Source organism: Corynebacterium sp. LK26, from assembly GCF_014335085.1.
Classification (GTDB): domain Bacteria; phylum Actinomycetota; class Actinomycetes; order Mycobacteriales; family Mycobacteriaceae; genus Corynebacterium; species Corynebacterium jeikeium_D.
This window is the reverse complement of the sequence record NZ_PDHB01000001.1, coordinates 691480-748664: the sequence shown is the minus strand read 5'-3', so window position 1 is coordinate 748664 and position 57185 is coordinate 691480. Positions and strand designations below refer to the sequence as shown.

Genomic DNA, 57185 nt, shown 5'->3' with positions numbered 1-57185 from the left:
GACGCTGGCGGCCGGCGGGTGTTCGTGCAATCGGGTTTCCGGCTGATTTGCCCTCCGGGGCAGTTCCTGGACGTGTCGGCAACACAGCGTATCCGCGTGCCGGGTATCGGTGACTGCGACATCGTTGGTGACCGCGCCGACTGGTGGCACCGAACCCACGGGCACACGTCCCTACAGCTGGAGGTGGTCAATGGGTAGCCCGGAGATTGATATTGATTTCGATGAGATGTTCCGCGATGTCATGCAGCAGCCTGGTGTGAAGGGCGCGGTGCAGGGCAGGGCGGCGAAAATCGCTGCGGTTGCCCGCCGTGAGTTCGCGAAGGCGAAGGTTGACGCGAACGTGTCCATCAGCCAGGTGTATATCCCGTCTGGGCGTTTCGGTGTCAACGTCACAGCCCATGTGGCGGACGATGACCGGGTGAAGGCCATTGGGATTATGCGCCGGGCGGGAAGGAGCGTGCGCCGATGAACGACGCCGATATTCTCATGCAGGTTATCGAGTCTGTGCAGCAGGTTCTCGGTGACGATGTGTGGGTAGCCGACCGACTGCCGCCTGACCGTGAGTTAGCGAAGAACCTGCCGTGTGTGGTGATTGACTTGCTGCCCGGCGGGGAGGTCATGCCGTGGCAGGGCGAATTCGCTATCCAGCAGATGATTGCTCTCGACGTGGACGTGTTTGGCAGGTCGCGCCTGGAGGCGACACCGATTGGTGACACGGTTCGCGCCGCACTGCACCAACTGCCGTTCCAGGTCGAAAACAGTATCACCTCGGTGGATTGCCCGCGTATGGCGACACGTGAGGACATGAACCCTCATTTGAAGCGTATTGGTGTGGTCGCTGACCTCACTGTGACCGGGTAACGGTCGCACACTGACAAAGACTAGAAGACGTTTTCCAGCCACCCCCTCGGGGTGGCTTTTTTCATGCAGTTTTTAAGGAGAAACAGCAATGGCTGAACAGTCCACCCTTGAGGGCTTTAATGCCCGCCATGCCCGTGTCGGTATGACCGGCGCTGTCCGCGCCGCCGCACTGGGCACCAAGAAAGTCCCGCTGGGCGAGAAGTACGACTCCGAGATTCACAAGAACCTGGGCTACCTGTCCCCGGACGGCCTGGAAATTTCCTTCGATGAGGACAAGCAGGAGTACATCCCGTGGCAGGAGGTCAACCCGATTCGCGTTGACGTCACCAAGGCCGTTAAGGGCATCAAGATGACTCTGTGGGAGTCCTCGGTTGAGAACCTCGCGAAGTTCCTGGGCGTCACCGAAGATGAACTCATCAACGAGGGCGGCGTCACCGAGTTCTACGAGGGCAACCTGCCGGACTTCCCGCACGAGTTCCTGTCCCTCGACGTCATCGACAAGGGCAAGGCCATGCGCCTGACCCTGTTCGACGCGCAGATCACCGAGCGCGGTTCCCTGGTGTTTAAGAAGGACGACATGGTCGGCCTGGAAATCACCTACAACACCTACCCGGCTTCTGAGGCTGACTACGGTTCTACTGAGCCGGAGGCGGTTGGTAAGACCGCGAACTGGCAGTTCAATTCCGAGTGGGCTTCTGGTGGCCGTGCTGCTACCGGTGAGTCCACCGACGGCGTGAACACCCTGAAGGTGTCGTCCGGTGCTACTTTGCCGGAGCTGACTAAGGGCGAGGCGTACACCGCTACCGTTACCGCTTCTGGTGGCACGGAGCCGTATGAGTTCTCGGCTACTGGTCTGCCGTCTGGCCTGTCGATTGATAAGGCCTCCGGCAAGATTTCCGGCACTGTTGCGACCGTTTCCGGTTCCAGCATTTCGGCGAAGGTGACCGTGACGGACTCGAAGAACCTGTCTGCGTCGCAGCAGGTGACTATCCCGGTCGCGGGCTAACCGCAGGCGCTGGGTGCGTAAGCGGGGTGGGGTGCGGGTTGTTTTGCGGCAGACCCGGCCCGCGCCCCTTTCTTCTTTTTTCCCGCGTAAATGGGTCTGCCGCCACAAGCTTCTTTTTCTTTTACTTTTTGGAGGTCTGCCATGACTAACATCAACCTGGACGAACTGCTGAAGCAGCGCGAGGAAGCCACTGGAGCCGAAAAGGGCATGGTCCCATTCGACTACCAGGGCAAGACGTTCACGTTCCGCGACCCAATCCTGCTGGACGATGACGCCCTCGATGAGCTCTCTGACCTGGAGGACGGCCCGGATATTGCCGAGTTCTACATGGGTGCCGAGCAGTACGACGCTTTCCTTGAGGTTGGTGGCACATCAAACTTGTTCTTCATGGTGTTCACCCAGTACATGAACGAGTCCCGCGATGAGGTTGGGGGAAACCCTACTCGTGGCAATCGCTCCTCGCGTCGGGCAGCGCGTCGCCGGAAGCGCTAGAAGCCGCGTTCGAGCGGTTCTACGGGTGGGACCCGATAGCGGCGTATTTCCGGCGCGAGATAACGCTGCGGAAACTCCGGGTCCTACTCGAAGGGTTGCCGGACGCTGGCCCGCATACCCGCCACCTCACTGACGGTAGGGAGTGGGGCGCGACACTCGACATGCTGTGGGCAATCATGTGGGAGAACATGCGCGGCTCTGTGATTGCGGCACGCGCGGCGGGGGATAAGAAGGCTGAGCTGCCTTCGGAGAATAGGCCACGTTTCCCGTGGTCGGAGACAGATAACAAATCGAAGTTCGGTGATTTCGGGGACGCTACTCCTGAGCAGGTGGCGGATTACCTGGATTCGCTATAGGCACTGGAGGTCAAGATCATGGCTGGTGGCGTTTGGGTTCCCGTTAATGCGCAGATGAAGGGCTTTGTCGCCACTGTCATGAAGGAGGCCTCCGGCGCTGCGAAGAAGTCCGGTAAGGCTTTTGAGGATGAGTTTGCTAAGAGTGGGCAGAAGGCAGGCGCGTCGCTTGCGAAGAAGGTAGAAGCCGCGACTAACACCCTGTCTCGTGCCCGCTCTCAGGAGGCTCAGGCCGCGAAGGAGCTAGCGGTTGCTGAGAAAGAGCTTGAGAACCTGCGGTCGAGGGGTAATGCGTCCGCGTCGCAGATGATTGCCGCTGAGAATAAGGTGGCGACTGCGAAGGCGAAGAATGAAGACGCTTCTATGCGTGTTGCCCGCTCGGAAAAGGACTTGGAGGCTGCTCGTAGCGGGCAGTCGACGACCTCTAATGCGGTGAAGCGTGCTGAGGATAATCTTTCGCAGGCGCGTATTGCGTCTACTGATGCTGCTGGTAAGGTGCGTGCGGCTGAGGCTGCTGTTGGTGAGGCGCGTGATAAGGCGAAGGCTGGTGCTGCTGGTGTGGCGCAGGCTGAGCAGAAGGTGATTGATACTCGTGACCGTTATGGTGCTGGGACGAAGGAGACGGCGCGGGCTGAGCGTGAGCTGGAGAAGGCGAAAAAGGACGCTGATAAGGCGAATCTTGCGGTGACGAAGGCTGAGGGTGACCTCGGTAAGGCCAGGGTGAACCTTGAGAATGCAACGGATCAGCTGGCCGCGAAGGAACTGCGGCATAAGCAGTCGTTGAAGGACGTTGACGAGGCTCAGAAGAACGCCGGGAAGTCGGCCAAGGGACTTGGCGATGGTATGGGCATTCTTGATGGGAAGCTGGGGGCGGTGGCGAAGTCCGTCGGTGCTGCTATCGCCGGTTTCGCTGGCTTCTCGGCTATCAAGAATATGGCGTTTGACTTGGGGCAGCAGTTCTCTGAGATGGATCGCACTATCCGCGCTGGCACGGGCGCGTCGGGTGCCGCGTTTGATGAATTGGCGGAGTCGGCGCGTCGGGTGGCGACTGAGCTTCCGGCGGCTGATGGTGACATTAAGGCGATTGGGTCTACGCTCGCGGACCTTAATACTCGGCTCGGCGTGTCTGGCCCTGAGCTAGAGACGCTGACGAAGCAGTTCACGGCGCTGGATACGTTGGGGTTTGAGGCCGATATTAACGCTGCGTCGCAGGCGCTGAATGGCTTCGGTATCGAGGCGAAGGACATGCCTGCTGCGATGGACGACCTTTTCCGGGTGTCGCAGGCGACGGGCGTGTCGATGGATGACCTGGTGAACTCTGTCACCAAGGGCGGGCCACAGTTGCGTGAGTTCGGGTTTAGTTTGCAGGACGCAGCGGCGTTGACTGGTCTGCTGGATAAGGCTGGCCTGGATGCGAATAAGACTATCGCGGGTATGGGCAGGTCGATGGTGGAGTTCGCTAAGCAGGGCAAGGACGCGCCGGAAGCCTTGAAGGAGACGACTAAGGCGGTTGGCGACCTGCTGGCTAAGGGCGATGAGGCCGCGGCGATTGATATGGCCGCGAAGCTTTTCGGCACTAGGGGCGCTGGCCAGTTTGTGGATGCGGTGAAGACCGGCGCTTTCAGCGTCGATGACCTGAACTCTGCTATCGGTGCGACGGGTGACACGATCCTGGGTGTGGAGGAGCAGACTCGCACTTTCAAAGATCAGTGGAATCTTTTTAAGCAGCAGGCGGGTGTTGCGCTGGAGCCTTTGGGTAAGGCTTTGATGAGTGTTTTGGTTCCTGCTGTTGAGGCTGCGGCTGGTAAGGCTAAGGTTTTTTCGGAAAAGATGCAGGGTATGGGTCAGTGGGTTAAGGATAATTCCGCGTGGCTTGGCCCGTTGGTTGCTGGGTTGGGGGCGTTGGCGGGGCAGTTTGTTGTTCTTGGTGGGGCGATGAAGTTCATCACTGCCGCTAAGGCAGCTGGTGGAATCATGGCTATGGCCAAAGCAACGAAGCTGTGGACAGGCGTTCAGACCGCGTTTAACCTGGTCATGGCCGCTAACCCGATTGTCCTTATCGGTGCCGCGATTGCGGCGGCCGGTGTCGCCCTGTGGGCATTCTTCACCAAGACCGAAAAGGGCCGTGAAATCTGGGGCAAGTTCACCGATTTCATGAAAACAGCGTGGGGCGCAACCACCCGGTTCTTCAAGGACGCCTACAGCGCCTACATCGAGCCGGTTTTCGACTGGATTGGCGAAAAGTGGGAGGGGCTAAAGTCCATGTTCTCCGCCGGTTTCGGCGAGAACTCCAACCTCGGCGGCATGTTCACCACCTTGAAGGACGCTGTCGGCGTGGCGGTGGATTGGATTGGGCAGAAGTGGGCTGAACTCGGCCCCGCCATGAGCCAGATTTACGACACGTGGATTCGCCCAGTCATTGACTTCTTCAAGGCCGGTATCGACATGCTGGCTACCGCTGTCTCGTGGTGGGTGAACAACATCACGAAGCCTGCGCTTGACCTTCTGGGGCAGGCGTTCCAGATTGTGTGGAGCACGTTCATCAAGCCGGTTATCGATGGCTTTAAAACTGGTATTGACCTGCTCGGGCAGGTACTCCAAATCATCGTCAACGGCGTGATTGTCCCCGCCTGGGAGTTTATGGGCGACGTGTTCCGGTCGGTGTGGGACAACATCGTCAATCCGGTGTGGGAGCTGATGAAGAACCTGGTCGGAGTGTTGGCGGACGTGCTGACCGGCAACTTCGACAACATCAAGAACCGGTTCTCTGACATGGGGCAGAACATCCACGACATTGTCATGGGTGTGATTAAGTCCGCGATGGACTTTTTCCGTGGCCTGGTGGAGATGGTCGGCAATGCGTGGCAGGCGTTTAAGGACATCGTCCAAACGGTTGTTGATGTGGTCAAGCAGAAGATTCAGGAGATGGTTGACCGCCTATCTCAGTTCCCAGGGCAGGTTCAGTCCCTGTTTTCACAGGCGGGGCAGTGGCTTGTCTCCGCTGGCCGGAACATCATTAACGGCCTGTGGAACGGCATGAAGTCCGCCTGGTCGAGTGTAAAGAACTGGCTTTCTAGCAACCTGTCGTTTAGCGCTATCGGCTCGCTGGTAGGTTTGCGCTCCGGCGGTATCGTCGTCAACGCTGGGGGCGGAATTATGCGCGCCTATATCGACGGCGGCATTGACCAGCTGGAGCAGTATGCTAACGGTGGCCGTCGCGGTGAGCGTCATGTGGCGCAGATTGCCCCGGCTGGTTCGTGGCGTGTGTGGGCTGAGCCGGAGACCGGCGGTGAGGCTTATATTCCGCTGGCTCGGTCGAAGCGTGGTCGTTCCACGGCGATTCTTGATGAAGTCGCTGGCCGTTTCGGGTATCAGCTGGTTAATGAGCGCACTGGCAGGCCGTATGACGGCAACTACTCTGGGAATTTGGGGCCGCAGCACGTAACTCAGTTCGCTGAGGGTGGCGTGGTCACCGGCGACGATTTACGGAGGTTCGCAGAGGGCGAGGGAGCGTCCCAGCCGCTGGAGGGCGCGCCGTATGTGTGGGGCGGCTCTAACTGGGGTGACTGCTCCGGCACAGCCAGCGCGTTTGCCGCTAAGGCTGTCGGTATTGACCCGTTCCCCCGTAAGTTCGCTACTGCGTCGGAGGCGTCGTGGCTTTCGTCGCACGGCTTCCAGCGTGGGCATGGTGGCCCCGGCGACCTGCGTATCGGGTTCCGTAATGGTGGCCCCGCTGGTGGCCACACCTCCGGTACGTTGCCGGACGGCACCAACTTCGAAATGGGTGGCGCGCGAGGCAACGGCCAATTGGGCGGTGGCGCCGCTGGTGCAGATGACTCGTACTACAACGAGTTCTTCTATATCAGTGTTGCCCCGGCATTTGAGGACGTTGAGCTGGATGATTTGGGTGACCTGTCGCCGGATGAGCAGATGGCGGCGTATGCGCAGAACCCAGACGCGGTGAACTCCTACTACGCGGAGCAGGCGGAGCCGTATGTGGCTGACTCGATGAGCACGGTTCCGGATACTATGCCGGATACCACTACTGCTAGTGAGCCGCAGGCGTTCGGCGGTGAAACCACTATCTCTGGTGCCGCCGGTTCGGTGGTGCAGGAGTTGGTGACCGGCCAGGTCGGTGACGCGCTGGCGGTATTCGGCGTGCCGGACACTATTCCGTCGTGGCTGATTGGGGCGCAGAAACTCGCATCGAAGTTCTGGAACGGCCCCGATAAGAAGTACGGGCAGGGCGATAATCCGGGTACGTCGACGGCGGAGCAGCACGCTATCGAAAACCACGACGCGGCTGTGACGTCGATGACCCCGACGGAGCTTGCGGCCGACCCGCAGTTGTCTCAGATCCCTGAGAGCGAGCGGGACGTTATCGTGCAGCCGGAGGTCCCGGAGTGGGGGCCAGGGTTCTTCGCGTACGAGATTTCCCGTGCGGCGATTGACTCCGGCTTTAATCCCTCGGGTGACGCTGCGGACGCGGCCCAGATTGGTCTGATGACGGCGCTGGTTGAGTCTGGTGACCCGATGCAGATGTACGCCAACAACAGCGTGCCGGAGTCGCTGAACTACCGGCACGACGCGGTTGGCAGTGATTACGATTCGGTTGGTTTGTTCCAACAGCGCGATAACGGCGCATGGGGCACCGTGGCGCAGCGCATGGATCCGTACGAGTCGGCAAAAATGTTCTACCGCGAACTCTCGAAGTTCGATTGGCAGAGCATGGAGCCGGGCGACGCGGCGCAGAAGGTTCAGCGCTCGGCGTTCCCTGACCGGTATGCGGCGAAGATGGACAGGGCGGGGCAGCTGTACGGCGACACTGGGCTGTTCACCTACAACCAGGAGACCGGGCGGAATGATGTGAAGGGCACGGTTACGCGCCCAGAGCAGATTGAAGCCGGTGTCTACGACAACGGCGGTGTCCTCAAGCACGGCGCTGCAGCGTTTAACTTCTCGAAGAAGCCGGAAGCGATTCTGACTAACGAGCAGTGGGAACAGCTGCAGGGCATGGCCGATAGCGCCATGAACAGCGACCTTGCGAAGGAACTCACCACCGCCATCAATGGTGGTACCGGCGAGGATGGGCAGAAGCATGGCGGCATCCTGAAGGACATTCAGGGTGTGACGATGGGCAACATCCGCCAGCAGCTGCCGAACCTGGCGCGCCAGATAGTGTCCGGAACCGTGCGTACCGGCGGCACGCTGGCGCTGACCGGCGCGAAGGCCGGTGTCGGCCTGGCCGGCGCTGGGCTGGATGCCGGGATTGGTGCTGCGACGGGCGCCGCGTCGAGTATGGCCGCTGGTGTAGGCGGTTCGCTTGGCGCGCTGACCGGGTTCAGCTCTGCCGGTGACGCGCTATCCACTGTTGGTACTGCGGCGATTGACATGGTTGGCCAGCCCGTCGTGGACATGGCGGCGTGGTACACCGGCGAGGTCGCAGCCGGGTGGACGGACGCGTTCCTGCAGTACGGCGAGCAGCTGTTCGGCAGTGTTGAGGCTCCGTTCCAGGACATCCTCGGCCCCGTGTCGAGCGCTGTAAATCAGGTGTCCTCGAAGGTGAATGAAATGCCGATTGGTGGTGGCACCGTTGGCGCGTCGGAGTCGCAGGGCGAGCGGCAGTCCGGTTCGCTGCGTGGCCCCACGACGGTTATCAATGTGCATTCGGTGGCTGAGGCGTTGGAGATGCAGCGTCATGCGGAGCGCCGTGAGTTGGCCGGTTTCGGCCTAGGTAGGTAGGAGGATAATTCTTGTCTGTTTATGGTCGGCATAAAATCACGGTCAACGTCATTGGCGTCAACGGCATGAAGTTCTGTATCTCCGGCGACAAAGCCGGGGACATGGGCATCTGGCTGATGGATGAGCACGTTGGCCTGTTGGATACGCCGGTGGAGACGATTTGGTCTTCGTCGGCGGCGCAGGTTGGTGCGACGTTCAACGCGCTGCGGTTTCAGGCGCGTGAGGTCACGCTGCCGGTGGTTATCCTCGACTCGCCAACGCGGCCGTGGCAGCGGGCGGACTCGCTGTGGCGTAAAGCGTGGTCGTACACGGAGGACGCGCAGATTGAGATCATTTCCTCATCTGGTAGGCGTGTGCTGTCGTGTCGTTTGTCTGCCACCCCGGAGGTGGAGCTGGGTAAGGGCGGCCAGTTTAAGGGTTCGGCGCGGATGTTGATGCATCTGAAGGCCGGTGACCCGATGTGGTACGACGAGGACGTTACCGATGTGTGGCGTTTCGACGGTATCCGCTGGAATGGAAATGTCACTGTGACGAATCCAACCGACCAGCCGATGTGGCTTCGGTGGACGCTCACCGGGCCCGCTTCGATGATTCTGCCGGACTTTTCGTGGGAGACCCGCGAGGGGTATCCGGGTTTCGAGCACCAGCGCCGCCTTATCACCCTGCCGTTCCAGCCGTACGGTGTCGACGTGGCGGTGGATACCGACCCGGAGGTGGAGCAGATTGTGTCGCTGCAGCTCCCGGCGTGGGGCGCGAAGATGAACGGCCAGTTTTTCTGCTACCCGGTGCCGCCGTGGACACCGCCGACGGAGTTGCCGGTGTTTGTGAACCCGCTGCCGTGGACTAACGACGTGTGGCGGGCTCTGCAGATTCCGTTTGCTATCCCGACTGAGGCGTTGGCGAAAACGGCAGAAATCCTCACCCGGATTATGACTCCGCTGGATATTGGTGAGCCGGGCATGCTCGGTATCGACCAGTTGGCGGAGTTCGTGGACCAGGCTTTGCAGGAAATGTTCCAGTTTTTCCGCGACAAGGACAGGGACGGTGACGGGCGCACCGACGCGTACGCGTGGGTTCAGGAAGCGTCGAAGGCGCTGACGAAGAACACTATCGGCCAGCTGTTCGAGAAGTCTGTGGGTTACACGGCGGGGCAGGTGTTTACGTTGCCGGGCGCTGCGGTGCAGGTTCGGCAGGTGCGCCGCTGGTCGCGCCCGTACGGTTTGGAGTGATGCAGTGTGGCTATTGCGTTGAGTGACCCTATCGAGAAATTGGATAAGCACCTCGATGAGGTATGGGAGCGGCTGCGGCATGAGCGTCTTGCTCGTGTTGCCCGCAGGTCGGTGCGTCCGCTGATTCGCCTGTGGGACGGTGACTGGAATTTCCGGGGCGTGGTCGCCGGCGAGATTGATTTCTCGTTTGAGTGGCGGATGAATGATGTTGGCGGCGGGTTCGTGAAACTCCCGCACGATCACTATCTGGCGCTGTGGGCTATGGGTGTGTACAAGCGCCCGACCCGAAATATTCACATCACGGTGGATAAGGACGGTGCCCGCTGGGGTGGACGCATGCAGTCGGCCACGCTGGTGAAAAACGAGGACGGCACCCGGCATGTGGAACTCAAGTTCCTGGACGATGTGAAGGAGCTTGACCATATTCACGTGTGGCCGAACCCGTTCCTCCCGGCGGGGGTGCAATTCCCGAAGGCGTTCATTCTCGCAGGCCCATCACGCTACACCCTGAAACTCGCCCTGTTCATTAATCTGATGCGCTTGTCCGGGAACTTCTGGCACCTGCCGGATAACCCCCTGGACCCGCGCACATGGGTAGAAGGCATCGTCCCGCACCTGTGGCCTATCCTGGTGCAGCCCGACTCGCTGACGCTGGATGATTCGCAGTGGTGCATTATTTCGTCACGGTTTGATTCGTGGATGGAGATGGCGCGGCCGATTCTGCAGGACGCGGGGTTGATGATTGTCACCCGGCGGTGGATTGAGGGTGACCCGAAGCCGAAGGGTTACCTGTTTCCGCTGCGGACAGGTCAGCTGGTCGTGGACATCGTGAACAAGTCCGGTGTGTATGAGCAGACGGCGACCGGCGGCACGATCTTCGGTGGTATGTGGCGCACGGTTACCCGGCTGGGCGACAACCTGGTTGATGAGGTCATCACGGACGTTGTGAACCCGGTGGAGCCCGCAGAGTACTCACTGTCACAGTTCTTGGGGACGAAACCGGCGCAGCCGTGGGTGGTGTTCCGAGACGGAGACGTGTCCCCGGTGAAATCCGGTTCGTGGACATGGGAACCGGCGACGGTGGTGCAGATTAACGCCGGCGGTAGGTCAGCGCCCGGGGTGAATACGTTCATCTCGGCGAACATTCAGCTGGTCGGAAATCTGATTGGCGCGGTGTTCCTGATGAATGGGATTGGCGCGATTGCGGACACGGCGCTGAAACCTCTGTACGAGGATATTTTCCTGGCGTTCGGGTCTATCAAGTCGCCGTTCCGGTCGGCTAAGGCCGGTTGGTCGCACTACCACGAGGGCTGGGCTGACGGCGCAGAAACAAGTTATTCACTGTCCGGTCTGGTGGCGTTCCGACAAGCGTTCTGGGAGACCCGGTCACGCTCCAAAGTCACCGTTGACCTCGAGGGCGGGCCGTGGACTATCGGCACGGAGGGCCAGGGGCACTGCTGGCTCGGTGACCGTGTCGGCGTCACGCTGGAGGGCATGCCGCGCGGCCAGTACGAGGTGCATCAAATCAGCGGCCTGGTGCTGGCTGGTTCTCGTGGCGAGCCGGTGAAGTGGTCGATGACCGTAGGCGACCCCCGAACCGACCAAGCGCCGATTGAGCGGCTGCTGAACCAGTCCCGCTTCTTCTTTGAGGCGATTAAGAAACTAGGAGTGTGGTCATAGTGGCGATTGACCAGCGTAAGGCTGATATGGCCGACCCGGAGCAGCATTTCGCGTGGGCGTTGGCGTCGTTTCCGGTGATGGCTGATGGCACGCCGATGGTTCTGCCGGTGATGTGTTTGCCGGTGGTGTCTCGGTTCCTGTGGGACTGCGGGTTTCGGCATCATCCGGAGTTGCAGCAGGTGAAGCAGGTTCTGGACCCGAGGGCGGCGTTGCAGTCGGCGGGTGTGCGTTGGGTGCCGGTGGAGGATGAGGAGAAGGTTCCTGCCCCGTCGGTGGATTTATCGAATTTGTCGGATGCGGAGGCGGCTGCGGTTCAGGCGGCTCTTGATCGGAGGAATCAGTCATGACGGCTCCTGGTGAGGGTGTGCCTGAGGGCGGCTACTCGGTGTCGAGTTTGGCGGAGTTGCAGGCGTTGGATGAGGCTGCGGTTTTGCGGAAGCTTCGTCAGCCGATTGACCGGGCGTGGGGTGATGTCAACAAGAATCTGTTCCAGCGGATTGATGAGTGGGGGCAAGAGAAGATTGTTAAGCCCCTGCAGCAGATTTTTGCGGGTCGGAAACCAGCGGGCTGGGAGCACGTGGCGGATGAGTTTCAGGACGGCCAGTTGGCGTTGAAGAACACGATTGAGCTGCTGTCTCCGCTGCTTGATTATGGTTCCGCGTATATGGACGCCCAGGGCGGGTTTCTGCAGTTCGGCTCCAATCATGGCGTGATGCCGTTTACGCGATCGATTGGGGAGATGAAGGGCTGCGAGCTGCACGATAACGGCATCAGGTTTTTGTCTGCTGGCTTGTGGGATATCCGCTGCCAGATGGCGTATGGGAATAATGCGCTTGGTGTTGGTAATGGCACGGTCGAGTGGTTTGTGAGGGTTTACCGACCGGACGGCACGTTGTATTCGGAGCAGGTTGGTCTGGAAGCGAACGTGTGGAGTAAGACCAGCTATATCGCGTCGTCGGTGGTTGTGCCGGAGCAGGGTTACACGGTGAAGATTGAAGTTTCGTGGATTCACGGGTCTAGGCGACTACTTGGTGGGCCGCGTAATAACCGCCTGGTGGTGCAGCATATTTCTAACAAGGTCGGTGTCGGTGGCACTGGCGCTGAGGATTCGTACATTGAGGACATTGTCCCGGACGGGGAGGTTGAGCCATGACCGTTTTAATCGGTGACATCAAGGACATTGGCTGGAAGCCGACGGATGGAACTATCACTATTTTTTCGACGGCGACGCGGCGGGCGAATGCGACGACGGGGATTGTGACGCGGGAGCGTCGTGAGGTTCCGTTGGTGGCTGGGCGTTTTCGGACGGGTGCTCTTGACCCGGGTAGGACGACGGTGGAGCTTGTGGCTCCGGGTGTTTTTGAGTCGTGGACTTTTGATTTGCCGACGGATGGCACTGTCAGTCTTGCTGACATGATTGAGAACTCGGAGGAGTATCGCCCGTCTAATGCTGTGGTGAATGCGGCGCAGGCGGCTGCTGCTCAGGCTGAGTTGGCGGCTCAGCGTGCGTCGGGGTTTGAGTCTGGTGCGGAGCGTGCCAGGGATGAGGCCGTGGCTGCGCAGGCCTCGGTGCAGCGCGTGCTGGATGGTTCTCTGGCGCTGGTGCGCGGCGAGTTCACGGACTTGACGGAGCGTGCGGAGTCTGCTGCTGTGCGTGCTGAGCAGGCGCGTGACGCGGCAGCTTCGTCGGCTGACGGTGCTTCCGGTTCTGCCACCTCCGCGAAGGAGGACGCTGACCGTGCGGAAGCAGCGGCGGGTAAGGCCGCGACTACGGCGGCTGACCAGACGCGGGCGGAGTTGGCGGGGTTTGCTCAGGCTGCGGCGCAGTCGGAGCAGAACGCGGCTGGTAGCGCGTCGGCGGCGCAGGGGTTCGCTGAGCGCGCGGGTGTGGCTCAGTCTGAGGTGGCTACGGTTGCTGGCAGGGTTGAGGCTGATCGTGTGCGTGCGGAGTCGGCGGCGCAGGGTGCGGAAGCATCGGAGTCGGCTGCTGCTTCGTCGGCGGAGTCGGCGCGGGCTTCGGCTGATGCTGCTGGTGGTGCGCGTGCTGGCGCTGAGCAGGCGCGTGATGAGGCGTTGCAGGCTGCGGAGTCGGCGCAGGTTGGTGCCCCGGAGGGTGGGTGGCCGCGTGAAGCACTGTCGCAGGGTGTGCGTGAGTCTTTGACGCGGGCGGATTCCGCGCTCACGACTGTTCCGCGTGCCACATCGCAGGTCGCTGGTGGTGTGCAGCTTGCGGGTGACCTTGGCGGTACGTGGGACGCGCCAACCGTGCCAGGGCTGGCCGACAAGCTGGACAAACAGCCGGTATCGGAGTCTGTGACTGCTGGTTCGCTGGTGCAGCGCACCGAGGGCGGGCAGGTGAAGGCTGCGACTCCACAGGCTGACGATGACGCGACCACAAAGGCGTATGTTGACGGGATTCTCCCGAAATATGAGTATGACTACAATCCGACTCCGTTGACGATGGCGCTGCGTACTGGAACGGGCTCGATGCGTGTTGGTGACGCGGTGGGGCCGAAGGACGCGGTGACGAAGTCGCAGCTGGACGCGGTGATTCAGCGTGTGGCGGCGTTGGAGAACAACGCGGTCACATCCACCACCTACCGGGCTATCGCCAGGGGCACCGGGTCGCGTTCGGACACCATCTACATTCAGGAGTAGCCCATGCCAGTACTAAACCGTGTGAAAGGCATCTACCGTGGCAGCGCACTAGTCGCTTTTGTGCGCGTTGCCAGTCGCGTCATCTGGCAAGCCAAGAAAATCGTGGGCTGGAACAAAATCGCCGGACCATTCACCGCAGATAGTGTGAGTAATTCTAAGTCAAAAATTGAATTTGACGCGCTGTCTAAAGACGAGTTCGAACCAATCTCCAAGATGAGTGATATTTGGCTGCGGATTAACGGCCGGTACTACGAAGTGGAATCGATGGACGCCAGGAGCTCCGGGAATGAAATCCGTCTCAAGGGGGAAACAAAAAATGTAATCAGTAGGGGAGATAGTTTCGAGATTTTCCAAGCCAAATACGGCTAGCCCCCCCCCACAGGGGGCTTTTTTCATACCCAAACAAGGGAGGAAACACAGTATGGCACGCTACCACCCACTAGCCGAAGGGACAGGCACCCTCAGCTCCGGCTACGGCCCACGCTGGGGCACCCACCACAACGGCCAAGACTACGCAGCGCCCTTAGGCACACCTATCTACGCAGTCGCAGACGGCACCATCATCGAAGGCCGCGACCGGGCACCCGGCAGTGTCACCGGATTCGGAAACTGGGTCTGGCAAGACTCGCAAGCCACCTGCGGAAAGGACTTCATCTACGGGCACATGCGCCACGCAGACATCCTCGTCCGCAAAGGCGACCGAGTCAAAGCCGGGCAGCTCATCGCCCGCGTCGGCAACGAAGGCCAATCCACCGGCCCACACCTTCATTTTGAGGTTTGGGGAGCGCCGGGGCGCGTCGGCGGCAGGCACGAAAACCCCACCAACTGGCTGGCAACCGCTGAATGGCTGAAACCAACAAGCACACCACAACCCGAAAGGAGCAGCATGAACGCAATCAAAGCCGACATCGACCTACTCACCAACAACGACGACGGACGCGCAACCAAGAAACGCAACCTACTCTGCATCCACACCTTCGAGGATGACGGAAACTGGACAGCAGACAAGATGGCCCGCTACCAGCAGCAGCCCAGCGCTGGCGGCTCGTATCACATGGTGATTGATAAGACCGGGCGTATTGCTCGTGAAAACGATGACGCTTTCATTCCCTGGTCGGCGATGTATACCGGCAACCGTGTCGCCTACCACTTCTCACTATCCGGCAAAGCAGCCTGGACACGCCAGCAGTGGCTCGCCCGCACCGCACAGTTGGACGCGCTGGCGCGCATTCTGGCCGCGTACTCGAAGAAGTACGGCATCCCGCTGGTCCGCCGCAACCCGCAGGAAGTCCGAGCCGGAAAATGGGGTGTGTGTGGCCACGACGATATTTCCAAGGCGTTTAAGGAATCCACTCACTGGGATCCAGGCACTGGGTTCCCGTTTGATGTGGTGATTGATAAGGCCGTGAAGATTCTGTCTGGCCCGGCTAAACCCGTTGAGCCTGCTAAGCCTGTTGACCCTGCCCCGAAACCAATTCCTCCGAAGGAGACGCTTATGCCTACCACTCTTGATTCTGTGTTGCCGTCGTTGGTGGCCGGTTCAACGTTCAAGGCTCCGTTGTCGACGTTTATTCGGACGGCGGATAAGCAGGCGTATGAGGCGAATCAGCGTATCGCCCGGCTTGAGGCGAAGGTCGACCGGCTTCTGGAAGCGTCTGGTGTGAAGCCGGAGTCTCAGCCGGGCGAATAGTCCAAGAAAGCATCTATCTAAGCACTGCTTTATGTTGTGTGACCTGCTATAATGGACAAAGTAAGCGGGGCTAGAAACTGCGCGAACAGTCCCTAGCCCCTTGCCACTACGACACGTTAGGAGCGTGTGTAATGACCACGGATAAGTGTACTGATGGTGAGGTTTTCCGGCCAATCCCGGGCTGGGAAGGCCACTACGAAGTATCGAACAAAGGCCGCGTGAAGTCCCTTCGCAGAACCGTACCTCATGGCAGGAGCGGGACAATCACAAAGGCGGAACGTATCATGCGACCGGCTAGCCATAAGGCAAGCGGCCATGAGTACGTCAACCTTAAGTTCGATGGGCATAAGGAACGGCGTTATGTCCATGAGCTGGTATTGACGACGTTCGTGGGGGCAAGACCGAAGGGCTATGAGTGTCGTCATTTAAATGACGACCCGCATAACAACACGTTGGAGAATCTGGCGTGGGGGACTCGCGCTGAAAACGGTCTTGATCGAACGAGCAACGGACGCAATCACCAGCGGAACAAAACGCACTGTATTCGTGGTCATGCTTTTGATGAGTTGAACACGCTGTATACCAAGGAGGGCTACCGGAAGTGTCGAACGTGTGCGAAGATTCGCCAGCGCGAGTTCAAGGAACGTCGGCATAGGAAGGTAGCCTAGAAAGTTTTTGCAGCACCCCACTGGGGTGCTTTTTTGATGGAGGGATTTATGACCACGGTTTTTGTTGACCTTGTGAATCTGGACGGCAGCCGTCCTGAGGGTTCACTGCGGTTTAGTCTTGAGCGTCTGGTGTTGGGTGACCCGGATGTGGTGCCTTCTGCGGTGGAGGTGAAGATTCGTGACGGTAAGGCTCGGGTTGATGGCCTGTTGCCGGGGGCGATGCGTGTGCGTGTGAACGCGGGGTGTTGGTCGAAAGACTGGCAGGTCACTATCCCGGAGTCTGGTGAGCATGACCTGTTTGCTCTGTTGGGTGAGCAGGCGAAAGAGTTTGAGCACGCTTTATGGTCGACCCTGTTGGGGCGCGTCGAGAAGCTAGAGCAGGTTCCGCCTGTTGATCTTGCCCCAGTGGAGCAGCGCCTAGACGCGCTAGAGGGAGCACCGAAGGTTGACCTCGCCCCGCTGGAAAAGCGGGTGACCGCACTGGAAGCCAAACCCTCGCCGGAGCCGTTCGACCCCACAGAACTCAAAACCCAGCTCGCAGAGCTACGGGCACACTTCACACCAGTAGCACTGACCTGGCTCGAAGGGCCAGGAGACGACTTTTCCCCTGTATTCGACACCGGCACGGCGGTATCGACGGTGCAGCACGCGGGGCGCGTAAATATCGACCTCTCCACTACTGTCAGCGCGGAAGCGCTAATCCGTGCTCTGGACGGGCTGCAGCTCCCGCATTTCCCGGCGGTGTCAATGTTCCCCGACGACGGTAGGGCGCTGTGCTCTGTGGAGTTGTTTCAAGGCGCGAAGTTCCTCACGAAGCTAGAGCTGAACCAAATTCGTTTGCAGGACAGGGGTGGGACTCTGACATTCGTCGTCGCACTTGATGATGTCCTGGCTGTGGTGCAGGAAACCGGCGCTAACCGCATGAGCCTGTCCACGTTCTACTACACGAACGAGCTGCCACCAGAAACCGACTAAGGCACCCCACCCGGGGTGCTTTTCTTTTGCCCGCGTGACCGTCACGTGGGCATTTTTACATTCTCAGATAAGGAGAAAACACATCATGGAAACCATTAAAAACCTCATTCCGGCTTCGTCTCGCGGTACTTTCTATTCCTGTGTCGCGGCTATCGCCCCCGCACTTATCGCGTGGGGTGTCCTCGATGAGGTGAAGGCCGCGGCTGTTGTCGGTGTGCTCACTGCGGTGGTGACGCTTGTTTTCGCCGTGCTGCACTCCACCAGCAACCCGCGTACTGCCGTGTACCTGCTACTCGCAGCACTCACCACCGCCATGACCGCCTGGGGCTACGGCACCGACCTCCAATGGGAATCCCTGCTCGCCATCGTCGCCCCAGCCCTCGGCGCAGGCTACGCAGCCGCCAACACCCCAACCACAGGCGAGTACGTAGGTGAACACCGCGCCAATGAAAATCATCACTAACCCCCGCGTCCTCTCCGCATTCTGGGCGGCCTGGGCATGGCTCGCAGCAGCAGCCTACTGGGGCACAACCCCATCACAGCTTGACCCAGTAGCACGCCTAGTCCCGGGGCAGCATATTTTCCTCGTCTGGGTTGCGACCGCCACCGTGCTGACGCTCGGAGCCGTATGCAGGCACCGGACGATAGGCCGTTGGGCGCGCATCACCGGGCTTATCATCACAACCTGGCTCCTACTCGCCTGGGCAACCGCCTACATCTACGAAGGCGTACACGAAGGCAGCAGAATGTGGGTGTCCGGGAAAAACTACATGTTCCTTGCCCTCGCAGCGATGGCAACCAGCCCCGTCATGGGACGCAACACCCGGAGCCGACATGAAAAGGAGTAGCCCCACATGGATCCAGCAATCATCGTTGGGCTACTCGCCCTGGCCGGTACAGCCGTCACCGCCTACGGAGCATGGGCTGGTAAAAAAGGCGACCGGCAAGGAGCATTCACAGACGATTTGCTGCAGCGCGTCACCGACCTAGAAAAAAGCATGCGAGATTTGCGAACAGAGTTCGACGCCGAACGCGGGCTTCGTATCCGTTGGGAAAACCACGCCTGGGATTTGAACCGGGCGTTGAAACGCAGCCTAGACGCACTACACGAAATCGCTATCTGGATAGGCGCGGGAGCAAAACCCCCACCGCCTGATGTGCAGCAGACGATAGAGGAAATTGAGGAAGCGATTAAAAGCATTGACTAGAGGTTTGCCCCTGCTGGCTTGAGCTGTTCGGAAATCCCGAACAGTTGGCCGGTGGGGGCACCTTTTTCATGACCAAAAACAGGAAGCTACAGAATCTGAAAATCAAGATCGGCAGCAGTCAGGGCGATACAGCAGTGCCCGAGCAGCGCTTCATGCTCTGATAGCGACAGGCCTGTGGTCGCCATGCACTCCGCCTCATCCGTATGGTGGGTGAGGGTAGCAACTCCCAGCTGCTCGGCTATGCCGAGTACATCTGCCACCCGGTCGGCGTACAGCCCAATGCGGTCTGTAACCCATTCGGCGACATCATCGGGCGGGGTGTGCGTGGACTCCCAGCGCTGGGCAGTTCGGTGGTTCACCTGGAACAGCTGCGCGATGTCGGCTGTCGTGAGTCCTAGCGCTTTGCGTTGGATGCGTAGCTCGGTTGGGGTCATGATTCTCCTTGGATATGGGTGTGCCCCGCGCTGTGGCGGGGCGGGGTGTTTTAGTCCTCTTCGTCTTCTGCGAGTAGGTCGCGGGATTCCTGCTCGTGGTCGCGGAGGAAGGCCTGCCACTGGTCGCGGCCAAACTCCCGGTCGAGGGCTGGCCAGTCCTGCGTGTCGGCGCTGCTGTACCACTTGCGGGTGGCGTAGCTGCCGATTACCAGGTTGGAGCTGTGAGCGTTGGTGATGTAGTCGATGATGGCGATGCGGTCATCGTCGAGGTCTGCGACCTGGCCGTTGAAGTCAGTGCCGAAGGTGCGGGTCGGTTCGTTCCAGTCGAGGGTGTAGATGTTGGTGGTCATTTTCGGACTTCCTTTCCGAGTTTCGCGGCCTGTTGGGAATCTTCTTTGCTCCCTTGCCGTCTAACCTCATTATGCCGTAATTTGCGGCATTTGTAAACTCGTAGAAACAGTTGCCCGAAAACAGGGGTGAGGCTGCCGAAGGCACAAAAACCGCACGACATTTCCACGACATACGGCACTGTTTGGGGCTGTATCCGGCTGTATTAGCGGGGGTAGTTAGATAGGATAAACCCCCGCCTGAACTCGAAAAACACCAGTTCAAGACGGGGGTAGGAAAAGCGCCCCCAGAAGGATTCGAACCCTCGACCAATCGGGTAGAAGCCGACTGCTCTGTCCACTGAGCTATGGAGGCTAGCTAAGAAAAGCATTGTAGCGTCTCTAATGTAGCCAATCACAACCGGTTCTGTTCTAGGGACTTTGGTCGCTAAGCTTAGGGCTATGACTGCCACGACCAAGGCCGAGACCTCTCCGCCTGTTAGCAAGGATAAGAAAGTCCGTAAATCTGCTGGTTGGTACGTTGTTTTTGTACTTATCGGCGGCGTTCTAGCTGGTTTGCTCTCGATGGCGTTCAACATGGATTCGCGCGCCACGTTGGGTATTCCCGATCCCGGCACAATCACCACCTTCGGGTTCCCGTTCGCGAAGGCGGCCGGTGAGCTGCTCGCCTGCCTCGGTGTCGGTTCGTTTATGCTCGCCGCTTTCGGTACGAAGCAGCGTGCCGACGGCACTTTGGGCCTCGACGGCTACACGGCATCCCGCACGGGTATGTGGGCCATGCTCGGCTGGGGCCTCATGGCGCTGATGGAGATTCCGCTGGTGCTCTCCGATGTGTCGGGCCAGCCGCTGTCGACGACGATTCAGCTGAGTAACTGGGCTGTGTCGTTGGAGCAGACCAAGGAGGGCTTGGCGTGGCTGTGGGTAGCTATTTTTGCGGGCATTGTGGCGCTTGGTTCATCGCTGACTCGTAAGTGGATTTGGCAGCCGGTGTTCTTCGCCATCAGCTTGGTGTCGATGATGCCGCTGGCGGTTGTAAGCCACAATGCCTCCGGTGGTGCCCATGACTACGGCACTAACTCCTACATCTGGCACTTGACCTTCACTGTGTTTTGGGTCGGCGGTTTGATGGCGCTGGTTGGCCACGCGCGTCGTCGCGGTGAATGGATGCCAGAGGTAGTGAAGCGCTATTCTTTCGTGGCGTTGGTGGCTTTCATCGCCATGTCTGCCTCCGGCTTCATTAACGCAGCCATCAACATTGACTGGTCTGACCTGGTCAGCAACAACTACGGCATCATGGTGCTGGTCAAGGCCGTTCTCACTATCTTGCTGGGCCTATGCGGCTATGTGCACCGCAAGATCACCATTCCGGAGATTGAGCGCGCTCAGTCGAATCGTCCATTCTGGCGTCTGGCCATTGTCGAGGTCATCATCATGGCGCTGACAATCGGCGTTGCCGTAGCTCTGGGCCGTACTCCGCCGCCACCGAATTTCTCTGAGCAGGCCGGCGGTGAGGGCCTGCCGTCGATTACGCAGATGCAGGTCAAGCTAGGTTACAACCTGGAGATCCCATTCGGTTGGGAGGCCATGTTCACGCAGTGGCGCTTTGACATCTTCTTCGGCTCTGCCGCCATCATTGCCGCGTGGATTTACTTGTACTGGCTCTACTTGCTGAAGAAGCGCGGCGGTACCTGGCCGCTGTCCAACACCCTGTGGTGGCTCGCCGGCTGCGCCACGCTGCTGTTTACTTCGTGCAGCGCGCTGGGCGTGTACATGCCGGCTCTGTTCTCGGTTCACATGATCGCCCACATGCTTTACTCCATGGGCATTCCGGTCATGCTGGTCCTGGGCGGCCCAGTTACGCTCGCGCTGCGTGCGCTGAAGCCGGCCGGCCGCGATGGTCTGCCTGGTATTCGTGAGTGGCTGGTGGTCTTCATCAACAACCCGGTGTCGCGTTTCCTCACGCACCCGGTTGTGGCAACGGTGCAGTTCGTCGCGGGCTTTTACCTGCTCTACATGACACCGATTTACGACTTCCTGGCTGATGAGCACGCGGGCCACGTGTTCATGAACATCCACTTCTTGATCTCCGGTTACATCTTCTACTGGGTCATTATCGGTGTCGATGCTGCACCACAGCAGATTGAGCCGTCGGTCAAGCTGGTCACGCTGATGGGGTCGTTGCCGTTCCACGCTTGGTTCGGTATTTCGCTGATGCAGTCGCAGCAGGTGCTTGCCGAGACCTACTACGCCAGCCTGGATCTCCCTTGGGCAGTGAATCTCCTGGAAGATCAGAACGTTGGTGGTGCCGTCGCGTGGGCTGCCGGTGAGGTTCCGCTCTACATCGTCACCGTTGCGCTGTTTGTACAGTGGCGGCGTTCCGATGAAAAGGATGCAGCCCGCTACGACCGCGTCGCGGACCGCAACAATGATGAGGAGTTGGCCGCTTACAACGAAATGCTCGCTCGCATGAGCCAGCAGGTCGGTGTTGGCGGCGAGGATGAGCGCGATTACTACACCTCGGAGGTTGACGCGCAGCATCCGGTGCACATGGATAATCCAATTGATGCCTCGAAGAGGCGCGGAAGGTAGCGTCGTTAAGCTGATTTTGCATGCTTGACGACGAGGATTGCCGCGACTTCGCCCCTCAACTTCATACGTAGCCTGTGGATAGTTGTCTTTTCGACAAACTTATCCACAGGCTTTTTATGTACCTCTTTCATTTGTTTCTCGAAGCCGGAAAAGTAATTGGCACGGCACGAATGAGACACCTTCGAATTATTCGGCCGCAGTAGGTAAACGCTTTCTTTGGGGGAGGAGCCCGATGTCTGAGGCAGTTATTACCGTGGTGGGCAATGTGGTCCATCATGTGGAAAATCGAAATACCAATTCTGGGGCAAAGGTCTGCAAGTTTTCTGTGGCATCCAGCAAGTCATGGAAGGGGGAGAATGGTTGGGAGCAGTCGGAGACGTCATATTTTGATGTTGAATGTTGGGGCAAGCTCGCCGAGAACGTGAATAACACGGTGTGGAAGGGCCAAGCCGTCATTGTCCACGGTCACGTTCGTACGGATCGCTGGGAGGGCGATGATGGTACGAAGCATCAGCGCCAGAAGATCATTGCTAAGGCGGTAGGTCCGAATCTGCGCCGTCACCTGGCAACGGTGAAGACTATGACTGAGAAGCCGCATGAGTCGCCGACTGGTCTTGGTGAGTCATCGACTGGGGATTCGGAAGCTTCGGTTACTGAGACAGTTGCGTCTCAGGCCGGGGCCGTGCGCACCTTCACTGCTAGTACGGGCGGCGCTGGTGAGGCGGGGAACACAGGTGCAGCTAGTTCGGAGCAGCGAGAAATGGCTGATGCAGGAGTCAGTGCGCCGTTCTAACCCAGGAGCCAGTACATCGTTGTAGAGCGGAATGAGGGGGAGCCGCTGAAAGAGCGGAAAGAGGGGAGGGGTAATTACTGCACGTGAGGTGACGCTGCTGAGAAAGGGGAGGGATCGCATACGATTCGGCAGCGTTATCTCGCAGCTAGTTTTGCTAGGAGCCTGGCAGAGATTTTGGTGGGAAAGGATTGCGGGTACGCCCATGTAGATTGTGCCTTTTGGTTCCTATGCGTAACCTCTACAGGGATTGCTTATTTCCTTTCTACGAGGGGACGAAATTCCACCATGGGTGAGTTCATCTACCAGATGAAAAACGTGCGCAAGGCGCACGGCGATAAGGTTATTCTCGACAACGTCACCATGGCGTTTTACCCGGGCGCAAAGATCGGCGTGGTCGGTCCGAACGGCGCAGGTAAGTCGTCGATTCTGAAGATTATGGCTGGCCTTGATCAGCCGAGTAACGGTGAAGCTTTCCTGGAGCCGGGCGCCACTGTCGGCATCCTGCTGCAGGAGCCTCCGCTGAATGAGGAGAAGACCGTTCGCGGCAACGTCGAGGAGGGCCTCGGCGACATCTTCGAGAAGAAGGCTCGTTTTGAAGCCATCGCCGAGGAGATGGCCACCAATTACACCGACGAGCTCATGGAAGAAATGGGCAAGCTCCAGGAGGAGCTCGACGCCGCTGATGCTTGGGAGCTGGATTCCAAGATTGAGCAGGCAATGGATGCGCTTCGCTGCCCGCCGGCGGACGAGCCGGTTACTCACCTCTCCGGTGGTGAGCGTCGTCGTGTAGCACTGGCAAAGCTGCTGCTCTCCGAGCCGGACCTGCTGCTTCTCGACGAGCCGACTAACCACCTGGACGCCGAGTCTGTGCTGTGGCTCGAGCAGCACCTGGCTAAGTACCCGGGCGCTGTCCTGGCCGTGACTCACGACCGTTACTTCCTGGATCACGTCGCTGGCTGGATTTGTGAGGTCGACCGCGGCAAGCTCTACCCGTACGAGGGCAATTACTCGACTTACCTGGAGAAGAAGGCTGAGCGCCTTGAGGTTGCAGGTAAGAAGGACGCCAAGCTGCAGAAGCGCCTGAAGGATGAGCTGGCGTGGGTCCGCTCGGGGCAGAAGGCTCGCCAGGCCAAGAACAAGGCCCGTCTGGAGCGCTACGAGCAGATGGTGGAGGAAGCCGAGCAGTACAAGAAGCTCGACTTCGAAGAAATTCAGATTCCGACCCCGCCGCGCCTGGGTAACCAGGTTGTTGAGGTCAAGGACCTGGAGAAGGGCTTTGATGGCCGCGTCCTGATCAAGGATCTGTCGTTCACCCTGCCGCGTAACGGCATCGTCGGTGTGATTGGCCCGAACGGTGTTGGTAAGTCCACCCTGTTTAAGACCATCGTGGGGCTGGAGCAGCCGGATTCCGGTGAGGTCAAGGTCGGTCAGACTGTTCAGCTCAGCTACGTTGACCAGGGCCGTGAAAACATCGATCCGGAAAAGACCGTTTGGGAGGTTGTCTCTGATGGTCTCGACTACATCGTGGTCGGCCAGAACGAGATGCCGTCTCGTGCATACCTATCTGCTTTCGGTTTCAAGGGCGCGGATCAGCAGAAGCCGTCGAAGGTTCTCTCCGGTGGTGAGCGCAACCGTCTGAACCTCGCGCTGACCCTCAAGCAGGGAGGAAACCTTATCCTCCTGGATGAGCCGACTAACGACCTTGACGTCGAAACCCTGTCTTCGCTGGAAAACGCACTGCAGAACTTCCCGGGCTGTGCCGTGGTCATTTCCCACGACCGTTGGTTCCTGGACCGCACCTGTACCCACATCCTCGCATGGGAAGGCAACTTCGAAGAGGGCAAGTGGTTCTGGTTCGAAGGCAACTTCGAGGGCTACGAGAAGAACAAGATTGAGCGTTACGGCGAGGAGGCTGCACGCCCGTCGCGTGTCACTCACCGTCGCCTGACCCGCTAATCAGTTTCCCGCGAATCTGATCTTTGCCAACGGCAACGCCCGGAACCGTGTGGACTGGCTCGCACCAGTGCACAGGTCCCGGGCTTTCGCGTTATTTGCAGGTTCGTAGCTCCAGAAAACGCCTATAGTTCTGGGTATGACTGAATCAGCACCATTTCGTACCAACGTCGCTATCCGCTGGTCTGATTTTGATCAGTATGGTCACGCTAACAACACCGCATTCCTGGAATACGCCCAGCAGGCTCGTCTCGACTTTGTGATGCGCGGCCTCGGCGGCGGGGCAGGTATGCCTGCGGCAGTGGTGCGTCGCCTGGAGATTGACTACGTCCGCGCTATCTTGCCGGACACCCAGGAAGTTGTGGTTGAGACCGAGATCATCAACTTCGGTCGCACCTCTTTCACACTCCGCCAGACTATCTCCGACCAGCATGGTCACATCGTGGCTGTGCTCGAAACCGTGATGGTGATGTTTGATCTCAAGACTGCGAAGGCAGTCGAGCTCTCCCCGTCTGCCCGCCGTGAACTGGAGCGTTTTGCAGCTCCCGCAATCGAAGACAACAAGGAAGACCAGGACAAGTAATTCGCCGTGACCACTTCTCATCCCGCTGCCGAGCTGACCTTCGGCACTCCCGATGCCCTGAAGAACCTGGGCGTCCTAGCCCATAAGGCCTACGCCCTCGACGAGAACACGTTGCTTCGCATCCGCGCACGAAAGACCGCCGCCGCCGGTATCAGTTCATCGCCCGAGCCCACCGCTGCGCCAGCAATGTCACAGGTATGGGTGAAGACCCCGATCGGCCCGCTCGCCATGCGCACAATTGCGCTACACGCGCTTCCCGACGACATCATCGTCACTGCCGCGGAGATTAAAGACATCGCAGTGCGTGCCTTTGCGCAGGCAAAATCATCCGACAATGCGGAGGACAAAGAAGCTTCGCTCACCGCGCTGCCGTATCGGGTGCATGCGCAGTCGGCGTCCTCCTGGCCGGGATTCTTGCCAGTTCCGGAAGGATGGCAGGTTGTCGACTATGTTCCGGCCACTGCTTTCCGGACTCTCGAGAAGCAGGGGCGCGCGGTCGCTGTGGAATCTTCCGGCCCCATGGGTATGCCGCCATCTCTGCTGGATCAGAAGGTTCTCACTGTCAGCGGAGAGGCCGGTGAAGCCGCCGTTGACTCAGGGGAGGGGCAGTCGCAGGAGACGTCGAAAAGCGTTGTCGACGTGACCATGCGGGATGTGTTTGCGCTGTGTGCGATGGGCTTCATTCCAGAGCAACCGGATGAAAAAGAGCCGGTGCGCGTGTCCACGAAGGGACGGTGGCACCGGCTGGATGGACGGTTTGGCTCGATCTTTACGCTCGAGTCCTTTGGCGTGCTGCCGCTGCTGAACTAGCGGGGCTGCTGAACTAGCGGGGCAGGGGCCTAATTCCTACTGCGCGTCGAAGCGGTTGATGAGCATGTCAGCGACCTGCACCATGTGGTTCCACATGGCTTCGCGCTGGGGGCGGGGGAGCTCGTCATCGGAAATGTCTGCGAGTGAGGCGCTCATGATTTCCAGCCAGCGGTCGCGTTCGGCCTCGCCGATGGAAAACGGCATGTGGCGCATGCGCAGGCGCGGATGACCACGCTGTTCGCTGTAGGTGTGCGGCCCGCCCCAGTACTGGACGAGAAACATACGTAGTCGATCCTCGGCGCCCTCCCAGTCATCGCTGGGGTACATCGGGCCGATGAGGTCATCGGAACGCATGCGCGTGTAAAAACCATGGACGATGCGATTGAAGACATCCTCGCCGCCGACGGAGTCAAAGAGCGTCTGAGAAGTTGTCATGGCACCAAGTCTATCGACTTGATGCCACGAAAACGATAACGGCCAAAGTGCCGGCCGAAATCACTTGTTACTTCGCGTCGAACTCGCGGGCGCGGAGAGCGAGCTTCACCAGGAACTGCTGCTCAGAAATGATGCGCTTGACCGGCGACGCAGTCTCCTCGCTGTCGAGCAGGCGCTGAGCGGCCGCGATTGCCGACTCGCTGATCTCCCAAGTGGGGTAGAAGCCCTCGAGGAGAGTCTGGGCCGTCTCGGAGGAGAACTGCTTCCACCAGCTGTTGGCAACAGCGAAGAAGTGCTCCGACAGCGAGGTTGCCGACTGCTCCGCGCTGATGGTGGCACGGGAGTCGTCGTCAAGCGCCTGCGCGAGCACTGCACCCGAGCCCGGCGCGTTGAAGCCGGCCAGCAGGTGGCGAATGACAAGGTTCGATGGGGCGTCGTCGCCGGAGACAGTCGCCTCAGCCCAGACGCGGGACTTGTTGGCGAGCGTCGGCACGGAGGCGCGGCAGGCGATGGCGGCCTGTGCGCCGAGTGCTGAATTGTCGGTCTTTTCAAGCTCTGCGATGGCCTCCTCGCCTTCGAGACCAGCGGAAACCAGAGCCTTCAAGGCGCGCCACTGCATGTCGGTGTCGACAGTGACAGCGGGGAAGCCAGCCTTGTCGGCGTCGCCGGCGTAGATGGCGCGCAGTGCGTCGGCGACGTCGCTATTCGACGAGCCCACGGTAGCCAGAGCGTTAACGAAAACCAGGGCGCGGTCGGCGTCGGTTTCCTTCTTCGCGTAGTCCAACAGACCCTGAGCCAGCAGATCGCGGCCGGTGGACTCGGCCCACTGAGGATCGGCGTAGACGTTGACGGCGCTGACCGCCTGAGCGATGACGCGCTCCAAGACGGAGAGCTTATCCTCGCCCGGGATGCCGCGAAGCACCAGGTTGACGAAGTCGCGAGCGCGCATCTGGCCTGCGCGAACCATCTGCCAGGTGGCGGACCAGCACAGTGTGCGCGCCATCGAATCGGTGAAAGCGCCGATGTTGTCGATGACGGTGGCAAGCGAGCCTTCGTCCAGGCGAATCATGCTGTAGGTGAGGTCGTCGTCGTTAACCAGCACGACGTCGCCAACTGGTGTGTCGACCAGATCTGGGACATCGGTGCGGGCACCGCGGACGTCGATTTCCACGCGCTTGGTGCGCTCAAGTACAGCGTCCGCGCCGGTGCCGCGCAGGTTGTAGATGCCCACTGCGATTCGGTGATCACGGAGTTCACCGGCACCCGGCTCGGCGCCTTCCTGCGTGACTGCGAAGGAGGTGTACTTGCCGTCCTCTTGATGGAACTCTGGCGCCAGGGTGGTGATGCCGGTGGTGGTCAGCCACTGATCGGCCCAGCCAGACAGATCGCGACCGGAGGCCTCGGAGAGCGCCTCCAACAGATCCGCGAAGGTGGCGTTGCCAAAGCGGTGGCGGGAAAAGTGAAGACGAGCACCGGCGAGGAAGGCGTCCTGACCAACGTAGGCGGCCAGCTGCTTGAGGGTGGACGCGCCCTTGGCGTAGGTGATGCCGTCGAAGTTCTGCTCGACGGTGTCAATGTCGCTGGCATCGGCGGCAATCGGGTGCGTCGACGGCAGCTGATCCTGCTTGTAGGCCCAGGCCTTCTCTACGTTGGCGAAGGTGGTCCAGGCGTGGCTGTAATCGGAAACCTCAACCTGTGCGGCGGCAGCCGACCAGGTAGCGAAGGACTCGTTGAGCCAGAGATCATCCCACCACTGCATGGTGACCAAATCGCCGAACCACATGTGAGCCATCTCGTGCAGGATGGTGTCGTTGCGGCGCTCGTAGAGGTAATGGGTGGGCTTGGAACGAAAGACGTACTCGTCGCGGATGGTCACGCAGCCGGCGTTTTCCATCGCACCCATGTTGTATTCCGGGCAGAAGATCTGGTCGTACTTGCCGAACGGGTAGGGCTCGCCGAAGTGCTTGGCGTAGAAGTCGAAGCCTTCCTTGGTCTCCTTGAACAGAGTGTCGGCATCGAGGTACTCGGCGATGGACTGGCGGCAGTAGATTCCTAGCGGAATGGTCAGCTCGCCGTCCGGCTGGTGCTCGGCAGGGGTTTCCGGGTGCGGTGCGACAGTGCCGGTCCACGAGTCAGTGACCTCGTGCCACGGGCCCGCACAGACTGCGACGAGATACGTCGACAGCGGAACATCCACCGAGAAGTCGAAGGTATCGGCCTCATTGCCGTGGACATCGGTGGTGGCGCCGGTCTTGGCCACCGAGTTGGAAACAACCTTCCAACCCTTCGGTGCCACGACGTGGATTGAGTACGTCGCCTTCAAATCCGGCTGGTCAAAGCAGGCGAACACGCGCTTGGCATCGGCAGTTTCAAACTGCGAGTACAGGTATGTTTCGCCGTCGGCAGGATCCTGGAACCGGTGAATGCCCTGGCCGTTGTTGGTGTAACGGCAGTCCGCGTCGATAACGACGGTGTGGTCACCTTCGGTCAGGTCCACGTTAATGCCGGTCTCGCTGGCATAACGAGCGGCCTCCGTGGCATCGACGCCGTCGATGGTCACACTCTTAACAACCGCATCACGCAGGTCAATAAAGGTGGAACCAGCGCGCTTCGCCGTCAGAGAAATTGTGGTCTTGGAAGCGAATGTTGGTGCGCTGTGCGGCCCGCCGACTGGTGCGGTCGTGAGGTCAAGAGAGATGTCGTAGTGGGACACCTTGAGCATGGCCGCACGGTCGGCGGCCTCGGTCCTGGTTAGGTTCGTGGAAGTCATGCGACAAGTGTAACCACGACCCCGGATTGGGAATCGGGCGGTAGCGGGGTGAGCGGGGCGACCTCGGCTTCCTCGCTCATTCCGCGTCGATTGGGGGGGGGGCGGTCGCATTGGCGATCGATTGGCGGTCGAAGGGACGAGATTTTGGCTTCTTTGGCATGCGAGCAAAGCCGAACGTGAATACACTTCGTTTCATGTACGAACTCAATGATGATGCAAGCAAGGTTGAACGGGTCAACGCGGCGTGGGATCGCATTGAAGCAAAGCTTGGCGATGACGCCCTGGAGGCCCCGGCGACAGAAGCGGAACTGGATCAGCTTGAGGCTGACCTCGGAGTAAAGCTGCCAGACTACGTGCGAGCTTCGTGGCTGCGGCACGCGTCTGTGGAGGGTGAGCCGTGGGACGGTGGCTGGATTGCACCGCCGAAGTCGATTCTGAACGACTACAAGCTGTGGACTCAGCTGCAGGCGGACGGCGAGTTCGATGATTTTGAAGCCGAAAGCATGGACAGCGCCGACTCGGATGGCAAGTGGTATCACGAGGCATGGATTCCACTGGTCATGGACTTCGGCGGAAACAACTACTGTCTGGACATGCGCTCGGGGAAGATGGTCTCCATGGACCACGAGGTGGGCTCGGAGTTCCTGGACTACGCCGACTGGCCTGCCTACCTGGAGGCTGCTGCTGATTCCCTGGAGGCTACGGGCTTGCCCTGGAACGGCTAGGTAAGCAATCTGGACGGCGTCCGATGGGGGGGGAAGCCAGTTAACGCCGGGGCCGGTAGAACTTCGGACCCATCCGAATTCATGAATGCGAACCGAAAAATTCCGCCCTATAGTCGTTGATAAGTCAATCAATGCTTTAGGAGGACTTTCACATGAGCAATCGAGACAAGGTCACTTTTTACTTCGACGTTTCCTGCCCGTTTTGCTGGGTGACGTCGCGCTGGATTAAGGAAGTCGAAAAGGTCCGCGACATCGAGATCGAGTGGAAGCCGATGAGCCTGTCGGTGCTCAATGAAGGCCGCGATGAACTGCCGGAAGATTACAAGTTCATGATGCAGTGCAACTGGACCCCGGCACGCCTGTTCAACGCCGTGTTCTCCCAGGATGGCCAGGAGGCCGTCGACAAGCTCTACACCGCGCTGGGCACGAAGGTCCACAACGAAAACCGCATCGATCGCCACGCGCATGTCGACGAGCCGGAGCACGCATTCGACGAGCTGATTAAGGAAGCCCTCGCAGAGGTTGGACTGCCGGAAGAGCGGCTGGCCCAGGCCTTGACCACTGAGTTCGATGAGCTCATGCGTGAAAACCACGCAGAGGCCATGAAGGAGGTCGGCAACGACGTCGGCACTCCGGTGGTCAAGCTCAACGACGTTGCCTTCTTCGGTCCAGTGCTTACCCGTATCCCACGCGGCGAAGAAGCGGGCAAGATTTTTGATGGCGCGGTTGCCGTCGCCAGCTACCCGTACTTCTTCGAAATTAAGCGCTCCCGGACTGAGGACCCGCGCTTCGACTAAGAAAGCAGTAGCAGCTGGGGCGCGCAGTTAGGAGAGCTGACCCGCTCCGGCTCCAGCATTCTTCCCGGTAGAGGCCTGCCGTTCTTCTTCGCTCATGGCAGCCCACCGTGGCGGGATGTAGATGCAGGTCGGGTCGGATGCGGTGTAATCCCCGGTCAACGCGTACGCGGTCGACCGGGACCCACCGCATACGCTGTGGTATTCACAGACGCTGCACTTTCCATGCCAATTGTCCGGATCGCGAAGGGCCTTGAACGCCGGCGAGTTCGAGTAAATCTCCTGGAACGGCGTAGCTTTGACGTTTCCGCAGTGCAGTGGCAGGAAACCATTGGGGTAAACATCGCCGATGTGGTCAATGAAGGCAAATCCTGACCCGGAATTGACGGCCATCGGAGAGCGCGGCCGACGTGGCTTCTCCGGCACAGCGCCGAGCAGCTTTGTCGTTTCCTCGGTCAAGTAGCGGTAGAGCTCGCCACCTTCATAGGGTGGCAGCCCCTTTTCCTTCGCTTCCTCCTGCTGCATGACGACGCGCCGATACTGCGGCGCCTCCGTCGTTTTAATGGCAATTCGGTTGGACACATCCGATAGCCAGTGCAGAACGTCCTCGCGTTCCTCCGGCGACAAAGCGCCCAAATCCGCACCGCGACCAGTGGGAACGAGGAAAAAGACGTACCACATCTTGGCCTGCATCTCCATGACGGTCTTCAGCAGCGCTGGCGCCTCATGAATATTTCCCTTGGTCAGGGTCGAGTTAATCTGCAGCCGGTAACCGGCCTCGTTGATGTGCGGAGCCATTTCGAGCGTCTTTTCAAAAGTGCCCGAAAATCCACGGAACTTGTCATGGGTCTGGGCAGTCGCGCCATCGAGCGACATGGACATCGCCTTGCCACCGGCCTCACGCAGTGACTGAATCCGCTCTGGCGTGAGCCGCGGCGTCACCGATGGAGATAGCGACATATTCAGGCCCTGCTCCGTGCCGAATCGCACCAATTCTTCCAGGTCATCACGCTCAAAAGGATCACCGCCGGTGAGCACTACAAGCGGCTTCGGCTTGCTATACGACGCCAAGGTCTCCAGCAGCATCTTGCCCTCGGTGGTCGAAAGCTGGTGAGGATGCGGCTCGTGCTGCGCATCTGCACGGCAGTGCTTGCAGACTAAGCCACAAGCCCGCGTGACCTCCCAAATGACAATAAATGGTTTCTTGTTGATGTCATGCCGAACCGTTCGCACCACCGGTGCGTGATGATTCCCATGGGAGCCATGGGCTTCAGGATCGACTTGGAAGTGAGCTTGCGGCGCAGGAGACACGGTAAAAGCACCCAATTTCCGGTTTCGAAGGCGTGCTGAAACGCAAATACAGTCACTTTTCACCCTATTCGGCTGCGCAGGAGACGTCGTCAAGCAATACCTAAAACGGGTGCAGGCGCCGTGGAATCCGTGGGAACCGCTAAACTTGCTGCCATGCGTATTTACCTTGGTGCAGACCACGCCGGTTTTGAGATGAAGAACCTGATTAAGGCCCACCTGGAGAAGGCTGGCCACGACGTCGTTGATTGCGGCGCTCACACCTACGACCCTGCAGATGATTACCCAGCATTCTGCATTGAGGCGGCTTCCCGTACCGTCGCTGATCCGGGCAGCCTGGGCATCGTGCTCGGCGGTTCCGGCAACGGCGAGCAGATTGCTGCTAACAAGGTCAAGGGCGCTCGTTGTGCGCTGGCTTGGTCGGTGGAGACCGCAAAGCTCGCCCGCGAGCACAACAATGCTCAGCTGATCGGCCTCGGCGGTCGTATGCACTCTGAGGAAGAGGCCCTGGCTATCGTCGATGCTTTCGTCTCCCAGCCGTGGAGCGAGGAGGAGCGTCACCAGCGCCGCATCGACATTCTGGCAGAGTACGAAAAGACTGGCGTTGCCCCGGAGCTGCCAGAAGCTTAAAGGGATTGCTGTTCGCTATCTGTTGATAGGAATAAAAAAGGGGTCTGGTTCCAGAAAACTCTGGGACCAGACCTTTTTTCATGTGTAGACGGAGTAGGAATTGTCGTATGACAAATCAAGAAGCGCATCGCCGAGTAACTGTTGTGCTATTCCCCGGGTTCGAGCTCTTGGACGTATTTGGACCGGTTGGCCTTTTTGGCCATGTCCCAGAGATTGAGGTCGAATATGTCGCCAACATTGCTGGTCCGATAACCAGCGCTCAGGGGGCGCAGGTTATCGCCACACGTTGTGCCACTGACCTCGAAACGGTCGATATTCTTCTAGTTCCTGGTGGAGCCGGGAGTAGAACACTAGTTGACGATGCAGAGTTTTTGGACTGGCTCAACAACCTCGGATCCCGGGCGCGGTTAGTGGCATCGGTTTGCACAGGTTCCGCACTGCTTGCTGCGGCTGGGCTTCTTGAAGGAAAGCGGGCAACTAGTAATAAGTTGGCTTTTGATTGGGCTACCTCGTTCGGAAACGAAGTGACGTGGGTGAAAGCGGCTCGATGGGTTGAAGACGGAGATCGCTGGAGCTCATCAGGAGTCGCAGCAGGTATGGATATGGCTGTTGCTTTAATTAGCAGCATCCTTGGCGAGGAAGCTGGTCGATTGGCCGCCAGAAAAATTGAGTATCGGCCCCAGGCAGACGCCACTGTCGACCCTTTTGCGAATTGAGCGAAATAGCGGCGCCGGGCTTCTTCTAAATATCGAAACCGTCGAATCCGCCGTCGAAGAATCCGCCACCGTCGTTGCCACCGTCGCCGCCGAAGAGGCCGTCGAAGAAGCCACCGCCGTCGCCTGCGTCACCAGCATCGGCAGCGCCGCCACCGAAGTCGCCGCCGTCAAGGTCATCGCCACCGAAGTCATCGGAACCAAAGTCATCGGAACCAAAGTCCTCGGTGCCGCCGAAGTCGTCAGCACCGGTGCCCATGCCGCTGGCGAACTCATCAGCGCCGTAGGCAACACCGGCCATACCGTGGAAGAGAGTAGAGAACAGCAGCATCGAGCCAGCGGTCCAGACACCGGTGCGGAGCGCGGACTTCCACCAGGGCTCGGAGTACCAACCGGCTGGAACCGGACGGCCAGCGACACGGCCGCCGGGGTAGTAGTTCGGAGTTTCCGGGGTGGCGTATGGCGAGGCGGTAACCGAGTGGCCTTCGTGCTCAATGGTGCGAGTTTCGGTCACAGAACCAGCGGCCTTCTGCCCCTCCAGCGGTGGCAGTGTCGGCCCCGCCGGCAGGCCCATAATTTCGCGAGCAGCATTGATGTAGTGCAGGCCCTCCAGCGCCGATTCGCGCGCCATTCGGGCCTGTGCCGGGGTCCGAGCAGTAGAAATCTGCGAGGAAGCGGCGTTGTAACGCTCGGATGCGTCGGCAAGAGCCTGCGTGGAAGCCGAATCGGTGCCAGCGAGATTCAGCACCTGTGAGCCCAGCCGCTCAATCCAACGGCGGGCGTCTGCGACGGCGTCTTCCAATTGATTGTTCTGGCGGGCATCAAAAGCCCTGTTAGAGCGGTTTTGAGCCATCGACGCGATGATAATCGCACCGCCGACGGTGATAGCGATCAGGATTAAAGCCCCCATGGGCTAGGCCTCCAAAAGGAAATTGCGAGTATTGCTAGTAATTACTTGAAATAACGCACGTAGAGCGCAAAAAGTTCCCGAGCTAACATCTCTGTGCGACAGAGGCAGCTCGGGAACCAGGAAAAGATTGGGTATGGGTAGGTATCTATGACTCGGCGGAGTCGGTGCGCTTGGTGCGGCTCTTTCGATTAGCGTGCCATGCGCGAACTTCTTCGGAATCCCACAGGGTCAACCCATGAAGCTTCGCGACGGGCTCAGGAGCCTTCTTGCGGCCAGCGTAGCTGGTGAAAGTGCCACGTGCGGTGCCGGAAAAAGCAGCGCATTCGACCGCGGTCCATAGTTCGTGTCCAGTATCGGCATCGATAATGGTGGGCTTCATGGTGCCCAGAGTACCCGCGGCACTGGATCCTGAACAGAGGGCAGAAGAATTTCTGGCCCCGGACATCGGCTCGGAAAAACAAAAACCGGGAGCAACGCTCCCGGTTACGTGGAGGGGATGACGGGAATCGAACCCGCGTCTTCAGCTTGGAAGGCTGAGGTATTAGCCACTATACGACATCCCCATAGACAGAAATCCGGTTTAGATGCGCACTCGCCTCAACCAGACCGTGTCTTGGTACAAGGCATATTAACTCGTTAAAGCGCACATACAAAAATCGATGCCAGGTTTTTCTCGAAGGATTTAAAGAAAAGTGGCTGTGGCCGGGAAAAACAGAAAATGAAACTAAAGCAATATGGGGTATATGAAACAGGCGTATAGCCGTTGATTACACTGTCACACGACTCAACAAAGGGGCAGTCGTTTTAGGCGGCTTCTTTGGAGGGTCGGCCGACGAATGGAGTGTTTGCAGTAAACGAGGCCGCCAAAAGCAGTGCCGAGGTGATGCAAACGCCCTGTGATATGCATGGATTTCATGAAACCAGTAGTAGTTGGCAGGTTGGCTCTCGATGGCGTCGTAAAGCGTTTTCAGACAGAGTAATGGCCTGGTTGAACGCGTGGTTTTGTGATTTCGTTAATCGTCAGGTAAATCTATACGGGTCCGTTGTGGAAACGCGATTTCGCGACTATGAGGGCCCCGGTGCAGATGCTCCAAAGGGGTTTCTGCTAGGTTTCGAATGACGCATACGGGGTATGGCGCAGCTTGGTAGCGCGTCCGCTTTGGGAGCGGAAGGCCGTGGGTTCAAATCCCGCTACCCCGACCAGTATCACGGGCACTCCCGTGGTCTATGAATTAATCATCGAGTTGCAGGAGAGTGCACCAGTGAAGTCTTCCGTTGAGAAGCTCAATGAGACCCGAGTGAAGATTACCGTCGAGGTCCCGTTTGACGAGCTGAAGCCAGAGTTCGACAATGCCTACAAGGCACTGGCTCAGCAGGTCCAGATTCCGGGCTTCCGTAAGGGCAAGGCACCGGCAAAGCTGATTGAGGCCCGCTTCGGCCGCGGCCCAATCCTGGAGCAGGTGCTCAACGACATGGTTCCGTCCCGCTACGACGAGGTCGTTCGCGAGGAGGAGCTGAAGGTTATCGGTCAGCCTGAGGTTGACATCACCAAGCTGGAAGACGGCGAGCTCGTCGAGTTCACCGCTGAGGTCGACGTCCGTCCGGAGATTGGGCTGCCGAAGTTCGAGGACATCGCAGTTGAGGTTGACCCGCTGGTCGCCGACGAGGAAGCTGTTGAGGCTGAGCTGCAGAACCTGCTCGCTCGCTTCGGCACCCTGACCGGCGTTGAGCGCGCAGTTGAGAAGGATGACTTCGTCTCCATCGACCTGTCCGCCACTATCGACGGTGAAGAGCTGGAAGAGGCTTCCACCGAGGGACTGTCCTACCAGGTTGGCTCCGACGATCTGATTGACGGCCTGGATGAGGCTGTTGTTGGCCTGTCCCAGGGCGAGTCCAAGGAATTCACCACCAAGCTGGTTGCTGGCGAGCACGAGGGCGAGGACGCTCAGGTCACCGTTACCGTTCAGTCCGTCAAGGTCCGCGAGCTGCCGGAAGCTGACGACGACTTCGCTCAGATGGCTTCCGAGTTCGACACCATCGAGGAGCTGAAGGAAGACCTGGCACGCCAGGTCGAGAACACCAAGAAGGGCGAACAGGCTCAGCAGGTCCGCGACAAGGTCCTGGCTGCCGCAATGGAGCAGACCACAATCGCTCTTCCGGAGGGTGTTGTCAAGGAGCAGGTCGAGGGCCAGCTGCAGCAGCTGCTGGGTCAGTTCGGCGGCGACGAGAAGGTTCTGAACTCCATGCTGGAGGCCCAGGGCACCACTCGTGAGCAGTTCGACGAGGACTCCAAGAAGTCCGCTGAGGAAGCTGTTCGCACCCAGCTGTTCCTGGATGCACTGGCTGAGGAGATCCAGCCGGACGTTTCCCAGCAGGAGCTCACCGACCACATCCTGTTCACTGCTCAGTCCTACGGCATGGACCCGAACCAGTTCATCCAGCAGATTCAGCAGTCCGGCCAGCTCGGCAACCTGTTTGCAGACGTTCGCCGCGGCAAGGCTCTGGCCACCTCGATCCTGAAGGCTTCCGCCAAGGACACTGAGGGCAATGAAATCGATCTGAACGAGTACTTCGGTGAGGTCGAAGCTGAGGCTGAGAAGGCTGAGTCCGACAAGGCTGAGGACAACTCGGCTGAGTAAGCCCCGCCGTTAGCGCGACGCATTCCTTATGCTGCAACGCTTATAGCGAACAAGGGCCGTTCCTGAAACAAAGGGACGGCCCTTTTCGTTACCCTCTAGTGAACGACAAACTCGCACACGTACGAAGAAGGAGTACACAGATGAGCGATAACGCCCAGATGTCGACGAACACGGTTTTCGACAAGCTGCTCAAGGAGCGCATTATTTGGCTGGGTGAGCAGGTCGACGACGAGATTGCCAACAAGCTCTGCGGTCAGATGCTGCTCCTGGCAGCTGAGGACCCGGAGGCGGATATCTCGCTGTACATTAACTCCCCGGGTGGCTCCGTCACCGCCGGCATGGCCATTTACGACACCATGCAGTTTGTTCCGTGCGACGTGGCTACCTACGGCATGGGCTTGGCAGCTTCCATGGGTCAGTTCCTGCTCGCCGCAGGTGCTAAGGGCAAGCGTTACGCACTGCCGCACGCCCGCATTATGATGCACCAGCCATCTGCAGGTATTGGCGGTACCGCATCCGACATCACCATTCAGGCTGAGCAGTTCGCTGCCACCAAGAAGGAGATGGCTCGTCTGATTGCGCAGCACACCGGTCAGCCGGTCGAGCGCATTGAGGAAGACTCGGACCGCGACCGCTGGTTTACCGCAGCTGAGGCTAAGGAATACGGCCTGGTTGACCACGTCGTGACCGCTCTCAAGGACACCGCACGCTAAAAGCGGACAGTAGCGAATAATTAGAGGCGATTTAATCAACATGGAGATGAACAATATGCAGATGCCGCAGTCGCGCTACGTGCTTCCTTCTTTCGTGGAGCACTCCAGCTTTGGTGCTAAGGAATCCAACCCATACAACAAGCTCTTCGAAGAGCGCATTATCTTCCTCGGCTCCCAGGTCGATGACACCGCCGCTAACGACATCATGGCGCAGTTGCTGGTGCTTGAGGGCCTGGACCCGGATCGTGACATCACGATGTACATCAATTCCCCAGGCGGCTCCTTCACCTCGCTGATGGCCATCTACGACACGATGCAGTACGTGCGTCCCGACGTGCAGACCGTGTGCCTGGGCCAGGCTGCCTCCGCGGCAGCCGTGCTGCTCGCTGCGGGTGCACCGGGTAAGCGTGCAGCTCTGCCGAATGCGCGCGTTCTCATTCATCAGCCGGCTACCCAGGGAATCCAGGGCCAGGTTTCCGACCTGGAGATTCAGGCGAACGAAATCGAGCGCATGCGCAAGCTGATGGAGGAGACGTTGGCTCGCCACTCCGGTCGCACTGCAGAGCAGATCCGCAAGGACACCGACCGTGACAAGATCCTGACCGCTGAAGAGGCCGTCGAGTACGGCATCATCGACCAGGTCTTCGAGTACCGCAAGCACAACGCCTAAATGGGGACATGGTCTCTTTGGAGTGCTGCGCACTGGCCGTCGTAAAGCACCGGGCGAGATCGCGTGAAATTCGCCTCGCCCCTGGCGTGGAAGCCGGTATTTGCGCACACTCACGGTAGGCTGGTCTGAAGCAGTTATTGGCAACGAAGCGGAAAGGCGGCGGCGGGAGCCTCATGGCGCGTATGCAAGAAAGTGCGGATTTGCTGAAGTGCTCTTTCTGTGGAAAGAGTCAGAAGCAGGTCAAGAAGCTGATTGCCGGACCTGGTGTGTACATCTGTAATGAGTGCATCGAGCTCTGCAACGAGATCATCGAAGAGGAGCTCAACACCGGCGGCGAGGCAACTGGCAACGACGACCGCCTGCCGCGGCCGATGGAAATTCGAGACTTCCTCGATGAGTACGTCATCGGCCAGGACATGGCTAAGCGTACCCTAGCGGTAGCGGTCTACAACCACTACAAGCGCCTTCGTGCTGCGGAGACCAAGTCGGACAACGACGTCGAGCTGCAGAAGTCGAACATCCTCTTGCTGGGGCCGACTGGCTGCGGCAAGACGTACCTCGCGCAGACACTGGCTCGCAAGCTGGATGTGCCGTTCGCGATTGCTGACGCCACCAGCCTGACCGAGGCCGGCTATGTCGGTGAGGACGTGGAGAACATCCTGCTGAAGCTGCTGCAGGCGACTGATTTCGACGTCGAGAAGGCACAGCGCGGCATCATTTACGTCGATGAGATTGACAAGATTTCGCGCAAGTCCGAGAACACTTCCATCACTCGCGATGTCTCCGGTGAAGGTGTGCAGCAGGCGCTGCTGAAGATTCTCGAGGGAACCGTAGCCGCCGTGCCCCCGCAGGGTGGGCGCAAGCTGCCGAACCAGGAGTTCATTCAGTTCGACACTTCCAACGTCCTGTTCATCGTCGCCGGTGCGTTTGCCGGTCTGGAAAAGGTCGTTCAGGAGCGAGTCGGCAAGAAGGGCCTGGGCTTCGGAGCAGATGTCACCTCGGCTAACGACGAGGACATGAAGGATCCATTCCGCGACGTGCTGCCGGAGGACCTCGTTCGATTCGGCCTGATTCCCGAGTTCATTGGCCGCCTGCCCGTTATCGCATCGGTCACCAACCTCGATGAGGACGCGCTGGTTCGCGTACTCACCGAGCCCAAGAACTCCCTGGTCCGCCAATACCAGCACCTGTTCGACATGGATGGTGTGCGCCTCACCATCGACGACGAGGCACTGCGCGCCATTGCTGCCAAGGCGATTAGCCGCAATACCGGCGCCCGTGGTCTGCGCGGCATCATGGAAGAAATCTTGGTTCCCGTGATGTTCGACGTACCAGAGCGTGACGACGTTGCGGAGGTCATTGTCCACAAGGAATGCATCACGGACGGTGCAGCGCCAGAACTCGTTGAACGCAGCGCGGACAAGAAGACTGCGTAAAGGTAGCTGAAAACCCGGTTAGAGCGCCTGCTCTAACCGGGTTTTGATGTCTGTGGGGAGCCCTAGTCGTCCATGCCGTAGATGTCGCGGTAATCCGGGGCATCATCAGCAGCCAAGTCCTGAGTCTCTGGGTTGGGCTGATCGCCATAGACCTCTGCGCCAAGCGCGGACGAGTTCGCGCCATGGGAGGCCAGCAAGGAAGTGTACGAGCTTCCCGGTTCGTTGCGAGGCGAGGATGTCAACAGGCTGGTCACGGTGTCCTGTGCGAACTCACGCAGCTTGTCCGACAGCACCGTCGACTGCATTTCAATGCCGTAGAGGTTTTCAAAAGTCCGTTGGTGCAGGGTGGGGAAGGTGGCCAGTGAGAGCACGAGAATATAAAGATCAAGTGCGGAAATGTCAGTGCGGAATGCACCGTAATCGCGGCCGAGCAACAAGATGCGGTCAAACTCCAAAACAATTGGGCTCTGACCACCAAGCCCAGTCACGCCTTCTAGCGGCAGGACCGGATGTAGGTTTTCCTGGATGATGAACCGCACGGCGAGCGGGTTCGCCGAGAAGTAGTCATAGATAACACCGACCACATGCTGCAGGGCTTCCACCGGCACATTGGAGTGCGGGCGCAGGTCGTCGTCGTCAGGCCTTACGGTCTCCAGCACATGTGCCCACGTCGCCCTGTAGAGTCCCAACTTGTCACCACAGTGGTAGTGAAGCATGCGCTTGGAGACACCAGAGGCGGCAGCAATGGCATCCAAACGGGCATCTGCATACCCCTTTGCGGTGAATTCTTGAAGTGCTGCCACCAAGACTGCATGGGGGATTGCATCAGAGGAGCCTGGAGACTTCATGAAAATCCTTTGCTTGGACTAGAGAGAGACTAAGGGGTTTTGGCTATCTAACGGGGGTGAAATTGGTCAGTCGCGGACTTCTTTCTAGTGAAATGAGTACACGACCGTAAGTCATGCCTAATGCTATCCGTTTTTCAGAAATGGCCTGAGCGCATCGCCCCCGTCTGCGCCAATTCTGTAGTCGCATTAGAGTGGGCAGCGAATTGATTCTCTCTCGAGAAAGGCCTGAAGTGAACAAGACTCCCGTAAAGGTTGCAGTTACCGGCGCCGCCGGACAGATCGCTTACTCCCTGCTCTTCCGCATTGCCAGCGGTTCGGTTTTCGGCCCTGAGACCCCGGTTGAGTTGAACCTGCTGGAGATCACTCCGGCGCTGCACGCCACCGAAGGCGTCGCCATGGAGCTGTTTGACTCCGCCTTCCCGCTTCTGACTGGCATCAACATCACCGATGATCCGGCAAAGGCATTCGACGGTGCCAACGCCGCCTTCCTGGTCGGTGCAAAGCCGCGCGGCAAGGGCGAGGAGCGCTCCGCACTGCTGGGCGCCAACGGCAAGATCTTCGGCCCGCAGGGTGCTGCACTGAATGATCACGCAGCAGACGACATCAAGGTTCTGGTTGTCGGCAACCCGGCCAACACCAACACCATGATTGCCGCATCCCACGCTAAGGACATCCCGGCAGAGCGCTTCACCGCCATGATGCGCCTGGACCACAACCGTTCCCTGTCTCAGCTGTCGGAAAAGATTGGTGTTCCGACCACTGAGATCAAGAACATGATTGTCTGGGGTAACCACTCCGCAGACCAGTTCCCGGACATCACCTACGCCACCATTGCAGGCGAGAAGGTCTCCGACAAGGTGGACGCTGCGTGGGTCGAGCAGGACTTCATTCCGCGTGTCGCCAAGCGTGGCGCAGAAATCATCGAGGTCCGTGGTTCCTCCTCCGCAGCTTCCGCTGCCGCAGCCGCAGTTGACCACATGCGTGACTGGGTCACGGGTACCCCAGAGGGCGAGTGGGTCTCTGTCGCCCTTCCGTCCGATGGCTCCTACGGCATCGACGAGGGCCTGGTCGCTGGTGTTCCGTGCTACGCCAAGGACGGCGAGTGGGTTCGCGTTGAGGGCCTGGATCTCTCCGAGGTTCAGCGCGCTGGCATCGAGCGCAACGTCAAGGCACTGCGCGAAGAGCGCGAGGCTGTTAAGGACCTGCTGGTCTAAGAGCTGTTCAACGGCCGTTTAGAGGCGCTCTCTTGTGATGATTTCACAAGAGAGCGTTTTTATTTTGCGCGGTAATCGCGGTTTGGCTCGGAGCGGGAGAAAGGCTTGAATTAGGCGGTGTATAAGTCGCTGATGGCAGATATGGGTGGGGCGCAAGGGCCGTCGTAAAGCCCCTGGAAAACCAAATCCGGGCAAGGCGCTAAGATGTGACGCGTGACTGAGAACAACGTGGACCTAAACAGAGCAGATAAGTTGCCCAAGTCGTGGAACCCGGCTGACGTGGAGTCGGACCTGTACCAGGGCTGGGTAGACGCTGGCTATTTCGAGGCTGATCCGTCTAGCTCCAAGCCGGCTTACTCTATTGTGCTGCCCCCGCCGAATGTGACGGGTCAGCTGCACATGGGCCACGCACTGGACCACACTTTGATGGATGCGCTGGTGCGCCGTAAGCGCATGCAGGGCTACGAGGTGCTGTGGCTGCCGGGTATGGACCACGCGGGTATCGCAACGCAGACCAAGGTCGAGGCGATGCTGAAGGAGTCCGAAGGTAAGGACCGCTTCGATTACGGCCGCGAGGAATTCGTGGAGAAGGTCTGGGAGTGGAAGCACGATTACGGCGGACGTATCGGCAACCAGATGCGCCAGATTGGTGACTCCCTGGATTGGTCACGTGAGCGCTTCACTCTGGACGAGGGCCTGTCCCGTGCGGTTCAGACGATTTTTAAGGAACTGTTTGACCGCGGCCTGATTTACCGCGCCAAGCGCATGGTCAACTGGTCGCCAGTGCTGCAGACTGCAATCTCGGATATTGAGGTCAAGTACGAGGACGCTGAAGGCGAGCTCGTGTCTTTCCGCTACGGCGATGGGGAGGACTCCATTGTTGTGGCGACGACTCGTGTGGAGACGATGCTGGGTGACGTGGCAATTGCCGTGCACCCGGAGGATGAGCGCTACACGCACCTGGTGGGCAAGGTTCTGGACCACCCGTTCCGCGAGGACCTGAAGATTCAGGTCATCGCCGATGACTACGTGGACCGCGAGTTCGGTACCGGCGCGGTGAAGATCACGCCGGCGCACGATCCGAATGACTTCGCTATGGGCCAGCGCCACGACCTGGATATGCCGGAGGTCATCGACACCACTGGCCGTATCTTCAACACTGGCACGCGTTTCGACGGCATGGATCGTGCAGAGGCCCGTACTGCGCTGACGGAGGCGCTGCGTGAGCAGGGACGCATTGTCAAGGAGATTCGCCCGTATGTTCACTCGGTTGGTCACTCGGAGCGCTCGGGTGAGCCGATTGAGCCGCTGCTGAGCTTGCAGTGGTTCGTTAAGGTCGATGAGCTGGCCAAGATGTCCGGCGATGCTGTTCGCGAGGGCGACACGGTTATTCACCCGGCTTCGCAGGAGCCGCGCTGGTTCGACTGGGTCGATGACATGCACGACTGGTGTATTTCCCGTCAGCTGTGGTGGGGCCACCGCATCCCGATCTGGTACGGCCCGAATGGCGAGGTCGTCTGTGTCGGCCCGGATGATGAGGTCCCGACGGGCGACGGCTGGACGCAGGATCCGGATGTGCTGGATACCTGGTTCTCCTCTGCGCTGTGGCCGTTTTCCACGATGGGTTGGCCGGACGCCACCCCAGAGCTGGAGAAGTTCTACCCGACATCCGTGCTGGTCACCGGCTACGACATTCTGTTCTTCTGGGTCGCGCGCATGATGATGTTCTCGACCTTTGCTGCCACCCTGCCTGATTCACCGCTGGGCAAGGGTCGCGACGGTCGTCCGCAGGTGCCGTTCAAGGATGTCTTCCTGCACGGTCTGGTCCGCGATGAGCAGGGTCGCAAGATGTCGAAGTCTCTCGGCAACGGCATTGACCCGCTGGACTGGGTGCGTGATTACGGTGCGGACGCACTTCGCTTCACGCTGGCTCGTGGCGCTAACCCGGGCTCTGACCTGCCGGTCGGTAACGACGCCGCACAGAGCTCCCGTAACTTCGCTACCAAGCTGTTCAACGCCACCCGCTTTGCACTGATGAACGGTGCCCACGTGGGCGAGCTGCCGGACCGTGACCAGCTCACCGACACCGACCGCTGGATCTTGGACCGCCTGGAACAGGTCCGCGCCGAAGTCGACTCTGCGCTGGATAAGTACGAGTTCTCCAAGGCCAACGAGGCCCTCTACCACTTCGCATGGGACGAGGTCTGTGACTGGTACCTGGAGATGACCAAGGTTGACTTCCCACGCCTGAATGACGGCGAGACCATGACCGAGGAGCAGGCCGCCCGAGCCGCCTCCACTCGTCTGGTTCTAGGCCGCGTGCTGGATACGCTACTGCGTCTGCTACACCCGTCCATGCCGTTCGTCACGGAGACGCTGTGGAAGGCGCTTACCGACGGCGCGGAGGGCTTCGAGGACTCTCTGGTTATTTCCGCCTGGCCGGATGCAACCATGACCACCGACGGCGCTGCTGTTGATGAGGTTGCCGCACGTCGTATTGCCGATGCCCAGAAGTTGGTCACCGAGCTGCGTCGTTTCCGCAATGACCAGGGTGTGAAGCCGTCGCAGCGCGTGCCGGCACGCATGAACCTGGCGGATGCTGATCTGACTGCTCAGGAAGAGATGATTCGTTCGCTGGCTCGTGCTGAGGCACCGGAGGACGGCTTCACCGCTACCGCTTCCATTGAGGTGCGCCTGTCTCAGGCCACGGTCCTGATCGAGCTGGATACCTCCGGCACCGTCGACGTGGCCGCTGAACGCAAGCGTCTGGAAAAGGACCTGGCCAAGGCAGAGAAGGAACTGGCCGGCACCGAGAAGAAGCTCGGCAACGAGGCCTTCCTGTCCAAGGCTCCGGAGCAGGTCGTGGAGAAGATTAAGACTCGCCACCAGTTCGCACTGGAGGAGATTGACCGTATTAAGGCTCGTTTGGAGGGACTTCCGCAGGCATGACCGATCCACGGGATGCTGAACCACGTGATGAGGCCGCAGGCGAGATTCGTTTGAATCTTGGCGGCGAGGACGATTCGGTGACGCAGGAAGAGTCTGCGGTGCGAGAGGAGTCCACTGCAGCGCCTGAGTTTGAATTCGATCCGGCTGACTCTCAGATCGTCGAGGACCTTGAACCTCGCGAAATCGCCGGTGTGATGGCCGATGGCCGCATGCCCGATGACATGCGCCTCGGTGAGGTCTCCGTGTCCGAGGAGGGCCTGAGCCTGCCCGTCGATGTGGATCGCCCAGTCAACGAGCCGGCTCCGCTGGAGGCCACCGCAGAGGAACTGCGCGAGCTCGCAGAGGTGGAAGCCGAGCTGGATCAGCGCTGGCCGGAGACCAAGATTGACCCGTCGCTCGAGCGGATCGAGATGCTGATGGACATCCTTGGCCATCCTGAGCGTGCCACTCCGGTCATTCACGTTGCCGGCACGAATGGCAAGACTTCCACTGTGCGCATGATTGAGTCGCTGGTGCGCGCTCTCGGTCGTCGCACCGGCCGCACCACCAGTCCGCATCTGCAGCTGGTTACCGAGCGCATCGCCATCGATGGCCAGCCCATTCATCCACGCGATTACGTGCGCATCTGGCGCGAGATTCAGCCCTACGTGGAAATGGTTGACGCCAAGTCCGCCGAAAAGGGCGGCCCGCAGATGAGTAAGTTCGAGGTCCTCACGGCCATGGCCTACGCTGCCTTCGCCGACGCTCCTGTCGATGTCGCCGTGGTGGAAGTCGGCATGGGTGGCACATGGGATGCGACCAACGTGGTGGAGGCCGACGTGGCAGTCATCTGCCCAATTGGTCTCGATCACACGGAGTACCTCGGCGATACCCTGGTTGAAATCGCTGCTGAGAAGGCCGGCATCATCAAGTCGCGGTGGAATAAGGACGACTTGCTCACGCCACCGGACAATGTCGCCATTGTCGGCGAGCAAGAGCCGGAAGCAATGGACGTCGTTTTGCGACGTGCCGTGGAAATGGACGCCTCCGTCGCCCGCGCCGGAGTTGAGTACGGCGTCGTCAGTCATCAGCTGGCGGTCGGCGGGCAGAACCTGACGCTCAAGGGCCTGGCCGGCGAGTATGACGATATCCATCTGCCGCTGCACGGTCCGCATCAGGCGCGTAACGCAGCCACAGCACTGGCTGCGGTGGAGGCGTTCTTCGGCGCAGGTCCGGGGCGTCCGCTCAACATTGATGCGGTTCGCGAAGGCTTTGCGACGGTCGCATCGCCCGGCCGTCTGGAGCGCGTGCGCTCGACCCCGACGGTGTTTATCGATGCCGCCCACAATCCGCACGGTGCCCGTGCGCTACGCACGGCCCTCTCCGCTGAGTTCGACTTCCGCCGTGTGATTGGTGTGCTGTCGGTGCTGGGGGAGAAGGATGCTCGTGGGCTGCTGGTGGAGCTGGAGCCTTACTTCGAAGAAGTGGTTATTACCCAGAACACATCGCCGCGTGCGCTGCACTACGACGACCTGGCTGACCTCGCGGAGGAGATTTTCGGCGAGGAGCGCGTGCATCGCGTGCCAACTCTGCCGTCCGCCGTTGAGCTAGCTGTCGCGCTGGCTGAGGAAACCGACACCGGTGACGGTATTGTCTCTGGTTCCGGTGTGATTGTCACTGGATCTGTTGTTACCGCGGGCGAGGCCCGGACACTATTTGGAAAGGACCCGCAATGAGCGAATCTCAGGCGAGCCAGCCACAGGGCAATGGCGCGGAGGATTACACCGCTGCCGACCGCGAGGCCCTGCGCGCCTACCGCGAGGGGCGTGACCTGAGTGAGGGCGGCAAGTATGGTCCGCTCGGTGCGGGACACGATCCGGCTAAGGACCCGCTGAAGGGTCTGCGCGGTGTTATGTCCGGCACGCTGATTATGCAGGCTATTTCGGTGCTGCTTGGTCTGACTGTGGTCACGCGCATTCCCGACGGCCAGATTAACCAGACCTTCTCGGTTACGTACATCACCATCCTGGGCTTGGCTCTGATTGCGATGGCCTTCCTGCAGAAGCAGCCTTGGGCACTGAAGGCGAACATTGTGCTGCAGGTCTTTGGTGTGCTGGCTATCTTCACGCACGTGTCTATGGGCGTGGTGGGTATTTTCTTCGCCCTGGTGTGGGCCTACATTCTGCATCTGCGGAAGAACCTCCTCCAGCGTATGGAGCGCGGTCTGTTGACCACCCAGCACTCGTAAGTCTCCCGCGCTCGTAGTCGCGACTTTCACCCCGCTGCACCACCACTCCGGTGCAGCGGGGTTTGTCATAGTATGATGCTCACCATGACTGAACGTACTCTTATTCTGATCAAGCCGGACGGCGTTTCCCGCGGTCTGGTCGGCGAAGTTATCTCCCGCATCGAGCGCAAGGGCCTGAAGCTGGTCGCGCTTGACCTCCGTGTTGCTGACGAGGCAACTGCGAAGGAGCACTACGCAGAGCACGTCGATAAGCCGTTCTTTGGTGAGCTGGTTGATTTCATCACCTCTGCACCGCTGGTCGCTGGTGTTATCGAGGGCCCGAACGCAATCGCTGCGTGGCGTCAGCTCGCTGGCGGCACCAACCCGGTTGAGGCCGCAACTCCGGGCTCCATCCGCGGTGACTTCGCACTTGAGGTTGCTAACAACGTTGTTCACGGTTCCGATTCTCCGGAGTCCGCTGAGCGCGAGATTGGTATTTGGTTCCCGAACCTCTAAACGTTGACGGTTCAGCATTGACCCGTGAGCGTTGAACTGGCGCCGAACTGAGCAAGCAATTGTTTGCCGGTTCGGCGCTTTTTGCTTGTCGACGACCGTGGGGCGGCCCTTCAGCGGGCTGCACGTGTGAATGCGGGCACGGGCTGCAAATGTGAAACTGTAGGAGTTTATGACACTTTCCGGCAATTTTTCAGGCCATTTCTGTCATAAACGCAGTCAGTAACTCGGATTGGCCCGCCGCCACCAATGTCGGTGCGCGCCACCTGCTCGATATGTGCGACAATGGACAGCAGCAGTAGTGCCCGGGAGTTCGCTCCGGCGGATGAAATATGCCGCATGTGATCGCTGAATCCCCGAGTCAGCCGGTAGGCCTGCCAATAAGCTTTCATAATTGTTCATCGTTTTCGGCCCTCTATCTGCGCATTTGGCGCAAATGAAGTGGCTGTCGCAACATCGTTGCTCCGCCTGGTTTCCAAGGCCACAACGGATGTAGGCGCACATGGAATGACAAAGAGTGTGCTTCCTGTTGTCGGGTTTTGCGTGGTGGGGTGTCAAGGAGAAACAAATACAGTGGCAAATTTCAGCCAGGATGTTGTCGCTAAGGCACGCGAATTTGATCGTGAGTCAGCGGCTCTGAAAACCCGAGTCCACCACCTGGCCAAGAGCTTGGGGTTGACCTCGAAGGAAACCATCGAAGCACTGGGGCACGCGGGGATCGTCGTAAAGTCCGCTGCGTCCACCATTAATCAAAATCAGCTCGACGCAGTGCTGAATTTCATCGGTGATCATCCAGAGGATGCCTCGCTTGACGACGGATCCGCTGCGACCAAGCCAACCGGCGAAAAGCCAGCCGCGAAGGAAAAACAGTCGGCAGGTAAGCCGAACGCGGCAGATGAGAAGTCGGACGAGCAAACTGCAGCTAAGTCCGAGAAGAAGCCAGCTGCGAAGAAGAGCGGCAAGAAGTCGGCTGCGAAGAAGGCCACAAAGAAGGCTGCGCCGAAGGCAGCCAAGAGCGAAGCGGAGTCGGACGCAGCGCCTGCCGAGGAAGTGACCGAGAAGAAGGACACCAAGAAGGCCTCGGCTAGAAAATCCTCGGCAAAGCAGAGCGCAGAGAAGCAGAGCGCAGAGAAGCAGAGCACGACTAAGAAGCGAGCAACGCGTAAGCGGGCTGTGAAGAAGACCGCTGGCGCTCCGGAAGAAACCGCTGCGAAGGACGAGCAGAAGGACTCGAACTCGGTCGTCGAGGAAGCTGTTGAGGCTGTCGTTCAGTCGTCGTCGAAGAAGGCTGCAGACAAGAATGCTTCCGATAAGAAGGCTGCCGACACCGTAGCCGAGACCGCTGAGAAAACCTCCGCTGAGGAAGCTTCCGCCGAAGCACCTGCTGCAAAGAGCGCTGCAGTGACCACACGTCGTGGCCGCCGAGTTCGCCGTGCGGTCCGCACGACCAGCGCTCCAGTGGCAGAGGAAGCTCAGGAAGCGCAAGAGCCGCAGAAAACGCAAGAGCCGCAGGATACGCAGGCAACTCAGAGCGAAGCCCTGCAAGACATCGAGCCGCCGGTAGTCCCGGAGCCGCCGGTTGCGGAAGAGCAGACCGCGTTTGCGCCTATCTTCCTGGCGCCGCAGGCTGTCCCGGCTACGGCCAAGAATTCGGCCACCGAGGATGCAGCTTCAGCTGACAACGGGGCCTCCAACCAGGGCACCGATGACAACGCGGGGGAGGGGCAGGACGGCTCGTCGTCAAGCGAAACGGAGCGTCAGCCGCGCCCGCGTCGTCGCCGTCGTGGACGTGGGCGTCGTAATGATGACGCGCAACAGGCGGAGAAGACCACCGAAAACACAGAGCGCGAGGAAGAGGAAACCCGCGAAGAGGTCGAGGAACCGCAGGCGATTAAGGGATCGACTCGCCTGGAGGCGCAGCGACGTCGCCGTATCGAGCGTCGTGAGGAATCGCGCAAGCGCCATGTAATCTCGGAGGCGGAATTCCTGGCTCGTCGTGAGTCGGTGGAGCGCACGATGGTGGTGCGTGAGCGCAAGCGCCATGACCACGCGGGCATTGTCACTGAGGTGGGTGTGCTGGAAGATGACCTGCTGGTCGAGCACTTCGTTACCTCTGACACGCAGACCACGCAGATCGGCAATATCTACCTCGGTCGCGTGCAGAACGTCCTGCCCAGCATGGAAGCGGCGTTCATCGATATCGGAACCGACCGCAACGGTGTCATTTACGTAGGTGACCTGAACTGGAAGCTGCTGGGCACGAAGTCGCGTTCGCGCAAGATTGAACATGCGCTGAAGGCCGGCGACCAGATTTTGGTCCAGGTGTCCAAGGACCCGATTGGTCACAAGGGTGCGCGTCTGACCACCCACATTTCGATGGCTGGTCGATTCCTGGTGTACGTGCCGGGCGGCCGGAGCGCGGGTATTTCCCGCAAGCTGCCGGAGCCGGAGCGCAAGCGCCTGAAGTCGATTCTGAGCGAGGTTACGCCGGAGGGCTCGGGCACGATTATCCGTACCGCAGCCGAGGGTGTGTCCAAGGAGGCCATCGAGGCCGACATCAAGCGCTTGGAGTCGCAGTGGCAGGAGATCTGGGAAGCCTCCGAGGCAGCGAAGGCGAAGCGTGGAGCAAAGCCGATTGCGCTGTACGAAGAGCCAGACATGCTGGTCAAGGTCGTCCGCGACGTCTTCAACGAGGACTTCTCGCGTCTCGTGGTGGAGGGCGATTGCCCGTGGAACACAGTGACGGACTACATCGGCGACCTGGCACCAGAGCTGGAGCCGCGACTGCAGCGCTACTTCGCCAAGGAGCACGGCGGCGCTGATGTCTTCGAGCACTTCCGCATCGATGAGCAGCTGGCCAAGGCACTCGACCGCAAGGTCTGGCTGCCTTCGGGCGGCACGCTGGTCATCGACCGCACCGAGGCCATGACGGTCATCGACGTCAACACCGGTAAGTTCACCGGCGCTGGCGGAAACCTGGAAGAGACGGTCACTCGCAACAACCTGGAGGCCGCTGAGGAAATCGTCCGCCAGATGCGTCTGCGCGATCTGGGCGGCATGATTGTCGTCGATTTTATCGACATGGTGCTGCCGGAAAACCAGGACTTGGTGCTGCGCCGTCTGAAGGAGGCCCTGGGCCGCGACCGCTCGCGTCACGAGGTCTCCGAGGTCACCTCGCTCGGCCTCGTCCAGATGACTCGCAAGCGTCTGGGCACAGGCCTGCTGGAGACCTTCTCCACGCCGTGTAGCTGCTGCAATGGCCGCGGTCTGATTATCCACATCGATCCGGTTGAGCAGGACAATCAGGGCCGTGGCCACAAGAATGGCCGTCGCAACGACGAGCAGGACAAGTCCAAGCGCCGCAACAAGTCGCGCTCGGAGCACAATCCGGCCAACCACCCGGCCGCGCTGGCCATGCACCGCGATCAGAGCGACCAGGCAGGCTCTTCCAAGGCAACGCGTGACGACGACACGGAGACCAACCAGCGCGATAAGGACGCAGCCGACAAGCGTGTCGCAGCTGCTGTCGAAGCTGTCATCGTCTCTTCTGAGAACGATGAGCCGAAGCCGCCGCGTCGTCGCCGGGTTCGTAAGAGCCAGGGCCGAAACGATGAGCAGCGACAGAACGGCCGTGGCCGTCAGGAGCGCCGCGAGCGTACTGAGCAATCGGAGAACTCCAATGACCTGGCTGCTCTGGCTGCCGCAGCTGTTGCGGAAGCCCGTGAGAAGGACCCAGAGGAGCCGTCGGATGACCGTTACATGCCGCAGGAGGGGCAGCGCCGCCGCCGTCGGGCTACGCGTCGCCGTGTAGCGGAGCATGTTGCCGTTGATTCGGCTGCACGCGACGCTGATGACCGCGACGAAGAATATGGTGATCGTCGCAAGCGTTCGGAGCGCCCGACCCGTGCTGAGCGTGCCGAGCGCACCGATAACGGTGGAGGCCGTGGCGACGCTGAACGCTCCAGCAGCGCTAGCGCTCGACATCGCCGTCGTCGCGCTGTGCGTCGTACTGCTGTGGATGAAACCACTGCGCCTCAGGCTGGGTCTCAGGCAGCTTCCACCACAGATGTGAGGGAGCCAGCCAGGAATGGCAAGGGCGGCAACGCTAACAAGACCGGTAAGGCTGTGGCCGAGGAGTCCCAGACCTATGAGGAGGCGAAGGAGGCGTTCGAGCGTTCTCCACGCCGTCGTCGTCCGACGCGCGGTAACTCTCGCTCGGATCGCGCACCGCGCCGCGAGGACTTCGAGTCCACTAAGCCAAAGGCGGACGCTGAAGGCAGCAAGGGCGGAGATCGTGCGAAAGACAACCGCGATGACAGCAACCGCAGCACCAACCGCAGCGCCAACCGCAGTGGCGGTGGACGCCGCTCGGGCAAGTCACGGGTTGAGGTCGTAGCGGTCCAGGGCACGGGAGCTCGCCGTAATCGCCGTCGGGCGGTGCGCAGGGTCTCGTCGCAAAGCGATGCCGGAGCGACTGCGCCGAAGCAGCGACAGGGCGCTTCAAACCGCGCTACTAAGCCAGAGCAGAAGCAGGCTAATCGCGGTGCTGCGGCGCCGGAGACGAAACCGGCCAATCGTCGTCGCCGCGTGCGTCGTGCGGTGCGCCGAAGTGGCCAGAACTAGGTATTGGAAACCTGGAGTAAGACCAGATAGAAGGCTGTTTTCCGTTCCCTAAAGCAGGGGGTGGAAAGTGGCTTCGGAAACTGCCCGGGAAGACCGTGAAAACCAATGGGGGACAGGGTCTTACTCGGGCAGTTTGTAATTTAGGGGGATTTTTCGCTACTCTTGACCAGTCGCTGATTAGTAGGCGTATCTGGTCATGCCCACTGGTGCTTGAGGCGCTGGTGGTAAGGAAACGGCCAGAGCGGGGAAATCTACTCGGATTTGGCTTTCGGGTATGTCCCTGAAGTGTTCTGCACACGCAACTAATCGCAATTCCATTGTCCAGTCAAGGAATTACAAAGATTCCTTGAGTCGAGTTTCTCAGATAAAGGGGTAGCCCTCCTATGTACGCGATCGTCAAGACCGGCGGCAAGCAGTACAAGGTTGCCGAAGGTGACCTCGTCAAGGTCGAGAAGATCGAGGGTGAGCCGGGTTCGTCCGTGGCTCTCACCCCGGTTCTGCTCGTCGATGGCGCAGATGTCATTGCGGATGCCGACAAGCTTGCCAACGTTACCGTTAACGCAGAGATCGTCGAGGCCGCTAAGGGCCCGAAGATCCGCGGCATGCACTACAAGAACAAGACTGGCTACAAGCGCCGCTACGGCCACCGTCAGCCGCTCACTGTTCTGAAGATTACCGGCGTCTCCAAGTAAACCGCCGAAATTCCAATTAGCTTTTCCCTAGGAGAAAATCATGGCTACTAAGAAGGGTGCATCCAGCACCAGCAACGGCCGCGACTCCGAAGCTAAGCGCCTCGGCGTGAAGCGCTTCGGCGGCCAGCAGGTTAAGGCAGGCGAGATTCTCGTTCGTCAGCGCGGTACCTCGTTCCACCCGGGTGAGAACGTTGGCCGTGGCGGCGACGACACTCTCTTCGCTCTGAAGGCAGGCGCAGTCGAGTTCGGTACCCGCCGTAACCGCCGCATTGTCAGCATCGTTGAGAATAACTCCTAAGAACAACCCTCGGTTGTCCACATAGGATTACTGCAACGTTGAATTTGAGGCAGGTTTAACTGCCTTGCAGAAGAGCCGATTCCTTTCCCACTGCGAAAGGTAATCGGCTCTTTTGTTGTTTATTACTGTTTCGCGCTTTTAGGTTGCGAGGCAGCGTTTTGTTACCGCCTAGACTTCTGCCCGTCGGCTCGCTTAAATTAGGGCATTACTCCAGGCACTAGAAGATGGCTCTCCGCTCGGAAGTGTGTGTGATTTTATGTCTCGTTTTGTAGATCGTGTCGTACTGCATTTGCAGGCCGGCGACGGTGGTCACGGCTGTAACTCGGTGCTGCGTGAAAAGTTCAAGCCACTCGGCGGGCCCGATGGCGGCAACGGTGGCCACGGTGGCGACATTGTGCTGGTCGTCGACCCGCAGATTCACACTCTGATGGACTTCCACTTCCATCCCCACATCAAGGCTGCCAACGGTAAGCCCGGCGCGGGTGATCACCGCAATGGTGCTCGCGGCGAGGACCTGGTTCTCGGAGTGCCGGAGGGCACGGTTGTGATGACCGAGGATGGGGAAGTGCTGGCGGACATGACCGGTAAGGGGGACCGCTTCATCGCCGCTGAAGGCGGTTACGGTGGCCTGGGCAACGCAGCGCTGGCGAACAAGAACCGCCGTGCGCCGGGCTTCGCTCTCCTCGGTGAGCCTGGCGAGGCCAAGGATCTTGTCTTGGAGCTCAAATCCATGGCAGACGTTGGACTGGTGGGCTTCCCGTCAGCCGGAAAGTCCTCGCTGGTCAGCACCTTGAGCGCTGCTAAGCCGAAGATTGGTGACTACCCATTTACCACGCTGCAGCCGAACCTGGGTGTGGTCAACGTTGGCTACGAGTCCTTCACCATCGCAGATGTGCCGGGCCTTATCCCGGGGGCGTCTGAAGGCCGTGGTCTTGGGTTGGATTTCCTGCGTCACATTGAGCGCTGTGCTGTGCTGGTGCATGTGGTGGACGCTGCTGCGCTGGAGGGCGACCGCGATCCGGTCTCTGACATCAAGGCGTTGGAGGCGGAACTCGCCAACTACCAGTCGGTGCTGAAGGCCGACGTGGGGCTTGGGGACCTCGCAGAGCGTCCGCGCGTCATCGTGCTGAACAAGATTGACCTGCCCGATGCTCGCGAGATGATTGACATGCAGCGCGAGGAGTTGGAGAAGTTCCGCTGGCCGATTTATGAGATCTCTACGGTGACGCACGAGGGACTCAAGGAGCTGACCTACGGCCTGAAGGATCAGATTGCCGCCTACCGCAAGGCGCATCCGTTGCCAACAGAGCAGGAGCCCCGTGCGGTCATCCGTCCGGAAGGTGTGCGTGGCAAGAAGCGCGAAGGCGCGGACTTCACCATCGAGCGCGATCCGAATACCCCAGATGGGTTCATTGTGCGTGGCCGTAAGCCGGAACGCTGGATTAACCAGACGGACTTCGAAAACGACGAGGCAGTCGGCTACTTGGCTGACCGCCTGGCCAAGCTTGGTGTAGAAGATGCCCTGGCAAAGGCTGGGGCAACGGTTGGCTGCCCGGTGACGATTTCCTATCTCACCTTCGAGTGGTACCCGCAGCAGGTCGCGGGCACCGATGACTTCGTGCCGAGTGGCCGTGGTACCGACGATCGTCTCTACGTCAACGAGCGCACTAGCGCTGAGCAGCGTAAGCGTGCATCGCAGGCCCGCCGTGGTCTGATTGACGAGTACGATTTCGGAGATGGCGAAGAGGCTATTCGCGACCGGTACTCATAGTCGCGGGCGCCAGCGTCGTCGGCAAGCGAAGACTTCAAACTTGCATTTTGCCATTAATTGTTTAAACAATTATATAGTCAGAATTACATTAGACCGTCATGTTTTCCATTAGTGAAATGAGTGAGTCAGTTATCCCTTCCGACACCGTTGCCAACGATGTTGACGTCACTGGAGCAGATGCATTAGATGCCCCGGTAGCTACCCCGAAGTCTGAATCGGACGCGCCGATTTCCCGTGAGGAGGTCGACGAGCTGCTTCACAACAATCCTGAGTCCACCGTCGCTGAGATTGAAAAGGCGACTGAGAATTTATCTCCGGGAACCAAAGGCGGTTTCGATTCCGAGACTCGTGAGGCAATTCGGACCGCGAAGCGTGTCGTGGTGAAGATTGGTTCTTCCTCGTTGACCGGATCTGACGGTCGTACCGATCCCGAACGCATCGACTTCATTGCCGATGCCCTGGAAAAGCGGATGGGCTTTAGCGATGTCATTGTCGTGTCCTCCGGCGCGGTGGCATCCGGAATGGGGCCGCTGGGGCTGACTTCGCGTCCCACTGATTTGGCGACCAAGCAGGCGGCTGCAGCGGTGGGGCAGGTGCGCCTGGCACAGGAGTGGGGACGCTCCTTCCTGCGCTATGGCCGCACTTCTGCGCAGGTGCTTTTGACCTCGGACGATGCAGGTGTGCGTTCGCGTGCCCGCAACGCTCAGCGCACTATCGACCGCCTGCGCCAGCTGGGTGCAGTGCCAATTGTCAACGAAAATGACACGGTCGCGACCTCGGAGTTCCGCTTCGGCGACAACGACCGCCTGGCCGCCCTGGTCAGTCACCTGGCGTACTGCGATGCACTGATTCTGCTTTCCGACGTCGACGGCCTCTACGACCGCAACCCGGCCGATCCAGGTGCAACCTTTGTGCCAGAGGTGCGCAGCGGTAACGACTTGCGTGGTGTTATCGCCGGTGACGGTGGGGCATTGGGCACCGGTGGAATGGCCTCGAAGGTGTCTGCCGCACGCCTGGCTTCGCGTGCTGGGGTGCCGGTGCTGCTGACTTCGGCGTCCAACATTGAGCGAGCACTGGACCAGGCAGATGTGGGAACCGCTTTCGCCGCGAAGGACAACCGCTTGAGCGCCTGGAAGTTCTGGATGCTCTACGCAGCGGATAGCTCGGGCCTGCTTCGCCTGGATGCCGGCGCGGTCGACGCTGTGACCCGCATGCGCAAGTCGCTGCTCCCGGTCGGTATCACCTCGGTTGACGGTGAGTTCTCCGCTGGTGACATCGTCGACCTGATTGGCCCGAGCGGTGAGGTCATCGGACGCGGCGAGGTCAACTATGACTCTGAAGAATTGCTGGGCATGATCGGCTACCACACCGAGGAATTGCCGAATGACATGCAGAAGCCTGTCGTCCATGCCGACTACCTGTCGGATTTCGCCTCCCGCGCTTAGGAGAGCGTTGCGCTGAGAGCTGCAGCGCTTAAAGACGCGCACCTGGGCGCGCCCGGACAGAGGTGCCTCGGCAAAGACCGGCTGAGTGGGGACTAGCTGAGTGCGGACTGGCTGGGGGGAGGAGCGCCTGAGCGCGGACTGCCTGGATGAGGAACTTTCGGGCATAATCCTAAGTGTGTTATCGAAAATTATTGGCGTCATCGGCGAGTTGCTCTTGACAGCTGGAGTGCTGGTGGCGCTCTTCGCCTTTTATCTGCTGTACTGGTCTGGTCTTGAAACTGGGAAAGCTCAGCAGCAGGCTCGTGATGAGCTGCAGCAGGCATGGTCCGCACCGGCATCGGCCGCAGCTCAGGCGCCAGAAGGCACGGAGCCAGCTGTTGAGGGCTCCTGGGTGCCTGGCTCTGCGGTGGCGATGATTTCCGCTCCTAAGGCCGGTTTTAGCGATTTGGTCGTATTCGAAGGTGTCTCTCAGGAAGTTTTGCGCGGTGGCCCCGGCCATTATCCGAGCACAGCCCTTCCGGGGCAGGTGGGCAACAGCTCTTATGCCGCCCATCGTGACGGCCACGGAGCTCCCTTTGACAACATTGACCGCCTGCAGACGTGCGATGACATCACCGTAGAGACGCGTGATGCTATTTACCGCTACAAGGTATTGCCGGTCGACGGTATGGCTGGCGCAGGGGAAAGCTTCGACTGCGTGCCAGAAGGAACTAACGTCCCCGAGATTCCCGGCCAGCACATTGTCACTCCAGACCGCGCCGATGTCCTCAATCCGGTCGGTGACGCGACTCTACTTACGCTGACTACCTGCC

General features: G+C 59.7%; 51 protein-coding genes and 3 tRNA genes (2 of these 54 only partly in view). 44 read left to right on the top strand and 10 right to left on the bottom strand.

The genetic code is table 11. The features are described 5' to 3' along the window. From CRD13_RS03310 to CRD13_RS03220, 19 genes are all read left to right on the top strand, one after another. Positions 1 to 198, top strand: the 3' portion of a protein-coding gene (locus tag CRD13_RS03310; protein WP_187401260.1) for a hypothetical protein. It extends 141 nt beyond the left edge of the window; 198 of the gene's 339 nt are visible here — the last part of the coding sequence; its start codon lies off the left edge, out of view; its stop codon occupies positions 196 to 198. Beyond that, positions 191 to 469 carry a hypothetical protein gene (locus tag CRD13_RS03305; RefSeq protein WP_187401259.1) on the top strand — a complete coding sequence of 93 codons (279 nt, stop codon included), beginning with the start codon at positions 191 to 193 and terminating at the stop codon, positions 467 to 469. Before CRD13_RS03310 ends, CRD13_RS03305 begins: the two co-directional genes overlap by 8 nt. After that, the gene (locus tag CRD13_RS03300; protein WP_187401258.1) at positions 466 to 861 is read left to right on the top strand and encodes a hypothetical protein; all 396 of its coding nucleotides are present in this window, start codon (positions 466 to 468) and stop codon (positions 859 to 861) included. The genes CRD13_RS03305 and CRD13_RS03300 overlap by 4 nt, the downstream gene beginning before the upstream one ends. Before the next feature lie 88 nt (positions 862 to 949). Continuing rightward, positions 950 to 1867 carry an Ig domain-containing protein gene (locus tag CRD13_RS03295; protein WP_187401257.1) on the top strand — a complete coding sequence of 306 codons (918 nt, stop codon included), beginning with the start codon at positions 950 to 952 and terminating at the stop codon, positions 1865 to 1867. A 141-nt stretch (positions 1868 to 2008) separates the two neighbouring features. After that, complete coding sequence (locus CRD13_RS03290; RefSeq protein ID WP_187401256.1) at positions 2009 to 2359, top strand: hypothetical protein; 351 nt, start codon at positions 2009 to 2011, stop codon at positions 2357 to 2359. Between the two features lie 161 nt (positions 2360 to 2520). Beyond that, a complete protein-coding gene (locus CRD13_RS03285) occupies positions 2521 to 2715 on the top strand; it encodes a hypothetical protein (RefSeq protein ID WP_232250850.1) in 195 nt (64 codons plus the stop codon). Positions 2716 to 2733: 18 nt separating this feature from the next. Continuing rightward, positions 2734 to 8454: a phage tail tape measure protein gene (locus CRD13_RS03280; RefSeq protein WP_187401255.1), complete on the top strand. Its 5721-nt coding sequence runs from the start codon at positions 2734 to 2736 to the stop codon at positions 8452 to 8454. Positions 8455 to 8465: 11 nt separating this feature from the next. After that, positions 8466 to 9683, top strand: coding sequence for a hypothetical protein (locus tag CRD13_RS03275; protein ID WP_187401254.1), 1218 nt, complete (start codon positions 8466 to 8468; stop codon positions 9681 to 9683). Positions 9684 to 9689: 6 nt separating this feature from the next. Further along, on the top strand, positions 9690 to 11363 hold the full coding sequence (locus tag CRD13_RS03270) for a phage tail protein (protein ID WP_187401253.1): 1674 nt from the start codon (positions 9690 to 9692) through the stop codon (positions 11361 to 11363). Continuing rightward, positions 11363 to 11710 carry a DUF2744 domain-containing protein gene (locus CRD13_RS03265; protein WP_070545883.1) on the top strand — a complete coding sequence of 116 codons (348 nt, stop codon included), beginning with the start codon at positions 11363 to 11365 and terminating at the stop codon, positions 11708 to 11710. Before CRD13_RS03270 ends, CRD13_RS03265 begins: the two co-directional genes overlap by 1 nt. After that, a complete protein-coding gene (locus tag CRD13_RS03260) occupies positions 11707 to 12516 on the top strand; it encodes a hypothetical protein (RefSeq protein WP_187401252.1) in 810 nt (269 codons plus the stop codon). Before CRD13_RS03265 ends, CRD13_RS03260 begins: the two co-directional genes overlap by 4 nt. Then, positions 12513 to 14021, top strand: a complete 1509-nt coding sequence (locus tag CRD13_RS03255) for a hypothetical protein (protein ID WP_187401251.1) — start codon at positions 12513 to 12515, stop codon at positions 14019 to 14021. The genes CRD13_RS03260 and CRD13_RS03255 overlap by 4 nt, the downstream gene beginning before the upstream one ends. A 3-nt stretch (positions 14022 to 14024) precedes the next feature. Beyond that, a complete protein-coding gene (locus CRD13_RS03250) occupies positions 14025 to 14390 on the top strand; it encodes a hypothetical protein (RefSeq protein ID WP_187401250.1) in 366 nt (121 codons plus the stop codon). Between the two features lie 52 nt (positions 14391 to 14442). After that, complete coding sequence (locus tag CRD13_RS03245) at positions 14443 to 15711, top strand: peptidoglycan DD-metalloendopeptidase family protein (protein ID WP_187401249.1); 1269 nt, start codon at positions 14443 to 14445, stop codon at positions 15709 to 15711. Between the two features lie 131 nt (positions 15712 to 15842). After that, the gene (locus CRD13_RS03240) at positions 15843 to 16379 is read left to right on the top strand and encodes an NUMOD4 motif-containing HNH endonuclease (RefSeq protein ID WP_187401248.1); all 537 of its coding nucleotides are present in this window, start codon (positions 15843 to 15845) and stop codon (positions 16377 to 16379) included. Between the two features lie 48 nt (positions 16380 to 16427). Next, on the top strand, positions 16428 to 17354 hold the full coding sequence (locus CRD13_RS03235) for a hypothetical protein (RefSeq protein WP_187401247.1): 927 nt from the start codon (positions 16428 to 16430) through the stop codon (positions 17352 to 17354). A gap of 85 nt (positions 17355 to 17439) precedes the next feature. Beyond that, complete coding sequence (locus CRD13_RS03230; RefSeq protein WP_187401246.1) at positions 17440 to 17817, top strand: hypothetical protein; 378 nt, start codon at positions 17440 to 17442, stop codon at positions 17815 to 17817. Next, on the top strand, positions 17801 to 18202 hold the full coding sequence (locus CRD13_RS03225; protein WP_187401245.1) for a hypothetical protein: 402 nt from the start codon (positions 17801 to 17803) through the stop codon (positions 18200 to 18202). The genes CRD13_RS03230 and CRD13_RS03225 overlap by 17 nt, the downstream gene beginning before the upstream one ends. Before the next feature lie 6 nt (positions 18203 to 18208). Further along, positions 18209 to 18562, top strand: a complete 354-nt coding sequence (locus tag CRD13_RS03220) for a hypothetical protein (RefSeq protein WP_187401244.1) — start codon at positions 18209 to 18211, stop codon at positions 18560 to 18562. An 86-nt stretch (positions 18563 to 18648) separates the two neighbouring features. Here the strand turns inward: CRD13_RS03220 and CRD13_RS03215 are convergent, their stop codons facing one another. The 3 genes from CRD13_RS03215 to CRD13_RS03205 form a co-directional block, all read right to left on the bottom strand. Continuing rightward, complete coding sequence (locus tag CRD13_RS03215; RefSeq protein WP_187401243.1) at positions 18649 to 18996, bottom strand: DNA-binding transcriptional regulator; 348 nt, start codon at positions 18994 to 18996, stop codon at positions 18649 to 18651. A 50-nt stretch (positions 18997 to 19046) separates the two neighbouring features. Continuing rightward, complete coding sequence (locus tag CRD13_RS03210; protein WP_187401242.1) at positions 19047 to 19346, bottom strand: hypothetical protein; 300 nt, start codon at positions 19344 to 19346, stop codon at positions 19047 to 19049. A 279-nt stretch (positions 19347 to 19625) separates the two neighbouring features. Beyond that, a tRNA-Arg gene (locus CRD13_RS03205) sits at positions 19626 to 19698 on the bottom strand. A gap of 86 nt (positions 19699 to 19784) precedes the next feature. Between CRD13_RS03205 and CRD13_RS03200 the strand changes: the two genes are divergently transcribed. The 5 genes from CRD13_RS03200 (at position 19785) to CRD13_RS03180 (ending at position 26071) form a co-directional block, all read left to right on the top strand. Next, positions 19785 to 21932, top strand: a complete 2148-nt coding sequence (locus CRD13_RS03200) for a cytochrome c oxidase assembly protein (protein WP_049170976.1) — start codon at positions 19785 to 19787, stop codon at positions 21930 to 21932. Positions 21933 to 22164: 232 nt separating this feature from the next. Continuing rightward, positions 22165 to 22725 (top strand): single-stranded DNA-binding protein, encoded by a 561-nt coding sequence (locus CRD13_RS03195; RefSeq protein WP_049170979.1) that lies wholly within the window; start codon positions 22165 to 22167, stop codon positions 22723 to 22725. A gap of 285 nt (positions 22726 to 23010) precedes the next feature. Continuing rightward, a complete protein-coding gene (gene ettA / locus CRD13_RS03190; protein ID WP_016422285.1) occupies positions 23011 to 24681 on the top strand; it encodes an energy-dependent translational throttle protein EttA in 1671 nt (556 codons plus the stop codon). A gap of 136 nt (positions 24682 to 24817) precedes the next feature. Then, positions 24818 to 25261: a thioesterase family protein gene (locus tag CRD13_RS03185; protein WP_048734885.1), complete on the top strand. Its 444-nt coding sequence runs from the start codon at positions 24818 to 24820 to the stop codon at positions 25259 to 25261. Positions 25262 to 25267: 6 nt separating this feature from the next. After that, the gene (locus CRD13_RS03180) at positions 25268 to 26071 is read left to right on the top strand and encodes a hypothetical protein (protein WP_048734886.1); all 804 of its coding nucleotides are present in this window, start codon (positions 25268 to 25270) and stop codon (positions 26069 to 26071) included. Between the two features lie 36 nt (positions 26072 to 26107). Here CRD13_RS03180 and CRD13_RS03175 read toward each other — a convergent pair whose 3' ends face one another. Then, positions 26108 to 26506, bottom strand: a complete 399-nt coding sequence (locus CRD13_RS03175; protein WP_016422288.1) for a globin — start codon at positions 26504 to 26506, stop codon at positions 26108 to 26110. Positions 26507 to 26573: 67 nt separating this feature from the next. Further along, positions 26574 to 29276, bottom strand: a complete 2703-nt coding sequence (pepN, locus tag CRD13_RS03170) for an aminopeptidase N (RefSeq protein ID WP_147765829.1) — start codon at positions 29274 to 29276, stop codon at positions 26574 to 26576. Between the two features lie 194 nt (positions 29277 to 29470). On the opposite strand from pepN, the gene CRD13_RS03165 reads away from it, so the two are divergent. Continuing rightward, positions 29471 to 30001 (top strand): SMI1/KNR4 family protein, encoded by a 531-nt coding sequence (locus tag CRD13_RS03165; protein WP_255467761.1) that lies wholly within the window; start codon positions 29471 to 29473, stop codon positions 29999 to 30001. A gap of 152 nt (positions 30002 to 30153) precedes the next feature. Further along, positions 30154 to 30798: a DsbA family protein gene (locus tag CRD13_RS03160; RefSeq protein ID WP_070566874.1), complete on the top strand. Its 645-nt coding sequence runs from the start codon at positions 30154 to 30156 to the stop codon at positions 30796 to 30798. Positions 30799 to 30825: 27 nt separating this feature from the next. On the opposite strand, the gene CRD13_RS03155 is transcribed toward CRD13_RS03160, so the two are convergent. After that, the gene (locus tag CRD13_RS03155) at positions 30826 to 32031 is read right to left on the bottom strand and encodes a TIGR04053 family radical SAM/SPASM domain-containing protein (protein WP_147722507.1); all 1206 of its coding nucleotides are present in this window, start codon (positions 32029 to 32031) and stop codon (positions 30826 to 30828) included. 228 nt (positions 32032 to 32259) lie between these two features. Here CRD13_RS03155 and CRD13_RS03150 point away from each other — a divergent pair, with 228 nt between their 5' ends. Continuing rightward, the gene (locus CRD13_RS03150) at positions 32260 to 32733 is read left to right on the top strand and encodes a ribose-5-phosphate isomerase (RefSeq protein ID WP_005511109.1); all 474 of its coding nucleotides are present in this window, start codon (positions 32260 to 32262) and stop codon (positions 32731 to 32733) included. Between the two features lie 107 nt (positions 32734 to 32840). Continuing rightward, complete coding sequence (locus CRD13_RS03145; RefSeq protein ID WP_187401240.1) at positions 32841 to 33449, top strand: DJ-1/PfpI family protein; 609 nt, start codon at positions 32841 to 32843, stop codon at positions 33447 to 33449. A gap of 25 nt (positions 33450 to 33474) precedes the next feature. On the opposite strand, the gene CRD13_RS03140 is transcribed toward CRD13_RS03145, so the two are convergent. The 3 genes from CRD13_RS03140 to CRD13_RS03130 all read right to left on the bottom strand — a co-directional run bounded on the left by CRD13_RS03140 (position 33475) and on the right by CRD13_RS03130 (position 34919). Further along, positions 33475 to 34356: a hypothetical protein gene (locus CRD13_RS03140; RefSeq protein ID WP_070603377.1), complete on the bottom strand. Its 882-nt coding sequence runs from the start codon at positions 34354 to 34356 to the stop codon at positions 33475 to 33477. A gap of 145 nt (positions 34357 to 34501) precedes the next feature. After that, the gene (locus CRD13_RS03135) at positions 34502 to 34735 is read right to left on the bottom strand and encodes a hypothetical protein (protein WP_040361601.1); all 234 of its coding nucleotides are present in this window, start codon (positions 34733 to 34735) and stop codon (positions 34502 to 34504) included. A 109-nt stretch (positions 34736 to 34844) separates the two neighbouring features. Then, positions 34845 to 34919: transfer RNA gene (locus CRD13_RS03130), tRNA-Gly, on the bottom strand. A gap of 563 nt (positions 34920 to 35482) precedes the next feature. Here CRD13_RS03130 and CRD13_RS03125 point away from each other — a divergent pair. The 5 genes from CRD13_RS03125 (at position 35483) to clpX (ending at position 39814) form a co-directional block, all read left to right on the top strand. Further along, positions 35483 to 35559: transfer RNA gene (locus tag CRD13_RS03125), tRNA-Pro, on the top strand. Further along, positions 35532 to 36995: a trigger factor gene (gene tig, locus CRD13_RS03120; protein WP_083295680.1), complete on the top strand. Its 1464-nt coding sequence runs from the start codon at positions 35532 to 35534 to the stop codon at positions 36993 to 36995. The genes CRD13_RS03125 and tig overlap by 28 nt, the downstream gene beginning before the upstream one ends. Positions 36996 to 37135: 140 nt before the next feature. Next, complete coding sequence (locus CRD13_RS03115; protein WP_016422302.1) at positions 37136 to 37708, top strand: ATP-dependent Clp protease proteolytic subunit; 573 nt, start codon at positions 37136 to 37138, stop codon at positions 37706 to 37708. Positions 37709 to 37754: 46 nt separating this feature from the next. Continuing rightward, positions 37755 to 38378, top strand: coding sequence for an ATP-dependent Clp protease proteolytic subunit (locus CRD13_RS03110; protein WP_369707172.1), 624 nt, complete (start codon positions 37755 to 37757; stop codon positions 38376 to 38378). Positions 38379 to 38551: 173 nt separating this feature from the next. Next, positions 38552 to 39814, top strand: coding sequence for an ATP-dependent Clp protease ATP-binding subunit ClpX (clpX, locus tag CRD13_RS03105; RefSeq protein ID WP_049190865.1), 1263 nt, complete (start codon positions 38552 to 38554; stop codon positions 39812 to 39814). Between the two features lie 62 nt (positions 39815 to 39876). Here clpX and CRD13_RS03100 read toward each other — a convergent pair whose 3' ends face one another. Beyond that, positions 39877 to 40662, bottom strand: a complete 786-nt coding sequence (locus CRD13_RS03100) for a TetR/AcrR family transcriptional regulator (protein WP_049190863.1) — start codon at positions 40660 to 40662, stop codon at positions 39877 to 39879. A 230-nt stretch (positions 40663 to 40892) separates the two neighbouring features. On the opposite strand from CRD13_RS03100, the gene CRD13_RS03095 reads away from it, so the two are divergent. The 11 genes from CRD13_RS03095 to CRD13_RS03045 all read left to right on the top strand — a co-directional run. After that, positions 40893 to 41876 carry a malate dehydrogenase gene (locus tag CRD13_RS03095; protein WP_016422306.1) on the top strand — a complete coding sequence of 328 codons (984 nt, stop codon included), beginning with the start codon at positions 40893 to 40895 and terminating at the stop codon, positions 41874 to 41876. 213 nt (positions 41877 to 42089) lie between these two features. Then, a complete protein-coding gene (locus tag CRD13_RS03090; RefSeq protein ID WP_049170997.1) occupies positions 42090 to 44825 on the top strand; it encodes a valine--tRNA ligase in 2736 nt (911 codons plus the stop codon). Positions 44826 to 45034: 209 nt separating this feature from the next. Continuing rightward, positions 45035 to 46540, top strand: a complete 1506-nt coding sequence (locus tag CRD13_RS03085; RefSeq protein ID WP_224784299.1) for a folylpolyglutamate synthase/dihydrofolate synthase family protein — start codon at positions 45035 to 45037, stop codon at positions 46538 to 46540. Continuing rightward, positions 46537 to 47052, top strand: coding sequence for a DUF4233 domain-containing protein (locus tag CRD13_RS03080; protein WP_049190860.1), 516 nt, complete (start codon positions 46537 to 46539; stop codon positions 47050 to 47052). The genes CRD13_RS03085 and CRD13_RS03080 overlap by 4 nt, the downstream gene beginning before the upstream one ends. Before the next feature lie 84 nt (positions 47053 to 47136). After that, a complete protein-coding gene (ndk, locus tag CRD13_RS03075; protein ID WP_038629458.1) occupies positions 47137 to 47547 on the top strand; it encodes a nucleoside-diphosphate kinase in 411 nt (136 codons plus the stop codon). A gap of 570 nt (positions 47548 to 48117) precedes the next feature. Beyond that, complete coding sequence (locus CRD13_RS03070) at positions 48118 to 52167, top strand: translation initiation factor IF-2 N-terminal domain-containing protein (RefSeq protein WP_187401239.1); 4050 nt, start codon at positions 48118 to 48120, stop codon at positions 52165 to 52167. A gap of 383 nt (positions 52168 to 52550) precedes the next feature. Beyond that, positions 52551 to 52859 (top strand): 50S ribosomal protein L21, encoded by a 309-nt coding sequence (gene rplU, locus CRD13_RS03065; RefSeq protein WP_005511541.1) that lies wholly within the window; start codon positions 52551 to 52553, stop codon positions 52857 to 52859. Positions 52860 to 52899: 40 nt separating this feature from the next. After that, a complete protein-coding gene (rpmA, locus tag CRD13_RS03060) occupies positions 52900 to 53157 on the top strand; it encodes a 50S ribosomal protein L27 (protein ID WP_016422312.1) in 258 nt (85 codons plus the stop codon). Positions 53158 to 53413: 256 nt separating this feature from the next. After that, on the top strand, positions 53414 to 54928 hold the full coding sequence (gene obgE, locus CRD13_RS03055; protein ID WP_049171005.1) for a GTPase ObgE: 1515 nt from the start codon (positions 53414 to 53416) through the stop codon (positions 54926 to 54928). A 98-nt stretch (positions 54929 to 55026) separates the two neighbouring features. Further along, positions 55027 to 56373 (top strand): glutamate 5-kinase, encoded by a 1347-nt coding sequence (gene proB / locus CRD13_RS03050; RefSeq protein ID WP_049171008.1) that lies wholly within the window; start codon positions 55027 to 55029, stop codon positions 56371 to 56373. A gap of 175 nt (positions 56374 to 56548) precedes the next feature. After that, positions 56549 to 57185 carry the 5' portion of a class E sortase gene (locus CRD13_RS03045; protein WP_049171011.1) on the top strand. Its footprint extends 77 nt past the window's final position, so 637 of the gene's 714 nt are visible here — the first part of the coding sequence; its start codon is at positions 56549 to 56551; its stop codon lies beyond the right edge, outside the window.

Excerpts from the sequence above, each read along its gene's own strand:
- CRD13_RS03305 (WP_187401259.1), top strand. The coding sequence starts at position 191 with ATGGGTAGCCCGGAGATTGATATTGATTTCGATGAGATGTTCCGCGAT.
- CRD13_RS03300 (WP_187401258.1), top strand. The coding sequence starts at position 466 with ATGAACGACGCCGATATTCTCATGCAGGTTATCGAGTCTGTGCAGCAG.
- CRD13_RS03295 (WP_187401257.1), top strand. The coding sequence starts at position 950 with ATGGCTGAACAGTCCACCCTTGAGGGCTTTAATGCCCGCCATGCCCGT.
- CRD13_RS03290 (WP_187401256.1), top strand. The coding sequence starts at position 2,009 with ATGACTAACATCAACCTGGACGAACTGCTGAAGCAGCGCGAGGAAGCC.
- CRD13_RS03285 (WP_232250850.1), top strand. The coding sequence starts at position 2,521 with ATGCTGTGGGCAATCATGTGGGAGAACATGCGCGGCTCTGTGATTGCG.
- CRD13_RS03280 (WP_187401255.1), top strand. The coding sequence starts at position 2,734 with ATGGCTGGTGGCGTTTGGGTTCCCGTTAATGCGCAGATGAAGGGCTTT.
- CRD13_RS03260 (WP_187401252.1), top strand. The coding sequence starts at position 11,707 with ATGACGGCTCCTGGTGAGGGTGTGCCTGAGGGCGGCTACTCGGTGTCG.
- CRD13_RS03255 (WP_187401251.1), top strand. The coding sequence starts at position 12,513 with ATGACCGTTTTAATCGGTGACATCAAGGACATTGGCTGGAAGCCGACG.
- CRD13_RS03250 (WP_187401250.1), top strand. The coding sequence starts at position 14,025 with ATGCCAGTACTAAACCGTGTGAAAGGCATCTACCGTGGCAGCGCACTA.
- CRD13_RS03245 (WP_187401249.1), top strand. The coding sequence starts at position 14,443 with ATGGCACGCTACCACCCACTAGCCGAAGGGACAGGCACCCTCAGCTCC.
- CRD13_RS03240 (WP_187401248.1), top strand. The coding sequence starts at position 15,843 with ATGACCACGGATAAGTGTACTGATGGTGAGGTTTTCCGGCCAATCCCG.
- CRD13_RS03235 (WP_187401247.1), top strand. The coding sequence starts at position 16,428 with ATGACCACGGTTTTTGTTGACCTTGTGAATCTGGACGGCAGCCGTCCT.
- CRD13_RS03230 (WP_187401246.1), top strand. The coding sequence starts at position 17,440 with ATGGAAACCATTAAAAACCTCATTCCGGCTTCGTCTCGCGGTACTTTC.
- CRD13_RS03225 (WP_187401245.1), top strand. The coding sequence starts at position 17,801 with ATGAAAATCATCACTAACCCCCGCGTCCTCTCCGCATTCTGGGCGGCC.
- CRD13_RS03220 (WP_187401244.1), top strand. The coding sequence starts at position 18,209 with ATGGATCCAGCAATCATCGTTGGGCTACTCGCCCTGGCCGGTACAGCC.
- CRD13_RS03215 (WP_187401243.1), bottom strand. The coding sequence starts at position 18,996 with ATGACCCCAACCGAGCTACGCATCCAACGCAAAGCGCTAGGACTCACG.
- CRD13_RS03210 (WP_187401242.1), bottom strand. The coding sequence starts at position 19,346 with ATGACCACCAACATCTACACCCTCGACTGGAACGAACCGACCCGCACC.
- CRD13_RS03200 (WP_049170976.1), top strand. The coding sequence starts at position 19,785 with ATGACTGCCACGACCAAGGCCGAGACCTCTCCGCCTGTTAGCAAGGAT.
- CRD13_RS03195 (WP_049170979.1), top strand. The coding sequence starts at position 22,165 with ATGTCTGAGGCAGTTATTACCGTGGTGGGCAATGTGGTCCATCATGTG.
- ettA (WP_016422285.1), top strand. The coding sequence starts at position 23,011 with ATGGGTGAGTTCATCTACCAGATGAAAAACGTGCGCAAGGCGCACGGC.
- CRD13_RS03185 (WP_048734885.1), top strand. The coding sequence starts at position 24,818 with ATGACTGAATCAGCACCATTTCGTACCAACGTCGCTATCCGCTGGTCT.
- CRD13_RS03175 (WP_016422288.1), bottom strand. The coding sequence starts at position 26,506 with ATGACAACTTCTCAGACGCTCTTTGACTCCGTCGGCGGCGAGGATGTC.
- pepN (WP_147765829.1), bottom strand. The coding sequence starts at position 29,276 with ATGACTTCCACGAACCTAACCAGGACCGAGGCCGCCGACCGTGCGGCC.
- CRD13_RS03165 (WP_255467761.1), top strand. The coding sequence starts at position 29,471 with ATGTACGAACTCAATGATGATGCAAGCAAGGTTGAACGGGTCAACGCG.
- CRD13_RS03160 (WP_070566874.1), top strand. The coding sequence starts at position 30,154 with ATGAGCAATCGAGACAAGGTCACTTTTTACTTCGACGTTTCCTGCCCG.
- CRD13_RS03150 (WP_005511109.1), top strand. The coding sequence starts at position 32,260 with ATGCGTATTTACCTTGGTGCAGACCACGCCGGTTTTGAGATGAAGAAC.
- CRD13_RS03145 (WP_187401240.1), top strand. The coding sequence starts at position 32,841 with ATGACAAATCAAGAAGCGCATCGCCGAGTAACTGTTGTGCTATTCCCC.
- CRD13_RS03140 (WP_070603377.1), bottom strand. The coding sequence starts at position 34,356 with ATGGGGGCTTTAATCCTGATCGCTATCACCGTCGGCGGTGCGATTATC.
- CRD13_RS03135 (WP_040361601.1), bottom strand. The coding sequence starts at position 34,735 with ATGAAGCCCACCATTATCGATGCCGATACTGGACACGAACTATGGACC.
- CRD13_RS03115 (WP_016422302.1), top strand. The coding sequence starts at position 37,136 with ATGAGCGATAACGCCCAGATGTCGACGAACACGGTTTTCGACAAGCTG.
- CRD13_RS03110 (WP_369707172.1), top strand. The coding sequence starts at position 37,755 with ATGAACAATATGCAGATGCCGCAGTCGCGCTACGTGCTTCCTTCTTTC.
- clpX (WP_049190865.1), top strand. The coding sequence starts at position 38,552 with ATGGCGCGTATGCAAGAAAGTGCGGATTTGCTGAAGTGCTCTTTCTGT.
- CRD13_RS03100 (WP_049190863.1), bottom strand. The coding sequence starts at position 40,662 with ATGAAGTCTCCAGGCTCCTCTGATGCAATCCCCCATGCAGTCTTGGTG.
- CRD13_RS03085 (WP_224784299.1), top strand. The coding sequence starts at position 45,035 with ATGCCCGATGACATGCGCCTCGGTGAGGTCTCCGTGTCCGAGGAGGGC.
- CRD13_RS03080 (WP_049190860.1), top strand. The coding sequence starts at position 46,537 with ATGAGCGAATCTCAGGCGAGCCAGCCACAGGGCAATGGCGCGGAGGAT.
- ndk (WP_038629458.1), top strand. The coding sequence starts at position 47,137 with ATGACTGAACGTACTCTTATTCTGATCAAGCCGGACGGCGTTTCCCGC.
- rplU (WP_005511541.1), top strand. The coding sequence starts at position 52,551 with ATGTACGCGATCGTCAAGACCGGCGGCAAGCAGTACAAGGTTGCCGAA.
- rpmA (WP_016422312.1), top strand. The coding sequence starts at position 52,900 with ATGGCTACTAAGAAGGGTGCATCCAGCACCAGCAACGGCCGCGACTCC.
- obgE (WP_049171005.1), top strand. The coding sequence starts at position 53,414 with ATGTCTCGTTTTGTAGATCGTGTCGTACTGCATTTGCAGGCCGGCGAC.
- proB (WP_049171008.1), top strand. The coding sequence starts at position 55,027 with ATGTTTTCCATTAGTGAAATGAGTGAGTCAGTTATCCCTTCCGACACC.